The organism is Candidatus Cryptobacteroides sp., assembly GCF_056207615.1.
Genome location: NZ_JBAEER010000043.1, coordinates 1 through 57,214, shown reverse-complemented (window position 1 = coordinate 57,214; position 57,214 = coordinate 1). Strand labels below are relative to the sequence as shown.

55 protein-coding genes, 1 tRNA gene and 1 pseudogene (1 of these 57 cut by a window edge) are annotated in these 57,214 nt (G+C 48.9%); 42 read left to right on the top strand and 15 right to left on the bottom strand.

Going from position 1 to position 57,214, the window contains the following annotated elements; all coding sequences use genetic code 11:
- The 5 genes in view from rsxC to AC06ND_RS02810 are tightly spaced (at most 10 nt apart) and all read left to right on the top strand, a layout consistent with a single transcriptional unit that may run on beyond the window.
- Window positions 1–1,148, top strand: partial view of an electron transport complex subunit RsxC gene (gene rsxC / locus AC06ND_RS02830; RefSeq protein ID WP_475677480.1) — the 3' portion only. It extends 244 nt beyond the left edge of the window; the window shows 1,148 of its 1,392 coding nt (coding positions 245–1,392); its start codon lies off the left edge, out of view; it ends in the stop codon at window positions 1,146–1,148.
- Between the two features lie 10 nt (window positions 1,149–1,158).
- Window positions 1,159–2,121, top strand: coding sequence for an RnfABCDGE type electron transport complex subunit D (locus AC06ND_RS02825; RefSeq protein WP_475677479.1), 963 nt, complete (start codon window positions 1,159–1,161; stop codon window positions 2,119–2,121).
- A gap of 3 nt (window positions 2,122–2,124) precedes the next feature.
- Window positions 2,125–2,706: an RnfABCDGE type electron transport complex subunit G gene (locus tag AC06ND_RS02820; protein WP_475677478.1), complete on the top strand. Its 582-nt coding sequence runs from the start codon at window positions 2,125–2,127 to the stop codon at window positions 2,704–2,706.
- The gene (locus AC06ND_RS02815; protein ID WP_475677477.1) at window positions 2,699–3,280 is read left to right on the top strand and encodes an RnfABCDGE type electron transport complex subunit E; all 582 of its coding nucleotides are present in this window, start codon (window positions 2,699–2,701) and stop codon (window positions 3,278–3,280) included. Before AC06ND_RS02820 ends, AC06ND_RS02815 begins: the two co-directional genes overlap by 8 nt.
- A gap of 2 nt (window positions 3,281–3,282) precedes the next feature.
- Window positions 3,283–3,882, top strand: a complete 600-nt coding sequence (locus AC06ND_RS02810) for an electron transport complex protein RnfA (protein ID WP_475677476.1) — start codon at window positions 3,283–3,285, stop codon at window positions 3,880–3,882.
- Between the two features lie 171 nt (window positions 3,883–4,053).
- Here the strand turns inward: AC06ND_RS02810 and AC06ND_RS02805 are convergent, their stop codons facing one another.
- Both AC06ND_RS02805 and AC06ND_RS02800 read right to left on the bottom strand, forming a co-directional pair.
- Window positions 4,054–4,638 carry a hypothetical protein gene (locus tag AC06ND_RS02805; RefSeq protein ID WP_475677475.1) on the bottom strand — a complete coding sequence of 195 codons (585 nt, stop codon included), beginning with the start codon at window positions 4,636–4,638 and terminating at the stop codon, window positions 4,054–4,056.
- A gap of 110 nt (window positions 4,639–4,748) precedes the next feature.
- The gene (locus AC06ND_RS02800; protein ID WP_475677474.1) at window positions 4,749–5,315 is read right to left on the bottom strand and encodes a hypothetical protein; all 567 of its coding nucleotides are present in this window, start codon (window positions 5,313–5,315) and stop codon (window positions 4,749–4,751) included.
- A gap of 274 nt (window positions 5,316–5,589) precedes the next feature.
- Here AC06ND_RS02800 and AC06ND_RS02795 point away from each other — a divergent pair, with 274 nt between their 5' ends.
- The 30 genes from AC06ND_RS02795 to AC06ND_RS02650 all read left to right on the top strand — a co-directional run bounded on the left by AC06ND_RS02795 (window position 5,590) and on the right by AC06ND_RS02650 (window position 37,862).
- Entirely contained in the window at window positions 5,590–6,093 is a 504-nt protein-coding gene (locus tag AC06ND_RS02795) for a L,D-transpeptidase (protein ID WP_475677473.1), read from the top strand.
- A gap of 98 nt (window positions 6,094–6,191) precedes the next feature.
- Entirely contained in the window at window positions 6,192–7,403 is a 1,212-nt protein-coding gene (locus AC06ND_RS02790) for an OmpA family protein (protein ID WP_475677472.1), read from the top strand.
- A gap of 6 nt (window positions 7,404–7,409) precedes the next feature.
- Window positions 7,410–7,922, top strand: coding sequence for a UpxY family transcription antiterminator (locus AC06ND_RS02785; RefSeq protein ID WP_475677471.1), 513 nt, complete (start codon window positions 7,410–7,412; stop codon window positions 7,920–7,922).
- 826 nt (window positions 7,923–8,748) lie between these two features.
- Window positions 8,749–9,402: a sugar transferase gene (locus AC06ND_RS02780; RefSeq protein WP_475677482.1), complete on the top strand. Its 654-nt coding sequence runs from the start codon at window positions 8,749–8,751 to the stop codon at window positions 9,400–9,402.
- Window positions 9,403–9,628: 226 nt separating this feature from the next.
- A complete protein-coding gene (locus AC06ND_RS02775; protein ID WP_475677470.1) occupies window positions 9,629–11,440 on the top strand; it encodes an aminotransferase class I/II-fold pyridoxal phosphate-dependent enzyme in 1,812 nt (603 codons plus the stop codon).
- The gene (locus AC06ND_RS02770) at window positions 11,440–12,402 is read left to right on the top strand and encodes an ornithine cyclodeaminase (protein ID WP_475677469.1); all 963 of its coding nucleotides are present in this window, start codon (window positions 11,440–11,442) and stop codon (window positions 12,400–12,402) included. Before AC06ND_RS02775 ends, AC06ND_RS02770 begins: the two co-directional genes overlap by 1 nt.
- A 5-nt stretch (window positions 12,403–12,407) precedes the next feature.
- On the top strand, window positions 12,408–13,337 hold the full coding sequence (locus AC06ND_RS02765; protein ID WP_475677468.1) for a LicD family protein: 930 nt from the start codon (window positions 12,408–12,410) through the stop codon (window positions 13,335–13,337).
- Window positions 13,338–13,356: 19 nt separating this feature from the next.
- Window positions 13,357–14,805, top strand: coding sequence for a lipopolysaccharide biosynthesis protein (locus tag AC06ND_RS02760; RefSeq protein ID WP_475677467.1), 1,449 nt, complete (start codon window positions 13,357–13,359; stop codon window positions 14,803–14,805).
- 26 nt (window positions 14,806–14,831) lie between these two features.
- Complete coding sequence (locus AC06ND_RS02755; RefSeq protein ID WP_475677466.1) at window positions 14,832–15,845, top strand: acyltransferase family protein; 1,014 nt, start codon at window positions 14,832–14,834, stop codon at window positions 15,843–15,845.
- 19 nt (window positions 15,846–15,864) lie between these two features.
- Window positions 15,865–16,854, top strand: a complete 990-nt coding sequence (locus AC06ND_RS02750; protein WP_475677465.1) for a glycosyltransferase family 2 protein — start codon at window positions 15,865–15,867, stop codon at window positions 16,852–16,854.
- Window positions 16,820–17,218, top strand: coding sequence for a GtrA family protein (locus AC06ND_RS02745; RefSeq protein ID WP_475677464.1), 399 nt, complete (start codon window positions 16,820–16,822; stop codon window positions 17,216–17,218). The genes AC06ND_RS02750 and AC06ND_RS02745 overlap by 35 nt, the downstream gene beginning before the upstream one ends.
- Window positions 17,219–17,351: 133 nt before the next feature.
- Window positions 17,352–18,722 (top strand): glycosyltransferase family 39 protein, encoded by a 1,371-nt coding sequence (locus AC06ND_RS02740; protein ID WP_475677481.1) that lies wholly within the window; start codon window positions 17,352–17,354, stop codon window positions 18,720–18,722.
- A 12-nt stretch (window positions 18,723–18,734) separates the two neighbouring features.
- Window positions 18,735–19,868 carry a UDP-galactopyranose mutase gene (gene glf / locus AC06ND_RS02735; RefSeq protein ID WP_475677463.1) on the top strand — a complete coding sequence of 378 codons (1,134 nt, stop codon included), beginning with the start codon at window positions 18,735–18,737 and terminating at the stop codon, window positions 19,866–19,868.
- A 3-nt stretch (window positions 19,869–19,871) separates the two neighbouring features.
- Complete coding sequence (locus tag AC06ND_RS02730; RefSeq protein ID WP_475677462.1) at window positions 19,872–20,891, top strand: glycosyltransferase; 1,020 nt, start codon at window positions 19,872–19,874, stop codon at window positions 20,889–20,891.
- A gap of 1 nt (window position 20,892) precedes the next feature.
- Window positions 20,893–21,852, top strand: coding sequence for a glycosyltransferase family 2 protein (locus AC06ND_RS02725; protein ID WP_475677461.1), 960 nt, complete (start codon window positions 20,893–20,895; stop codon window positions 21,850–21,852).
- Window positions 21,849–22,985, top strand: a complete 1,137-nt coding sequence (locus AC06ND_RS02720) for a glycosyltransferase (RefSeq protein ID WP_475677460.1) — start codon at window positions 21,849–21,851, stop codon at window positions 22,983–22,985. Before AC06ND_RS02725 ends, AC06ND_RS02720 begins: the two co-directional genes overlap by 4 nt.
- Window positions 22,982–23,998, top strand: coding sequence for a glycosyltransferase family 2 protein (locus tag AC06ND_RS02715; RefSeq protein WP_475677459.1), 1,017 nt, complete (start codon window positions 22,982–22,984; stop codon window positions 23,996–23,998). The genes AC06ND_RS02720 and AC06ND_RS02715 overlap by 4 nt, the downstream gene beginning before the upstream one ends.
- Window positions 23,989–24,972 carry a glycosyltransferase family 2 protein gene (locus AC06ND_RS02710; protein WP_475677458.1) on the top strand — a complete coding sequence of 328 codons (984 nt, stop codon included), beginning with the start codon at window positions 23,989–23,991 and terminating at the stop codon, window positions 24,970–24,972. The genes AC06ND_RS02715 and AC06ND_RS02710 overlap by 10 nt, the downstream gene beginning before the upstream one ends.
- Window positions 24,969–26,255, top strand: a complete 1,287-nt coding sequence (locus AC06ND_RS02705; RefSeq protein ID WP_475677457.1) for a hypothetical protein — start codon at window positions 24,969–24,971, stop codon at window positions 26,253–26,255. Before AC06ND_RS02710 ends, AC06ND_RS02705 begins: the two co-directional genes overlap by 4 nt.
- A complete protein-coding gene (locus tag AC06ND_RS02700) occupies window positions 26,245–27,693 on the top strand; it encodes an MBOAT family O-acyltransferase (protein ID WP_475677456.1) in 1,449 nt (482 codons plus the stop codon). The genes AC06ND_RS02705 and AC06ND_RS02700 overlap by 11 nt, the downstream gene beginning before the upstream one ends.
- Window position 27,694: 1 nt before the next feature.
- A complete protein-coding gene (locus tag AC06ND_RS02695) occupies window positions 27,695–28,666 on the top strand; it encodes a hypothetical protein (protein WP_475677455.1) in 972 nt (323 codons plus the stop codon).
- The gene (locus AC06ND_RS02690) at window positions 28,663–29,790 is read left to right on the top strand and encodes a glycosyltransferase family 4 protein (RefSeq protein WP_475677454.1); all 1,128 of its coding nucleotides are present in this window, start codon (window positions 28,663–28,665) and stop codon (window positions 29,788–29,790) included. The genes AC06ND_RS02695 and AC06ND_RS02690 overlap by 4 nt, the downstream gene beginning before the upstream one ends.
- Window positions 29,757–31,001, top strand: a complete 1,245-nt coding sequence (locus AC06ND_RS02685; protein WP_475677453.1) for a glycosyltransferase — start codon at window positions 29,757–29,759, stop codon at window positions 30,999–31,001. Before AC06ND_RS02690 ends, AC06ND_RS02685 begins: the two co-directional genes overlap by 34 nt.
- Complete coding sequence (locus tag AC06ND_RS02680; RefSeq protein WP_475677452.1) at window positions 30,979–32,109, top strand: glycosyltransferase; 1,131 nt, start codon at window positions 30,979–30,981, stop codon at window positions 32,107–32,109. Before AC06ND_RS02685 ends, AC06ND_RS02680 begins: the two co-directional genes overlap by 23 nt.
- Window positions 32,099–32,362 (top strand): PqqD family protein, encoded by a 264-nt coding sequence (locus AC06ND_RS02675; RefSeq protein WP_475677451.1) that lies wholly within the window; start codon window positions 32,099–32,101, stop codon window positions 32,360–32,362. Before AC06ND_RS02680 ends, AC06ND_RS02675 begins: the two co-directional genes overlap by 11 nt.
- The gene (locus tag AC06ND_RS02670; RefSeq protein ID WP_475677450.1) at window positions 32,346–33,266 is read left to right on the top strand and encodes a nucleotidyltransferase family protein; all 921 of its coding nucleotides are present in this window, start codon (window positions 32,346–32,348) and stop codon (window positions 33,264–33,266) included. Before AC06ND_RS02675 ends, AC06ND_RS02670 begins: the two co-directional genes overlap by 17 nt.
- Window positions 33,251–34,111, top strand: coding sequence for a phosphoenolpyruvate carboxykinase (locus AC06ND_RS02665; RefSeq protein ID WP_475677449.1), 861 nt, complete (start codon window positions 33,251–33,253; stop codon window positions 34,109–34,111). The genes AC06ND_RS02670 and AC06ND_RS02665 overlap by 16 nt, the downstream gene beginning before the upstream one ends.
- Window positions 34,092–34,916, top strand: a complete 825-nt coding sequence (locus AC06ND_RS02660; RefSeq protein WP_475677448.1) for a polysaccharide biosynthesis/export family protein — start codon at window positions 34,092–34,094, stop codon at window positions 34,914–34,916. The genes AC06ND_RS02665 and AC06ND_RS02660 overlap by 20 nt, the downstream gene beginning before the upstream one ends.
- Window positions 34,917–35,228: 312 nt before the next feature.
- Window positions 35,229–37,376 carry a polysaccharide biosynthesis tyrosine autokinase gene (locus tag AC06ND_RS02655; protein ID WP_475677447.1) on the top strand — a complete coding sequence of 716 codons (2,148 nt, stop codon included), beginning with the start codon at window positions 35,229–35,231 and terminating at the stop codon, window positions 37,374–37,376.
- A gap of 9 nt (window positions 37,377–37,385) precedes the next feature.
- Window positions 37,386–37,862 carry a BT0820 family HAD-type phosphatase gene (locus AC06ND_RS02650; protein WP_475677446.1) on the top strand — a complete coding sequence of 159 codons (477 nt, stop codon included), beginning with the start codon at window positions 37,386–37,388 and terminating at the stop codon, window positions 37,860–37,862.
- Window positions 37,863–37,943: 81 nt separating this feature from the next.
- On the opposite strand, the gene asnA is transcribed toward AC06ND_RS02650, so the two are convergent.
- Complete coding sequence (asnA, locus tag AC06ND_RS02645) at window positions 37,944–38,981, bottom strand: aspartate--ammonia ligase (protein WP_475677445.1); 1,038 nt, start codon at window positions 38,979–38,981, stop codon at window positions 37,944–37,946.
- Between the two features lie 129 nt (window positions 38,982–39,110).
- Here asnA and AC06ND_RS02640 point away from each other — a divergent pair.
- A tRNA-Arg gene (locus AC06ND_RS02640) sits at window positions 39,111–39,184 on the top strand.
- Window positions 39,185–39,237: 53 nt separating this feature from the next.
- Here the strand turns inward: AC06ND_RS02640 and AC06ND_RS02635 are convergent.
- The 6 genes from AC06ND_RS02635 to AC06ND_RS02610 are packed head-to-tail and all read right to left on the bottom strand — an operon-like array spanning window position 39,238 to window position 43,877.
- The gene (locus AC06ND_RS02635) at window positions 39,238–40,074 is read right to left on the bottom strand and encodes a class I SAM-dependent methyltransferase (protein WP_475677444.1); all 837 of its coding nucleotides are present in this window, start codon (window positions 40,072–40,074) and stop codon (window positions 39,238–39,240) included.
- Between the two features lie 12 nt (window positions 40,075–40,086).
- Window positions 40,087–40,863, bottom strand: a complete 777-nt coding sequence (locus AC06ND_RS02630) for a tRNA threonylcarbamoyladenosine dehydratase (protein ID WP_475677443.1) — start codon at window positions 40,861–40,863, stop codon at window positions 40,087–40,089.
- 6 nt (window positions 40,864–40,869) lie between these two features.
- On the bottom strand, window positions 40,870–41,418 hold the full coding sequence (locus tag AC06ND_RS02625) for a 5-formyltetrahydrofolate cyclo-ligase (RefSeq protein ID WP_475677442.1): 549 nt from the start codon (window positions 41,416–41,418) through the stop codon (window positions 40,870–40,872).
- Window positions 41,419–41,457: 39 nt separating this feature from the next.
- Window positions 41,458–42,336: a DUF368 domain-containing protein gene (locus AC06ND_RS02620; protein ID WP_475677441.1), complete on the bottom strand. Its 879-nt coding sequence runs from the start codon at window positions 42,334–42,336 to the stop codon at window positions 41,458–41,460.
- The gene (locus tag AC06ND_RS02615) at window positions 42,333–42,851 is read right to left on the bottom strand and encodes a DUF6913 domain-containing protein (RefSeq protein ID WP_475677440.1); all 519 of its coding nucleotides are present in this window, start codon (window positions 42,849–42,851) and stop codon (window positions 42,333–42,335) included. The genes AC06ND_RS02620 and AC06ND_RS02615 overlap by 4 nt, the downstream gene beginning before the upstream one ends.
- 15 nt (window positions 42,852–42,866) lie before the next feature.
- On the bottom strand, window positions 42,867–43,877 hold the full coding sequence (locus AC06ND_RS02610; RefSeq protein WP_475677439.1) for an adenosine kinase: 1,011 nt from the start codon (window positions 43,875–43,877) through the stop codon (window positions 42,867–42,869).
- Between the two features lie 72 nt (window positions 43,878–43,949).
- On the opposite strand from AC06ND_RS02610, the gene AC06ND_RS02605 reads away from it, so the two are divergent.
- Window positions 43,950–44,936 (top strand): lysylphosphatidylglycerol synthase transmembrane domain-containing protein, encoded by a 987-nt coding sequence (locus tag AC06ND_RS02605; protein ID WP_475677438.1) that lies wholly within the window; start codon window positions 43,950–43,952, stop codon window positions 44,934–44,936.
- Window positions 44,929–45,549 carry an HD domain-containing protein gene (locus AC06ND_RS02600; RefSeq protein ID WP_475677437.1) on the top strand — a complete coding sequence of 207 codons (621 nt, stop codon included), beginning with the start codon at window positions 44,929–44,931 and terminating at the stop codon, window positions 45,547–45,549. The genes AC06ND_RS02605 and AC06ND_RS02600 overlap by 8 nt, the downstream gene beginning before the upstream one ends.
- Here the strand turns inward: AC06ND_RS02600 and recO are convergent.
- From recO to AC06ND_RS02585, 3 genes are read right to left on the bottom strand one after another with little or no spacing between them, the layout of a single operon-like run.
- Window positions 45,546–46,187: a DNA repair protein RecO gene (gene recO, locus AC06ND_RS02595; RefSeq protein WP_475677436.1), complete on the bottom strand. Its 642-nt coding sequence runs from the start codon at window positions 46,185–46,187 to the stop codon at window positions 45,546–45,548. The genes AC06ND_RS02600 and recO overlap by 4 nt on opposite strands.
- Entirely contained in the window at window positions 46,184–46,822 is a 639-nt protein-coding gene (gene rdgB, locus AC06ND_RS02590; protein WP_475677435.1) for an RdgB/HAM1 family non-canonical purine NTP pyrophosphatase, read from the bottom strand. The genes recO and rdgB overlap by 4 nt, the downstream gene beginning before the upstream one ends.
- Before the next feature lie 3 nt (window positions 46,823–46,825).
- The gene (locus tag AC06ND_RS02585) at window positions 46,826–48,481 is read right to left on the bottom strand and encodes a S41 family peptidase (protein WP_475677434.1); all 1,656 of its coding nucleotides are present in this window, start codon (window positions 48,479–48,481) and stop codon (window positions 46,826–46,828) included.
- 65 nt (window positions 48,482–48,546) lie between these two features.
- On the opposite strand from AC06ND_RS02585, the gene rnr reads away from it, so the two are divergent.
- Entirely contained in the window at window positions 48,547–51,090 is a 2,544-nt protein-coding gene (gene rnr, locus AC06ND_RS02580) for a ribonuclease R (protein WP_475677433.1), read from the top strand.
- Between the two features lie 11 nt (window positions 51,091–51,101).
- Entirely contained in the window at window positions 51,102–52,625 is a 1,524-nt protein-coding gene (gene gpmI / locus AC06ND_RS02575) for a 2,3-bisphosphoglycerate-independent phosphoglycerate mutase (protein ID WP_475677432.1), read from the top strand.
- A 140-nt stretch (window positions 52,626–52,765) separates the two neighbouring features.
- Here gpmI and AC06ND_RS02570 read toward each other — a convergent pair whose 3' ends face one another.
- Window positions 52,766–53,242 carry a GNAT family N-acetyltransferase gene (locus AC06ND_RS02570; RefSeq protein WP_475677431.1) on the bottom strand — a complete coding sequence of 159 codons (477 nt, stop codon included), beginning with the start codon at window positions 53,240–53,242 and terminating at the stop codon, window positions 52,766–52,768.
- A gap of 87 nt (window positions 53,243–53,329) precedes the next feature.
- On the bottom strand, window positions 53,330–54,223 hold the full coding sequence (gene folD, locus AC06ND_RS02565) for a bifunctional methylenetetrahydrofolate dehydrogenase/methenyltetrahydrofolate cyclohydrolase FolD (RefSeq protein WP_475677430.1): 894 nt from the start codon (window positions 54,221–54,223) through the stop codon (window positions 53,330–53,332).
- 69 nt (window positions 54,224–54,292) lie between these two features.
- Here folD and cysS point away from each other — a divergent pair, with 69 nt between their 5' ends.
- Complete coding sequence (cysS, locus tag AC06ND_RS02560; RefSeq protein ID WP_475677429.1) at window positions 54,293–55,858, top strand: cysteine--tRNA ligase; 1,566 nt, start codon at window positions 54,293–54,295, stop codon at window positions 55,856–55,858.
- Window positions 55,859–55,861: 3 nt separating this feature from the next.
- The gene (locus AC06ND_RS02555) at window positions 55,862–56,668 is read left to right on the top strand and encodes an exodeoxyribonuclease III (protein ID WP_475677428.1); all 807 of its coding nucleotides are present in this window, start codon (window positions 55,862–55,864) and stop codon (window positions 56,666–56,668) included.
- A 238-nt stretch (window positions 56,669–56,906) separates the two neighbouring features.
- Here AC06ND_RS02555 and AC06ND_RS02550 read toward each other — a convergent pair.
- Window positions 56,907–57,214 (bottom strand): annotated as a pseudogene (locus AC06ND_RS02550) (U32 family peptidase); the annotation flags it as partial.

The following is a 57,214-nucleotide window of genomic DNA, read 5'->3' as shown; positions in this document are numbered from 1 at the left end:
AGAGCATCGGTCCTCGCAAGGACATCGCCGGCAACAACCAGAACCATATCGAGATCCTCGTGGAGGGTGATGAGTGGGCAGAGGGCATCGACCTCAGCACCGACCTCGTCACTACCATCCCTACCGACAAGGCCGAGGTCCTCAAGAAGATTCAGATGGGTGGCGTAGTCGGCCTCGGCGGTGCGACCTTCCCTGCTCATGTGAAGCTCAACCCACCAGCAGGGAGCAAGGCTGAGTGCCTCATCCTCAATGGTGCGGAGTGCGAGCCTTTCCTTACCAGTGACAACCGAATCATGATCGAGCGCAGCAAGGAGATCGTCGTCGGTGCGGCCATCATGCAGATGGTTCTCGGCGGATGTCCATGCGTGATCGGCATCGAGGAGAACAAGCCTGAGGCTATCGCAGCCATGAACAAGGCTGTCTCTGAGCTCGGCTATCCTGGCATCTCGGTGATGGTGCTCATGAAGAAGTACCCACAGGGTGGTGAGAAGCAGCTCATCAACGCTGTGATGGGTCGCGAGGTCGGCAGCGGTGCGCTCCCTATCAGCGCAGGTGCAGTCGTACAGAACGTCGCTACCTCTCTCGCAGTATACGAGGCAGTTCAGAAGAACAAGCCTCTCGTGACCAACACCATGACCATCACAGGCGACTGTCTCCCGGTGGAGAAGCAGCACAACTACCTCTTCCGTATCGGTATGCCGCTCAGCTGGATTGCCGAGTACGCAGGTGGTGTCCCAGAGGGCGCAGCGAAGGTAGTGAGCGGCGGTCCTATGATGGGTAGGGCAATCGCGAACCTCGATGCATGTACCGTCAAGGGCTCGTCTTCTCTCCTCTATCTTTCTGAGAAGACTACCAAGAGGGCAGCGCAGAGCAACTGTATCCGTTGCGGCAAGTGCGCTGAGGCATGTCCTATGGGACTTGAGCCATTCCTCCTGAACAAGCTCGCGAAGAACGGAATGATGGATGAGCTCGAGGCAAACGCAGTACAGGATTGCATCTCATGCGGCAGCTGCCAGTTCACCTGCCCTGCATGCATTCCACTCCTTGATTCTATCAACATCGCCAAGGGCCAGGTGCTCGGCATCCTGCGTGCACGCGCAGCGGCAGCCAAGGCTGCAGCCGAGGCCGCAAAGGCATCACAGAAATAATCGGTAAGCTATGAACAAGTTATTGGTTTCACCATCACCTCATGTCCATACTTCAGTCTCTACCCAGAGCCTGATGAGGGACGTGGTGATCGCAATGCTTCCGGCAGCTCTGGTCTCTGTCCTCTTCTATGGATGGTCTGAGATCCTCATCCTTGCCGTCAGCGTAATATCATGTGTGGGACTTGAGTACCTTATCTCGAAGTTCCTTCTCAAGCGTCCGGCTACCATCTGCGACCTTTCTGCAGTGGTCACCGGCGTGCTCCTCGCACTCAACGTGCCTCCTACCTGCCCTTGGTGGGTGATCGTCATCGGCGCCATCTTCGCTATCGGCGTCGCAAAGATGACCTTCGGAGGTCTCGGACAGAACATGTTCAACCCTGCCATCGCAGGTCGTGTGTTCCTCCTTGTCTCTTTCCCTACCTACATGACCGACTGGACCGTCCCTGCAGGCTTCATCCATGCGACTGACGCCGTTTCGGGTGCGACTCTCCTCGGTGCTTATGCAGAGGGTGGCGTAGAGGCAATCAAGGGCATCAGCTATGTTCAGACCCTTTTCTATAACATCGGCGGTTCTGCAGGTGAGATTTCCGCATGCGCGCTTCTGCTCGGATTCGTATATCTCCTCGTCCGCAAGGTGATCCGTCCACACATCACCCTCAGCATCTGGGGTACCGTGGCTGTGGTGGCTCTCATCTTCTGGGCTTGCGCTCCTGCAAAGTATCCGGACCCAATCTTCGCACTTCTCACCGGTGGTGTGCTCCTCGGTTCCATCTTCATGGCTACCGACTATGTGACCAGCCCGATGAGCACGAAGGGCGGCATCATCTTCGGTGTCGGCATCGGTCTTCTCACCGTCCTTATCAGGTACTTCGGATCATATCCAGAGGGCGTCAGCTTCGCGATCCTTATCATGAACGCGACAGTTCCGCTCATCAACAAGTACTGTCACCAGAAAAAATACGGGAGGAAATAGGCTATGGCAGTGAAATCTACATTGAAGAACATGGCTCTTTGCCTTTCTGTGATCTGTCTGGTCTGCTCTGCACTCCTCGCAGGCGTGTATGTGCTCACCAAAGGTCCTATCGATGCGGCAGCTCTTGCTAAGACCAACGCGGCAATCGCCGAGGTCGTTCCTGCATTCGATTCGTATGAGGAGCTCAGCGTGGACATGGACGGCAGCAAATATCCTTACTATCAGGTTTCTGATGCTTCAGGAAAGGTTCTCGCACATGCGATCCAGTCTACGGTTTCCGGCTTCGGCGGCGCTCTCACCCTCATGGTGGGCGTGACTACCGACGGCGTGGTATACAACACTTCAGTCCTCAGCCACTCTGAGACTCCAGGTCTCGGCGCTAAGTGCACCGAGCCTAAGTTCCACGACCAGTTCGCTGGCTGGAACCCATCGGAGAAGACTCTCGTGGTAAAGAAGGACGGCGGTGACGTCGATGCTATCACAGCGTCTACCATCACCTCTCGCGCATATACTCTCGCGGTTGCAAATGCCGTGAAGGTATCCATGATCCTTAACGCAAACAATGGAGGACAGGACAATGAGTAAACTTCAGCTTATCACCAAAGGCCTCGTAAAGGAGAACCCTACCTTCGTGCTCCTTCTCGGTATGTGCCCTACATTGGCGACTACCACTTCGGCCATCAACGGTATGAGCATGGGTCTTGCGACCATGTTCGTGCTCATCCTTTCCAACATGACGATCTCGGCGATCGCACGCTTCATCCCTGACAAGGTCCGCATCCCTTCATACATCGTGGTGATCGCGACTTTCGTGACCTTGCTCCAGTTCCTCATGCAGGCGTTCGTTCCTTCGGTATATGAGACCCTCGGCCTCTTCATCCCGCTCATCGTCGTGAACTGTATCATCCTCGGCCGTGCTGAGGCTTTCGCAAACAAGAACAGCGTCGGTGACTCGGCTCTCGACGGTATCGGTATCGGACTCGGTTTCACCATGGCCCTTACCCTTCTCGGTCTGATCCGTGAGCTCCTCGGCAGCCTCTCGATCTTCGGATTCAAGCTTGCTCCGGTGGATGGTGCTCTCGCATTCGTGCTTGCTCCAGGTGCGTTCATCGCCCTCGCATACCTTATCGTAGTATTCAAGAAGCTTACAGATAAATAGTCATGGAATACATTCTCATCATCATTTCAGCGATATTCGTCAACAATATCCTGCTTTCCCAGTTCCTCGGCGTATGTCCGTTCCTGGGTGTGTCGAACAAGCTTGACACAGCTGTCGGAATGTCTGGTGCAGTGTGCTTCGTCATCACTCTCGCCACTATCGTGACTTTCCTCCTGAACAAGCTTCTTCTCCTTTGCCATGTCGAGTTCCTCCAGACCATCGCCTTCATCCTCGTGATCCCGGCGCTCGTACAGATGGTGGAGATCGTGCTCAAGAAGATCAGCCCTAGCCTCTATCAGGCTCTCGGTATCTTCCTTCCGCTCATCACTACCAACTGCGCGGTTCTCGGTGTGTCAATCAACGTCGTTACCAAGGAGTTCACTTTCGCCGGTGGTGCCCCTCACCTTTTCAACCTCGGTGAGGCTACCGTCTACGCGTTCGCGACTTCTCTCGGTTACGGTCTCGCAATGGTGCTCTTCGCTGGTCTCCGCGAGCAGATTTCCCTCAATGACGTGCCTAAGGCATTCAAGGGTATTCCTATCGCTCTCGTGACTGCCGGCATCCTCGCGATGGCATTCATGGGTTTCTCAGGAATGGTATAATCGCTGTTCGGCGCGATTGTTCGTTCGCGCGCGGCTCGGCTCGGCGCGGCTTGGCTCGGCTCGGTGCGGACGTAAAGCGCTGATCTGCAGCGTTTTGATATGAGGACGGCTCCCCGTTTGCGGGGAGCCGTCCTTCTGCTATATAGCTGATAGCCTGTGAGTTATGTTTTTTTAGAAGGCGTAGCGGACGGAGAGGGTAGGTATCAGTCCGTAGAAACCGTCCTGGTAGAAGTTCGCACTGTGATTTGCCTTGTAGAGGTGGCCGTCGTAGAAACGGTTGGTGCGGTTCGCAAAGTGGAGACCGACGATAGGGCGAAGATCGATCGAGAGCTGGAGTGGGAACCAGAAAGTGTACTCGATTCCGGCCTGAAGGGCGATTCCTGCCATGGCTCCGATTTCATTGATCCTCCTGTCGATGACGACCTTGTTGACGTCGTCGATGAAACTGTAGTTGACCTGATCGTTGACGTATCCTATGCTGAGACCGGCACCAGCGTATGCGGCCCACTGTCCGCGCACGCTCCACGCTGGGTCGCCGATGATGAAGTTCCATGTTGCTGTGCCCTTGAAGCCAGGCTGGCCGATGTAGTCGAGACCGATGGTGGCGTCAATGAATGAGTCAGAGATTGGGAGAGTGTGCTGGTATGAGAGTTCGGCAACGGGGCCGAGTCGGAGTCCGATTGCTCGTGGCTGTGCCGCAGCTATTGCAGAAATGGCGATGGCGGCGATGATGGTCGAGATTATTCTTCTGTACATAAGATCTTATTCTTTTGTCACTGCGAAGATATGAAACTTTCATATATAACAAAAATGGCCGCCCTTTCGAGGCAGCCATTCTATGATCGCTGGGTTAAACCCGGACTAGCTTAGAAAGCGTAGTGTACAGAGAGGGTAGGGATAGCACCGAAGATACCCTGCTTGTAGAAGTTGGTGTGTACCTTGTTGTCCTTTACGACAACCTCACCGTTGCTGACTGAATCCTTGTGCATATGAACGCCGATGCTAGGACGGAGGTCAAGAGAAAGCTGGAGTGGGAACCAGAAGGTGTATGAGAGGCCAACCTGAACAGGAACGCCGATCATGAAACCCTTCTCAAATCCTCTCTTTACCTCAACATTCTCGCCCTTTACTTTGCAGTTGCTGTAAACGACACCGGTGGTGATACCTGCACCTGCGTACCAAGCCCAGTCGCCACGGCTGGTCCAGTTTGGCTGTGCGAAGGTGAAGTTATAGAGTGCGCTGACCTTACCGCCGAGGTTGCCGATGAAGTCAAGACCTGCATTTACTTCGATGAAGTTTGGAGAGCCAAGATAGTGCTGGTAAGAAGCCTCTCCTCCAGAGTAACCGCCACGGATACCGATGGCCTTAGGCTGTGCGAATGCGCTGGTTGCAACTGCAACTGCGAGCACGATAACTGCGAAAAACTTTTTCATTCTTTTCTGATGTTAGGTTAATTTCAATCTTATTGTGACCTCGTAAGGTCATTGCAAAGGTATACAATTTCTTGAAATATGAAAAAAGAATGGTATCTTTGCGCCCGCCTTTAGGCATAAGCACCTATCAATGAGATTGTTGTATAAATACTTAACCTTACTCGCGCTGCTTTTTCCTATTTTTTATTCATGTTCTTTCTTTGGGAGGACAGATGAAGGTCGTGAGCAGAGCGATGTGGAGGCGTGGACCTGTCTTCCGGCCGAAGACACGACTTTGTTCTATCTCAGAGATAGCGTGTACCTGGCGCAGAGGAACGCGGCGATGATTGTCGTGGACAAGGCGAAGATGAAGCTTTCTGTGCTAAGCTTCCGTTCTGATACCCTGCTTTCGGTTCCGATTACGGCCGGCAGAGAGCTTGGAGACAAGCAGACTGATGCGGACGACCGCACGCCGGAGGGCGTATTCAGGGTGCGGAGCATTGAAAATTCATCGCAGTGGCCGCATACCCTTGCGGACGGAGTGAGCGTCGAGTATGATGCTTATGGACCGTTCTTCATACGCCTGGATTATCCTCCTGGACACAGGATAGGAATTCATGGCACCAAGCATCCGAATGAGATCGGACAGCGTACGTCCGAGGGTTGCGTGCGCGTACGTAATGAAGATATAAGGAGAATCGTGCGGCTTTCGTACATTGGTATGCCTGTCGTGATTCTGCCATCGACGGAGGATGTTTCGGCAAATGCTGAATATGCTGCGACTCTCAATGTGGAATAAATTGCAATTAATGGCGTAATAGTCTTTGACTTATGAAAAAAAGGCTATATATTTGCCGTTCGACTAAGAATAGTGTGTAATTTTATATAAACTAAACTATGAAAGTGTTGAAAAGTTTTATTTGTGTTGTGTGCGCGCTGACACTCAGTGCTTCAGCTTTCGCAAAGGTAAGTCCTAACGACGAGAACAGGGACGAGAACTGCAAGATCGTTCGTGGTCCATATCTCGCAAATGGTCTCTGGGACAATTGGTTCATCGGTGCTGACGCCGGTGCTAACATCTTCATGAACAAAGAGGCCGGTTATTCAGGCAAGTTTGCTCCGTATGCAGGTCTTTATGTAGGTAAGTGGATCGATCCTATGTTCGGTCTCCGCGTTGGTTACCAGGGCCTTCAGGGTAAGCAGGATGGTGCTGCTTCTGTGGGATCAACTGATCCTATGATTGCAAAGTATAGTTTCTGGTATGTGCATGGTGATTTCATGTGGAACTTCACCAATACCGTATGGGGTTACAAGGAGAAGAGGTTCTGGAATGTTGCACCTTATCTTCATGTTGGTGCCCTTCGCATCTTTAATGTGAGCGATCCTACTATGGGATATAATGGCAAACCTGAGAACAATGTCCATAAGTACGATAACGAGATTGGTTTCGGTGTTGGTCTCTTCAATACTCTCCGTCTTACCAAGAGGCTCCATGCAACTATCGACGTTCGCGAACTTATGTTCTCTGGTCGTTACCATGATTGGGAGGGCGGCGGAATCGCCAGCGACCTTTCTGTATCAGCAGGTCTCATGGTCAACCTCGGTAAGGTAGGTTGGGACCGTGGTGTCGCTAAGGATGACAACAACGAGGCTCTCGCAGCTCTCGCAGCAGCTCAGGCAGCACTTGCAGCTGCTCAGAAGGATAACGACAACCTCAAGAATCAGCTTGCTGACTGCCAGAAGCCAGTTGTCAACAACTCCGATACCGTATATGTAAAGCTTCCTCTCGGCGTGGCTCCTCTTACTCTCTTCTTCGACAGGGGTAGCTCTGATCTTACAGAGGTTGAGCAGAAGCATCTCTCATACTACTTCGAGACTGTAATCAAGAAGGATCCTGAGCGTGTATTCTACTTCACTGGTTCAGCTGATAAGTCAACCGGTACTCAGGAGATCAACGAGCGCCTCTCTAGGGAGCGTGTAGAGAAGACCATGAAGCTCCTCGTTGACAAGTATGGTATCTCTGAGGACAGGCTCAAGCTTAAGGATATCCTCATCATCGACAGCTTCGAGGATCCACAGCTCGACCGTTCAGTATTGATCGAACATTAATCTGATTTGAATTCGGAGACTGAAACCTGGTTTGCTGCCCGCACGAGGTGGTGTCAGGGACTCAAGGTCCGCGAGGAACTGAGAGCCTGCAATATAGAATGCTTCATCCCGACACGCGAGACTTTTCGCGAGAGAGGGGGCCGCAAGACCAGGACAGAAGTCCCCGTAATTCGAAACCTGATATTTCTACGCACCACAAAGCAGAGTGCCTTGGCCTTGGTTAACGGTCGTGGACTTCCGATGAGTTACATCATCGATCACAGTACACGAACCTTGCTCCAAGTACCGGACAAGCAGATGGATGATTTCATCCGTGTGATGGATCTTGATCCTGATGCACTTTGCGAGGATGACGTTCAGTTCATCCCTGGTGGTCGCGTGAGAGTCATAAAAGGGGACCTCGCCGGCGTTGAAGGCGAGGTCCTTTCTTTACCTAACAGGACCTATGTTTTTGTCAGCATAGGTAATTTGTTGCGAGCTAAAGTCCAGATTCCGAAGAGTTATCTGGAAATTTTATAACTTTGTCGACGATTCAATATTCCCCTATATGCCTGAATTCATTGACAAATACAAAACGGAGCGATTTGCCAGTACATGGATGGTTCTGGTGCTCGATCTGGTCGTGTCTGCCGTCGCCTCGATGTTTGCAGTCTTTGCTGTTCGCTTCTTCTCCGATCCGTTCGGCAGTCTTAAACACTTCGTCTATATCTGGACTGTCTTTGCGCTGATAGCTTCCTTTATCGGCTTCTTCCTGTGCAAGACTAGCAAGATAATCATCAGGCATAGTACATATCGTTCCATCGGTAACTTGGCTCTTGCTGTTATCGTGAAGGAAGCGATTCTTGTGATTCTGATCTTCGCCAGGGTATTCAAACACTATAATCTGAGTTCACTTACGATTGAGTGCGAGGTCGTCATGCTTGATGCACTTCTTTCCTTGTTCTCTCTCATCATGTTCCGAGTCATCATCATCGTGGCTTTCCAGAACATGAATGCAGATGACGTTGAGGCGAATGTGTCTAAACTCGGTGTCCTTGTGTATGGTGTGTCGAATAAGTCCGTAGCGATGGTTACGAGACTTGAGTACTCCCCGAATTACAACATCCTTGGATTTGTCACTTCTGACGAAGCCGTAGCCGGAAAGCTACTCCAGGACAGAAAAATATACCTCGTGAAAGACGCAGAGGCTCTTGGTGAGCTGAAGGCCCAGCTTGGTGCGCAGTGTGTTCTTTTCTCTACCGATGCGGATGCGCTTGGCGAGAAAGACGGACTTATCCCTATGTGCCTTGAGAAGGGTATCCATATTCTCAACTCTCCGCGTATCGATGACGTGACCTTCGGCAGCATGTCTCAACAGGCTATCCAGCAGGTTTCAAATCAGACCGACGATTATATACCGGACGGCATGAGCGATTTCGAGCGTATCCTCAAGCGTGCAGTCGACTGTGTGCTTGCTGCAGGTCTTTTGCTGGTGTTCTCTCCTCTCTTCCTTATCTGCTACATCGCAATCAAGATCGAGGACCATGGACCGGCAATCTACAAGCAGGAGCGTATCGGACGTTTCGGACGACCTTTCTGGATCTACAAGTTCCGTTCAATGCGTCTTGACGCGGAGAAGTTTGGACCGGCTCTCTATTCGGGTGACGACGATCCTCGCCTTACGAAGGTGGGTAAGTTCCTCCGTCAGCATCATCTTGATGAGCTCCCTCAGCTCTGGTGCGTATTTACCGGCAAGATGGCCTTCATCGGTTATCGTCCGGAGAGGAAGTTCTACATTGACCAGATCATGGAGCAGGATCCTCGTTACTACTATCTGTATCAGATCCGTCCAGGTGTCACTTCGTATGCTACCCTGTATAATGGCTACACAGATACTATCGAAAAGATGGTGCGCCGTCTCCAGTACGACCTCTACTATCTGCGCCATCGCAGCTGGTTCTTCGACATGAAGATACTCTGGATGACCTTCCAGTCAATCGCGTTTGGAAAGAAATTCTAGTTTCTCGATTTAACAAATTCACAAAATACATTCTTGATACCGCAGTAAAGGCTCCTTTGCTGCGGTAAGTTTTTGTATAACAATGATGATTTGCTAAATTTGTGATGAATCAGAGCCCGAAACGGCCTTGAAAGCGTTTTTTACTTGTCAACTTTTAGTGTTGAATTGTCCCGAATTCAGGTGATTTTCGGTACAGTCCAACGGCGAAGCTATATAATCTTTTGAAATGCAGGCGATAATTTTAGCAGCAGGAATGGGGAAACGACTTGGTGAATATACAAAGAACAACACCAAGTGTATGGTCCCGGTGAACGGAACTCCTTTGATTGACCGTGTCTTAGGCCAGTTATCCCATTTGGAACTTAACCGTGTCGTCATCGTTGTCGGTTATGAAGGGAAAAAGCTTATGGAGTACCTCGGGACCGAACATGATGGTCTGAAGATAGAGTACGTGAACAATCCTATCTATGACAAGACCAATAATATTTATTCCCTTGCTTTGGCTAAGGATAAAATGGTCGAGGATGACACGCTATTGATTGAATCAGATCTCATCTTTGACGATGGTATGTTCGATTTGCTATTGAACAATCCGTTCCCGAATCTAGCTCTAGTTGCCAAGTACGAAACATGGATGGACGGTACAATGGTGCGAATCGATGAAGAGAATAACATTGTCAATTTCGTCCCGAAAGCCGCATTCAACTATGCTGATGTCGATAAATACTACAAGACAGTCAACATATATAAGTTCTCAAAAGAGTTCAGCTCAACAAAATATGTCCCTTTTCTTGAGGCATATACTAAGTCTGTCGGTAACAATGAGTACTATGAGAATGTACTTCGCATTATCTCTTTCCTTAATTCCCATGATCTGAAGGCATTGCCTATAACGAATGAGAAATGGTATGAAATTGATGACAAACAGGATCTTGATATCGCTGAGGCTCTGTTCTCAGATCCTGAGGCCCTCTTAAAGAAGTATTATACCAGATATGGCGGTTTTTGGAGATTCCCACAGATGTTGGATTTCTGCTATCTCGTAAACCCATATTTCAGAAAATCGAAGATTATTGATGAGCTGGAGGCGAATTTCCGTACACTTCTTGGTGAGTATCCTTCTGGTATGAAAGTTAATACTCTTCTGGCAAGTAAATGTTGGGGTGTAAATGAAGACTACATTATCCCAGGAAATGGTGCAGCAGAGCTTATCAAGGCCTTGATGGAAAACGTTGACGGTACCATGGGTGTGATACGTCCTACATTCGAGGAGTACCCTAATCGCCTTGACGAGGACAAGGTCGTCGCTTATATCCCACAGAATCGCGACTTTCGATACAGTGTCGAGGATTTGATAAATTTCTTTACCAAGAATCCTGTAGAGAATCTCCTGCTCATCAATCCAGATAATCCTTCAGGTAACTTTATTCCTATAGATGATATTTGTAGGTTAGCGACTTGGTGTGAGGGTACAGGTATTCGACTTATAGTTGACGAGAGTTTTGTGGATTTCAGCGAGCAATGGGAAACATCATCTCTTCTTAACGACAGTTATCTCGAAGCATATCCTCATATGGCTGTCATGAAGTCAATCTCCAAGAGCTATGGCGTTCCTGGCCTACGTCTGGGTATTCTCGCAAGTGCGGATACGCAACTCATTTCGAGAATGAAGAAACAGGTCAGCATCTGGAACATCAATTCTTTTGCTGAGTTCTTCATGCAGATCTTTACGAAGTACGAGAAGGATTATAAGAGGGCTTGTGCCAAGTTTATAGATGTCAGAGCGTCTTTCGTCAAGAAACTGGAAACAATCCCGTATCTACATGTAATGCCGACTCAGGCCAATTTTGTTCTTTGTGAAGTGCAGGAGCCTTATACAGCAAACGGGATAGCCTTATTGCTTCTTAAGAATCATAATATACTTGTGAGCGCATGCAGCGCAAAGAAGGGTATCGCTTCTAATAGATATATCCGTTTGGCAGTCCGAAGTACAGACGATAACAATAGGTTGATTGAAGCACTTAAAACAATCCAGTAATGAAAGTCATTTCACATCAGTTTATACAGTCATTGGGCATCAGCCCTAAGGATTGCGTGGACTGGATATACGAGAGCTTTAACCAAAAAAATGAGTCGCAGTTGCCGGCAAAGATAAGTGTACACCCTGCCGATTATGACTTTTTTACGTCAATGCCTTGTCTTCTTAGACAGAACATGAATTCTGCTTATCGGTACTTTGGCGTAAAGGAAGTACACCGTATTGAAGGTGCTGTACCTTCTCTGGGCAGTGATATGCTGCTGTACGATGCAAATACAGGAAAGTTGCTTGCACTGGTTGACTGTGACTGGATTACAACCATGAGGACAGGGGCAGTGGCCGCAGTGTCAGCAAAGGCTCTGCGAAAAGAATGCGCTGATACTTATGGAATGGTTGGTTTAGGTAATACTGGACGCGCAACAATGCTCTGTATACTTGATTCAGAACCAGAAAAACAGTTTAAAGTAAAACTTCTTCGATATAAAGATCAGGCAGAACAGTTTATTGAGAGGTTCAAAGATTATAAGAATGTTGAGTTTGAGATTTTGGATGATATCAATGAGTTAGCTCGATCCGTGGATGTTTTCATAAGTTGCATCACCAGCGCTAATGGATTGCTTGTTGAGGATGAGCGTATGTTCCAGCCAGGCGTAACCGTCATACCAGTACATATGAGAGGCCTTCAGAATTGCGATATCACATTTGATCGCGTCTTTGGTGATGACACGGGTCATGTGCGTGGATTCAAGTATTTTTCTCAGTTCAAGGATTACAATGAAATTGGAGAAGTTCTTGCCGGTCGCGATCCAGGACGTAGATCTCAGGATCAGCGAATCATCGACTATAATTATGGGTTGGCTCTTCATGATGTCGTCTTTGCCAGCAAGATATACGAGATGGTCGCTAGTAATGAAGTCCCAGAGATTGATATTATAAAAGAGGTTGAGAAGTTCTGGGTGTAAACACGATGGAATCTAAACTGGTAACATATACTGAAGAAGTAAGATGCGGATATCGTGTCTCTTCTGAGACAAAAGCTCTATGGAGTATTCAGCTTCGAATGTTGAATGTTCTTCTGGACGTTTGTAGGAGAAATTCCCTCGGGATTTGGGCTGATAGCGGTACTCTGCTAGGTTGTATTCGTCACGGAGGGTATATACCATGGGATGATGACATAGACATGATTATGTTGAGAGAAGACTATGACAAACTGATTGGAATCGCTTCAAAAGAGATAAAACCACCGTATTTTCTTCAGTCAGCAGTCACCGAGAGGCATCCTTATCCGATTGGACATGCTCAGTTGCGAATGGATGGGACAGCCGCCATCTTGCCAGACGCTAAACGACATAGATATCATCAGGGTATATTCGTAGATATTTTTGTCCTAGACCGTATTCCTACGACAATAGAGGACATTGAAGTCTATTCTGATTCAATCAGCCATAAAAAGGCTGAGTTCCATGACGTATGCGTTCCTTTGAACTTCACGACAAAAGTATTCTCTTACATCACTAAATTAATTAAGCGTTTAGGTTGGAAAAAATACTATGCGGTATTCGAAAAGGAAATAACGCTCTACAAGGATTCTGGATCAAACCGTGTCGCAAACATATCTCTTACTCATGATGTAAAAAGGATGACGGCAAAAAGTTTTCCGATAGACTGGTATTCTGATACGATTCTGTTACCTTTTGAGAATATCATGATGCCTTGCCCGCGTCGCTACGACGATATTCTGAGGACTTTTTACGGAGATTATATGACTCCGGCTCAGGCCCCCACCATGCATGGCGGTTTTGCTGTGATTGATACTGAGCATACGTACAAGAAATATTTAAGGCAGTATCGCAGGCAGTATCGCAGGGAGGCCATAAGAGGCTTCTTGAGACATTAAATAATCACATGTTTTGAGCATGGCAGAGTCTGACTTAAGATCTAATGCTATCACCGGAGCCATTTGGACCTTTGTCGATAAGGCTTCTAGGCAGGTCATTCAGTTCGTGATAGGTATAGTTCTGGCGAGGTTGTTGGCGCCAGAGGACTATGGTATCATAGGCATGTTGGGCATTTTTATTGCTATTGCGACAACATTTACAAATAGTGGATTATCTAGCGCATTGATTCAAAAAAAAGAATGTAGTGATGCGGATTATTCTACAATATTCTTCTTTAATTTTGTCGTAGCTGTAGTATTCTATTTGATTATTTTCGCCAGTGCTCCTTATATCGCAACATTTTATGAATTACCTCTACTAACAAGTGTAACTCGCGTCATAGCTTTACAACTTGTGATTACTGGACTTACAACGGTTCAAGCAACACGTCTTACGAAAGACTTGCGCTTCAAAGAGCAGTCTGTGATATCAATAATCAGTATGCTTGTGTCTGGTGCGGTGGGACTTATACTGGCTTTTTGTGGTTGGGGTGTATGGGCGTTGGTTTTTCAGACACTTGCTGCGCAGGTCGTAACTTCAGCCTGTACATGGTATGTTTCCAAATGGAAGCCTCAACTGATTTTTTCAAAAGAGTCATTTTCTCGTCTTTGGGGCTTTGGAAGCAAGATCCTCGGGTCAAGCCTCATCAACACGATTTATGGTAATATTTATACCTTGATTATAGGTAAAGCCTTCAGTCCTTCGCAGGTCGGCTTTTACAACAGAGGTAATCAGTATGCATTACTCCCAGTTCAGACAATTCAAGATATGGTGTTGACCGTAAACTATCCGGTTCTTGCAAAACTTCAGGATGATAACGAACAATTGCTAAGAGCTTATAAGAAACTCATGTCTGTACCATTATATGTACTTTATCCTCTGTTGACGGGATTAGCAGTAACAGCACCATATCTGATACCTTTAATGATTGGTGAAAAGTGGCAATCATGTGTTCCTGTTCTTCAGATTTTGTGTTTCGGATATATGTTTTCTCCTTTGACTCACTTGAATTTAAATCTTTTGTATGTAAAGGGTCGTACGGATTTGGTTTTGAAGCTAGAACTGATTAAAAAGCCAATCGCATTCTTGATTCTGTTCGTCAGTATCCCATTCGGCTTGATTTGGATGATTGTTGGCAAGGCAATATATGAGTTTGTGGCATTCTCATTCAATTGTTACTACACGGGAAAAATTCTCGGTTACGGGGAGTTGAAACAGTTAAAGGTGCTTCTTCCTATTTTTATTAACTGTGCGATTATGGCCTTGATTGTTTATTGTTCTATGTTACCATTCTGTGATTATTTCACAAAGGTATGTGTCGGGGTTATGGCTGGGATATTGTCATATTGGATATTCTCGGTATTAACTAAGGATGAAAACTATTTGGAGATACTCGCGATTATTCAAAGGCGTGTTAAGAAAAGATAGAAGAGTCGATAGAATTTGTGCGTTTCATGAGTAAAATGGAAGACTCTCTGAAAATATCACTTTCGCAAGTTCGTGTCGTTGCAATGATTCTAGTCGTTGCCTACCATTGTGTTTGTTTTTATACTCCACAGTGGCCTTTCTCGAATATGTACTCACAATCATATCAGGTGATATGTTATGCTTTGAAGTACATACATTTGCCGGCATTCGTTATTATTGCCAGTTACCTGTTCTCGTATTATTTCAGGCAATCTAAGTATCCGTCATTTTGGGAGTTTGTTCGAAAAAAGGCGATGAGATTATTGGTCCCGTACTTGATCTGGGGCTTTGTTATGTTGTTTCTGCAGCCTGATTTCTATTCTGTTCAATTGTTCAGCACAGGTTTCCATCACTTGTGGTTCTTGCTGATGCTATTTGAATTATTTATAATATTTTACATTTCCGCTCCGATTTGGAGCCGTACTTCTGTTGTCTTTGATCTCGTGATATTTACCTGTTTGCTTCTGCTCGACGATTTTTTGCCTAGGATAATGGAGATAACTCCGTATGGTTGTATCACTGCCGTCATCAAGTATTCACCGGCTTTTTTTGCAGGTGTTCTTCTCGAAAAATACGATGTTTTACATAGAGTCAATGGCCGTTTAAGGCTAATCGTGATTTCGATGTTTCCAGTAGTGTTGTTTGTTTTGATGGCGTTGGCCGTATCGTTTAATTCTCAAGTTTTCATCCTTTCTCATAGTTCGTTATCTATTCTGGTTTCAAAGGTTGTTGGTTATTTTCTCGTGTTGCAACTGCTTTTGATATTTTCTGCCGTGAATCTTAATGGTCGCGTTAGATCCTTGCTTGATGAAAATAGTATGGGAGTGTATATTATACATCACATTGTGATTTTTTATATCCTTCAATTTGCTGTCGTTAGACAATTGTTTGAAAATCATCATGTAATTGCGCCTGTCTTTTGTTTTCTGACTGTACTTCCGTTCAGCTTTATAATTAGCTATGCAATAAATCGAACAAAACTCAAATGGGTTTTGGGATAATAATAAATTATTCATGGTAATGAAAGAAACTACCCCTACAGTACTAGCTGTTGTTGTCCCTTGTTTTAACGAGGAAGCAGTACTGACAGAAACTGCCGCAAGACTGAAGTCGGTCATTGAAGATCTCCAGTCCGCACATGTTGTTTCCTCAGACTCTTTTATTTTATTCGTTGATGATGGCAGTAAAGATAGGACCTGGAGTCTTATTGAAGACTTGCATAGGTCTTCGAATCTGTTTGCGGGGTTGAAACTTGCTGCTAATGTCGGACACCAAAATGCTTTGCTTTCCGGGTTGACTTATGCAAAAGACTTTGCAGATGCGATGATATCCATTGATGCGGATCTTCAGGACGACGTGAACGCAATCAAAGAGATGGTTCGTTCATTCCAGGAAGGGAATGATATCGTTTACGGAGTACGGCAACAGCGTAAAACAGATACGTTCTTCAAGAGGACCACTGCTTTGGCCTTTTACCGTCTGATGGCAAAGCTTGGCGTCAAGAGTGTATACAATCATGCAGATTATCGCTTGATGAGTAAACGAGCAGTCGAACAGCTATGTCTATATACGGAGAAAAATTTATTTCTGAGAGGTATTGTCCCGTTGATTGGCTTCCAATCTGCGATTGTCTATTATGATAGGGCAGAGAGGTTTGCTGGAGAGAGTAAATACCCTTTGAAAAAAATGATCAATTTCGCCATTGATGGTATAACGTCATTTAGCGTAAAGCCGGTCAGATTGGTCTTTGCTGTCGGTGTATCGTTCATATTGGTTTCCATTGGTATTTTAGTGTATGTACTTCTTTCTCTAATGTTGGGAAAGGTTGTTCCCGGATGGTCTTCTTTGATATTGTCAATATGGTTTGTTGGAGGTGTCGTACTTGTCAGCTTGGGTGTTATCGGAGAGTACATTGGTAAGATATATATCGAAGTGAAGAACCGCCCTCGTTACAATGTTGAATCAGCCTTGATGGATGAAAAGCAAGATCGAAATAATCAGATTTATTAAGTTCTGTTGCGTAGGTGCCCTGAATACAGGGATTACGTTTGTGACTTTCTACATACTCCGTCTTATCGGGGTGGGACTCATTGTCTCCAATGTCCTGAGTTATATCGCAGGACTTATTAACAGTTTTTGCTGGAATAAGATATGGGTATTCTCTTCGAAGACCGGGAGATGGATCCAAGAGGGATTAATGTTTCTGGTTCTGTTTGGAATATGCTATTTGATTCAATTGGCAGTATTTAAGCTGTCTATCAACTTTGTCGGAGAACTTTGGGCTCAGATAATAGGTATGACCGTATATTCTGTTCTGAATTATGCGTTAAATAGAATGTTCAATTTCAAAAAAAGTGACTCTCGTGCTGAATAATACCAAAGTAAAGAATGCTAATATAGGGCTGTATGCCCTAATAGGCATCTATGTCTTTGTCGTGACCTTGTTCTTGAGCTCAGATTCATACCTATATGATATTTGGGGACGTCATGATGGAGCATGGTTTTTTATGGGGGGAAAGGCCTTGATGAATGGTATGATCCCATATGTGGATTTCACTGATTCTAAAGGTCCGCTATTGTGGTTAATCTATGGAATAGGATATAAGATTTCACCTACTACATATCTTGGAGTATTCTGGTTAAGTGTTATTTTCTATATCTTGACTTTCGTTTTCTACTTTAAGACGATTTCGATTTTCATAAAGGATAAAAAGTGGGCTTTCCTGGGTATGTGCCTGATGGCATTACCATACTTTTTTAAGATATATCACTATGAGACCAGGGCCGAGGATTTTTGTTCCACGTTCATCGCAATAGGCTTATATTATTCTCTGTCTTGCTATTCTTCCTCATTTGAGAATAAACGCCTAGTCAATAAGACATCTTTTATGCTAGGAGTCGCTTTTGGGGCGTGTTTGTTGATAAAGTATTCTGTAGCTGTTATGGTTGGCTCGATGTGCGCATTGGTATTCGTTGAGTCTTGTTTTAGGAAAAATGCCATAAAGTCGTTTCTGATGATGGTGTTTGGTGCATGTGCCGTATGTGCTCCATTTATAATATATCTATTATCGGTACATGCTTTTATGCCGTTCCTGGAAGAATATTTTTTCAACACGGCAAAGACGGTTTCCGATTCTTCTGCCGTGAGTTCAATTCTGGCCGACTGGACGAGACTATTGCTATCAAAGAAAAGATGGCCATGCCTGTTATATTTGTTGGCATCACTGTGGTTTTCAATTAAGAACAAGCAATATCATGCTTTCCCCGTGTTGGTAACTGCGGCATTTGTCCTATTGAGTAGCATTAATGCATACTGGTATTACTATTTGTCAATAAATGCATCATTCGCTGTTTTTCTTGTCATCATGGTGATACACTGTGTTTCAAATGTCGATTTATCCCCTTTTTCTGCAGTGTTGATTTCAGCCGCAATTCTTGTCGTGACAATTATTGTCAATTTTATCCCTACTTATTTTTTCACGAATGTCAAAGGTGTGAATCAGTTCCATACAGCTTCCAGTCTGTTCTCTAAAGTACCTAACCCTACGATTCTCAATTTAGGCTCAGAGATCGGGATTGGGTTACAGGCGGAGCCCCTGCCTGCGTGTAAAGATTGGTGCTGGCAGGCTGGCGCTACTCCTCAGATGATAGATAGCCAAATGTCTGCAATTAAAGTGAGGAAACCGGATTTTGTTACAATATCGAGAAGTCATGCTGACTACGAGGATTATGTGTTGAATTGTGGGTACAAATACTGCTGCGACTTTCCTCATCACGACGACACATACAAGTTGTTTTGTAAATCAGAATACGATATTCAACCGGATGAGATTTCAGTATCGTGGAAAGATATCCTGTTGAAGAAAAGGCTTTATTAATCGTTTATATATATGCCACAGAGTAAGTACGACTACCTAATCGTTGGGTCCGGATTATTTGGGGCCTCTTTCGCATACTGTGCGAGGCAGAGAGGCAAAACATGCTTGGTCATTGATAAACGACCTCAACTAGGAGGCAATGTGTATTGTGAGAATGTTGAGGGTATTAATGTCCATAAGTATGGTGCCCATATTTTCCATACGTCCAATAAGGATGTTTGGGACTTCGTGAATTCTATCGTGGAGTTTAATCGTTATACTAATTCACCGGTTGCCAACTATCGCGGTGAATTGTATAATCTGCCGTTCAATATGAATACTTTCTACCAGATGTGGGGTGTTCATACACCAGAGGAGGCGCAGGCAAAACTTGATGAGCAGAGGGCTGATGCGATTAAGGCTATGGAATCTGCCGGTATTTCAGAACCGAGGAATCTTGAAGAGCAGGCTCTCTCTTTGGTAGGCAAAGATATCTATGAGAAACTGATCAAGGGTTATACTGAAAAGCAATGGGGACGTCCATGTACTGAGCTTCCTGCTTTTATCATCAAACGTCTTCCCGTCAGGCTGGTGTTTGATAATAATTATTTCAATGATAAGTATCAAGGTATTCCGGTTGGTGGCTATAATAAGCTGATTGAGGGTCTTCTATCTGGAGTTGAAACCAGGACGGGAGTTGACTTCTTCGAGAATAGATCTGAATGGGAGGCTCTCGCGGAAAGGATCGTGTTTACAGGAAAGATAGATGAATTCTATGACTATCGCTACGGAAAGCTGGAATATAGGACTGTTAGATTTGAGGAAGAAATAATAAATAAACCGAACTATCAGGGTAATGCTGTCATAAACTATACCGAGCGTGAAGTCCCTTATACAAGAGTCATAGAACATAAGCATTTTGAAATGTTCGGACAGGCGGTATATGATTGTCCTAAGACAGTCATCAGCAAAGAATACAGTACAGAGTGGAAGGACGGAATGGAACCGTATTATCCGGTTAATAATGAAAGGAATAATACGTTATACTCTCGTTATAAGGAGCTTGCTGATAAAGAGAGCCGTGTTTTGTTTGGGGGGCGTTTGGCCGAGTACAAGTACTATGATATGGCTCCAATAATTGAAAAGGTGATGTCATTAAATATTTGATCTATGGAAAAGATTCTCTCAGTCATCATTCCAACATATAACATGGAGAAGTATCTGGATAAGTGCCTGACTTCTCTCATTGTCGGTCGTTCTTTCCTCGATATGCTCGAAGTCCTGGTGATTATTGACGGAGCAAAGGATAGGTCTTCAGAAATAGCACACAAATATGAGAGCCGTTATCCAGAAGTGTTTCGTGTAATAGATAAAGAGAATGGGAACTATGGTTCTTGTATCAATAGAGGACTTCGCGAGGCTACAGGAAAGTATATAAAGATTCTTGATGCTGATGATTACTATGATACGGCTGTTCTTGAACGATACCTTTCTGTGCTTGCCGAGAATGACGCGGATGTTTTTATAACAAATGACAATGAGGTCAATGAGGCTGGAGACATCCTCAATCATAAGTCATTTGATTTGCCGAAGGGAATGGTCCTTCCTATTGATGCTTCGGTTTTCGAGCAACTTAAAGAAAAACTACAGATGCATTCGGTGACTTACCGTCGTCAGGTTCTTCTGGACATTGCATATGTGCAGACGGAAGGCGTATCATATACCGATCAGCAGTGGGTGTTCCTTCCAATGGCTGCCATGAAAAGCTTTATGTATGTGGATGAGTACCTGTATAAGTATTTGGTCGGGAGAGAAGGACAGACTGTTCTTCCAGAAGTGATCGCGAAGAGTTTCAACAGCTCTTACTGCGTGTTTAGGCAAATGTTAGCAGATTACCTTTCTTATCCGGAGTCTAATACAGAGAGCAAACAGTATTTGAAAGATAGGATACTGTTAAGTGCATTCTATATGTACGAACGAGGTATTTACTATGGGTATTACAAGAAAGACGATATTCTTTCCTTTGATCACTTTATTCGAGACGAATCGCGTCAAATTTATGACGAATGCGGTGACTTTATCATATCCCGACTGTCTTTGAAGTTTGTCTCGCTGTGGCGAAACGGCTTTGGATGGGTTGTTACTATGGTGCATAAAGGCTTGGATATTGTGTATAAGATCAGGCATTGAGATGAATTATTCGGTTGTCATCAGGACCTTAGGCAAGGGCGGTGATATTTATCAGAGGTGTCTTGACTCTATTGCGAATCAGTCGGTCAAGCCAGACGCTGTCATTATTTATTTGGCAGAGGGGTATGATGTCCCGACGCAGACAATAGGCATTGAGCAGATTGTTAGGGTTCCCAAGGGAATGGTAGCTCAGCGTGCATTGCCTTATTCTGAGGTGACCACTGAATACATGCTCTTGCTTGATGACGATGTTTATCTCCCGAAAGATGCTGTAGAGACATTATATGATGAGTTGATCACTAATGGTGGAGATGTGATATCTCCAATAGTGTTCGACAATAAGGGGGCATCTCCAAAGGAGAAGATTATACGAACTTTGACAGGACGAGAAGTCTGTAGACCATTTGATGGTAGATGGGCAAACAAGGTCATGATGACAGGTGGCTTTTCATATAACAATAGACCGTCGCGCGCTGTTTACGAGTCTCAGACCAATGCTGGTCCTTGTCTGTTCTGCCGTAAATCGACCTTCATAAATATCCATTACGAAGAAGAGATGTGGTTGGAACACACACCATATGCCTTTCCTGATGACCAGGTGATGTTTTACAAGATGTATCATATGGGCAATAAGGTTCTGTCTACATATGATACAGGTATAATACATATGGATGCAAGCACCACCGTGTCTAATTCAGATGAGAAGACCTTGAAAATTATTTATTCTGAATACAGAAATAAGCTGATCTTCTGGCATCGGTTCATCTATTTACCGTCAGGTGTGCTCAAACGGTCTATTGCAATTCTGGCAATTTCGTACGCATTCGGTATTCAGTTCATGAAGTACTCGTTTCTGAGGCTGAAGGGGAACAGGGCTTTCGCGGATAGTTTTTCAAAAGGACTTCGGGATGGAATCAACTACTTGAAGAGTGATGAATATCAAACTTTGCCACGTATATGAAAAAGGTACTTTTCATAATGCCGGATCTGCCGAGTGGCGGTGCCGAAAAGTTGTTGATTGATATCTTAAAGAGGATTGACAACAGCAGTTATGAGGTTTCGTTGCTGTTGGAGTATCGTCAAGGTGTGTATCTGAACGATATACCTTCTCACGTTGAGGTCTTGTCAATTCATGGAAAGAACAACATCTGGCGAGAGCGACTTCACCGAGGTTTACGAATGTTACATTGCTATGGTATTTTCCATTCTATTGTATACCGCGACATCGAGCTCTTTAGGTTGAGGGGACGATCGTTTGATACCATCATTTCCTTCATGGAAGGATCTGCCGTAAAATACCATTCATACATTACCCATAAAGCTTCTCGCAATGTATCATGGGTACATATAGATTTCGCAAGGAAACATTGGTCTTTGGAGTTTTTCCAGAACGGGAAAGACGAGTTAAGAGCGTATGAGAAGATCGATAAGGTGATGTTCGTATCTGGTGAAGCCAAGAGGGGATTTTTGTCTACATACTCATTTGATGAAGCCAAGTGCCAGGTATTGTATAATCTGATTGATAAGGGTGATATAGTGCGATTGGCTAGTTCTATTGAAGTACCCAAAAAGAAGTTAACGATTGTCATGGTCGGACGGCTTAATGAGCAGAAACGCTACGATAGAGCTCTTGATGCTGTCAGGATACTCAGAGAGGGTGGGCTGGATTTTGAATTATGGATATTGGGAGAGGGACACTTGGAAAAGGACCTCAAGGAAAAATGTCGAGAGATGGGGCTGAGCGATTGTGTGAAATTTCTGGGTTTCAAGAAGCCTTCTTATGCCTATATGAAAGTTGCCGACATCTTCTTGAATACTTCTGAAGCAGAAGGATATCCGTTGACTATCTGTGAAGCTCTTTGTCTTGATCTTCCGATTGTCGCGACAGATATTACAGGCGCGAGGGAAATCTTGGGAGATTCTGAATATGGACTCCTGGTAGATGAGACTCCGGAGGGAATTGCTGCAGGTATTCGGTACCTTGTAGATAATGATGACAAACGTCTTTCTTTTAGAGTCGCTGCTGCAGAAGGTGCTTTGCAGTTTGATGTTGAGACGATAATGAACAATATCTATCAGATAATTGGAGCATGATAAAACTGTCTGTAATAGTTCCCGTATATAACGTCGAGAATTATATAGGAGAGTGTCTTGAGTCGCTTAGTGAGCAAACATACTCAGACTTCGAGGTGCTGTTCGTCGATGACTGTGGACAGGATTCTTCTATTGCTCGCATTGAAGAATTCTTGGATGTGCATAGGGACTTTGATGCGAGAATCTTGCATCATGACAAGAACAAGGGGCTGTCAGGAGCAAGGAATACCGGACTGAGGGTTGCGACGGGAGATTATGTGTATTTCTTGGACAGCGATGACAAGATCCCTTCAGACGCCTTGGAGAAACTCGCTGCTCCTCTGAAGAATAATGAGGTGGATTTTGTACTGGGGAATTATGACGTGTTTGGTGACATGCAGATGAATTCAGACCTGTACATGTCCGAAGGCCTCGTTCATGATGTCCTCCAGACCTATGTCGAAGGCAAGTGGTACGTGATGGCCTGGAACAAGCTGTGCAGACGTTCATTCCTCTTGGAGAATGACCTTTGGTTCAAGGAGGGATATATCCATGAGGACCAGATATGGAGTTTCATGGTTGCATGTACGGCAAAGTCAATGTATGTCGTCCCTGACATCACTTACGATTACCGTGTCCGAGCATCTTCGATCATGACAGGAATGGGCATACGTAAAGACGCGATGACTTATGTTCGTGTATATGACGCGCTGCGTGACTATATCATGACGAATTCTTTGCAGACAAATGGGCTTGTATATCGTCTATTTGAAGGAAAGAGGAGCGGTATTCTCTATTCCTTGCTGGAAAAGGATGAATCGGAAGTCTACAAGGACACATATACGGCTTTTCATGGACAGGCATATATGCGACCTATCTCTGCATTCCGCTCGGGACTCATCGATTTCAAGACATTGTTGAGGGACGTCCACTATGATTTGCCGAAGGCCATGGGATGTTTCTACAAGAAGATGTTTTACTGGATGTACTATAGAATGCTTCATAAACCGGTGGAGGGATTGGTATGGAAGTAAAGGTTTCCGTCATAGTGCCGATGTACAATGTAGCATCGCTTATTCAACGCTGCATTCATTCTTTGTGCTCTCAGACCTATCGTCATCTTGAGCTGATCTTTGTCAATGATTGCAGCAAGGACGATACAGTGGCAGTCGTTGAGGCGCTCTTGGCATCAGAGGATCTTGACGGGATCGAGTACAAACTGATTACCCATGAACAGAACATGGGAGTCGCGGCAGCGCGTAATACCGGTCTTGATGCGGCTACTGGTAAGTATATATATTATGTCGACTCCGACGACTATGTTGAAGCGGATACAATCGAGAGCCTCGTGACCGAAGCGGAAGGAGATGACAAGGATATCGTTTCGTGTGAATGGTTGCTCGAATTCGGTAAGAACGCAAGGCACATGGTTCAGCCGGAGTTCGCTACAGGCGAGGAATTGTTCCGACAGATGTGCTACGGTAGAGCCAGGTGGAACCTCTGGTTGTTCCTAGTGAAAAGGTCGTTGTACGAGGCCAATCATCTCAGGTTCGTCCCTGGGGTGAACATGGGTGAGGATATGATGATAATGCTGAAGATGTCATTGCTGGCAGGAAAGGCCTCTGTCATACATCGACCTTTATACCATTATATCCAGACCAATGCTGCGGCGATATCCAAGGATATTCGTCCGTCAATCCCACAGATCAAGGCTAATGTCGAGAATGTGGAAACATTTGTGGCGGAAAGGTTTGGCACATCTCAAGAGCAGGAATTGATTCAGCTCAAGTTGTCACTTAAACTTCCTTTGCTGATATCTGACCAGACATCAAGTTACGAACAGTGGCTTTCATTATGGCCAGAAACCAATGATAGGATAAATGATAATCCAGATCAGTCTTGGAGAACCAAGTTTATACAGAATTGTGCTGCAAGACATAAGTTCTTCTTGAACAAACTGTATTATTGGTGTGTTATAAAAGTAATTTACGGAATCATATATAAATGAAAAAGATTCTCTTATACATATTGGGCGTCATACTGACAGATATGGTCTTATTCCCTGTCGCACTGGCAGCTTTCCCTCAGGCCAATTTCAAGATGATGATGGCAGCGGTCGGCGTCGTACTATTTGTCATGGAGATGATGAAGAAGCGTCGGTTATTAGTGAATCCATCTTTGTTTGGCTTAGTTGCGATATCTAGCCTAATGTCATTGATGGGATTTGCATCTACGGTGATGAACAATACGGAGGACTATGTTTTAGCCACTTATGTTGTTTCTATGTTGGTCTGGTTCTTCTCTGCATATGCGGCTGTAAAATACCTGTATGCAGTACATGGATCATCGAAGATAGAGATTGTCGGAGGGTACTTAGTGGCGGTTTGTGTAGCTCAGTGTATTCTTGCGATATTGATCGAGAATGTTCCTGTGATAGGCCATTTTGTTGACACGTTCTTCTATAGTGATCTGGTTGACCCGGCCGAGGCGAGAATGATGAAGAGATTGTATGGACTTGGATGTGCCTTGGATGTTGCCGGAATCCGTTTTTCATGCGTCGAGGTAATCTTGTCATACATTATAGTCTCTAGGTCGTCAAAAAGTAGTACATTGGAATCAATCGTGTACTGGCTCTCATTCATTATTATTGTCGTAATCGGAAACATGATTGCTAGAACAACAACCGTAGGCGCCGTTTTGGCGTTTGCATTCTTGTTTGTGATGTTGGTAAGACGTTATGGCATTGATACGCCAAAGACAATGATTCTGTCTTTCTCCGTTCTCATACTATTGCTTGGTGGCACGGTCGTTTGGTTGACGGCAAATTTCAATAGTGTGCGAAATTTGAGCGATCATCTTCAGTTTGCATTCGAGGGCTTTTTCAATTGGGCAAATACTGGATCGTTTGAGACACACTCGACCGATATTCTGCAGACAATGTACAGGTGGCCTGAAGAATTCAAGACTTACATATATGGTGACGGACTTTGGGATGTCGATGGACATTTCTATATGTATACAGACGTCGGCTACATTCGCTTCATATACTATTTTGGTGTTCCTGGATTGTTGTTGTTCATAGGGTTATATGCTTTTGCAACTTATTCTGGAGCAAAACTGTTCCCAGAGGCCAAGTATCTGTTCTACATGTTGTTTGCGATAAATATGATCGTCTGGGCAAAGGTGTCAACCGACACATTCGTGATTTTCGCATTCCTGTTGAATGCAGGAGAGCTGATGTCAAGTGGTAGTGATAATAACATGATTCCGGAAAGTATCCATGCTGTTTAATTCAATAGAATTCCTGTACTTCCTGCCCATAGTACTTGTTATCTACTGGGCATTGTACCGCAGTGTTAAACTGCAGAACTTGTTCATACTTGTTGCAAGCTACTTCTTCTATGGTTGGTGGGACTGGCGCTTGTTGCCTTTGATAATTTTCACGTCCTTGTGCAGTTGGTCATGTGGCCTGATGATAGAGAAATCAGACGAGGACCGAACCCGTAAGGCATTCATGGTTATCAATATTACCGTCAATCTTATTATTCTCGGTTTCTTCAAGTATTACAATTTCTTTGTTGACTCACTCGTTGATGCATTTTCCATATTTGGTGCAGACCTGAACATCATGACTCTGAAAATCATTCTCCCGGTTGGAATCAGCTTCTATACTTTCCAGGCATTGAGCTATTCAATCGATGTGTACCAAAAGAAATTATCGGCATCAAAAGATATTATCAGCTATTTTGCCTACGTAAGCTTCTTCCCTCAGCTTGTGGCGGGTCCTATTGAGAGAGCCACTAACCTCTTGCCTCAGTTTTCAAGAGACAGGAGGGTCTGCCAGCAAGACTTCTTTGATGGTTTGCGACAAATGTTATGGGGCTTCTTTAAGAAGATGGTGATTGCGGATACGCTCTCTTCACCTGTGACAGAGGTTTTCTCAAATTATGGCATTTACTCGTCAAGTACATTGGTGCTTACAGCGTTCTTGTTCACAATACAGCTATACTGTGACTTTTCAGGATACTCCGATATCGCAATCGGTACGAGTCGCTTATTTGGTTTTAATCTGATGAGGAACTTCAATTATCCTTTTTTCTCAAGGAACATTGCTGAGTTTTGGCGCAAGTGGCATATCTCATTGACAACGTGGTTCAGAGATTATGTATACATTCCTTTGGGCGGCAGTCGAGTATCAAAGTACAAAGTGCTGAGGAACACGTTGGTGATATATGTCCTTAGTGGACTTTGGCACGGGCCTAGCTGGACTTATGTGACCTGGGGCCTTCTGAATGCAGTATTGTTCTTTCCCTCAATACTTACTGGCAAAAATCGTAAGTATACTGGTATCATTGCGGAGGGTAAAGCGCTTCCCACAATAAAGGAATTCAGCCAAATGGTTTGGACTTTCTCTCTGTTCGCACTCGGTTTGGTGTTTTTTCGTTCAGCAACTATAGGAGATGCAGTGAACTATTGCTCGTCTATTGTTGACAGATCATTTTTCTCTGTACCATATTTTAGAGGTCAGACAAACGTAGATGCAATGCTGGGTATTGTGTTTGCCGTTTTTATGTTACTTATGGAATGGATTAATCGTGATAGGCAATATGGAATAGAGTTCAATGTGCAAGATCATCCATGGTGGAACTATATTATATGCATGATAGTATTTGCGTTGGTTTACTGCTTTGGCGTTGATAATTCCAGCTTTATTTATTTTCAGTTCTGATATGATGGATAGAGTTTTTCTCAGGTCGATATTAATTTGCTTGGTCGCAGCGACTCTGGCGGTCCTTGCATTGAATGTCTTCACTCCGGTTGTGTATAAGTCACTTCCTAATGATTATGTTCGAACGGGGATTATTCTCGATCATATCAATGATGAAGAGAGTGCGCCTGATGTCGTCGTGTTGGGAAATAGCAGGGGAATGAGTGGAATAGATGCTGGACTGTTGTCTGATATTACTAATCTTTCGGTGGAGAATTATTGTTCCCCTTCGCAGTCCTTGATAGAGAGCGCTCTGTATTATGATCGACTTCCTTCATCTGTAAAGGTCGTCATTCAGTGTATTGATGAAAAGGAGTTTACTGATAATGCTATGAGAATGACAGTTCCGGCAAAAGTCGCTTTTGCAATGAGCAATTACTCAGTAGGGCCTTTTGAACGATCTATTCTTCAGGATGAAGACCTTTCAGAATTGGAGCATTCTCGCATAGTACGTAACTTCAAAGCTAGATCTTCCTATAAGACCGGAGTTTCCAACCTGCTGGTCCGTCTGTTGGATGACGATGCTCCAAGTGATCAGATAAAGGATCTGAAGTACCCATATATGTATCCGTCAGATCATTCGAAGACTTATGACAGGGACTTGGACCACTTGAGACAGTGGATCCCGTCTTCAACGAACATATTCCCCGTTTCTGAGAATTTGTCGTTATTCTGTCATAAGCTTGTTGACCACATGTCGAATAAGGGTGTTGAAATCATATTTGTTATAATGCCTAACTGTCCAGATCTAGAGTGGCCGGATGAAGCGTCAGAACACTTTGTAGAACATGTCAGGGAGACCATGAATGGATGTGAGGTCTTGGACTTGTTTACCCGTGTCCCTTCTGGTGGATTCTATGATCCACTTCATCCAAACCGGGAGGGTGGTAAAATTATCTCTTCAGAGTTGGCAAAGGCATTGTTGGATAGATGAAACTAATTTATTGCATACATTCCCTCTACAACCCGGGTGGTATGGAACGCGTGCTGCTGAACAAGGTTCAGTGGTGGGTGAAGCATGGTGCAGACGTTACGGTCGTCACGACAGACCAGCATGACAGACCGACGTTCTATCCGTTTCCCGAGGGTGTAAGGATGATTGATCTTGGTGTCAATTATTCTGATGATAACGGATTGAGTACGGTCAGGAAAGCTTTGGGGTATTTCAAGAGGCGTTCCCTCCACCGAAAGAAGTTGACCGACCTCCTCATGGCGGAGAAGGCGGATATCGTTGACAGCTTCTATCCGGGTGAGTGCTCGTTCGTTCCTAATATCCATGACGGTAGCAAAAAGGTTCTGGAACTCCATCAGAGCAAGCTTTTCCACGCCCAGTACAATCGCAAGGGCTTAATGGGACTGGCAGATAAGATTCGAGCCCGTATGGATGATGACCTTGTCAGGAAGTTTGACAAGTTTGTTGTTCTTACAGAAGAAGATTCGAAGATGTGGGGGGATATCCCTAATATCGAAGTGATCCCGAATGCGGCGATGTTCGTCGCCGACAAGTATTCAGACTGCTCGGAGAAGAGAGTCATCGCCGTGGGACGTCTCGACTATCAGAAGAGTTTTGACCGCTTGATTGAGGTTTGGGAAATAGTTCATCCCTATGCACAGGATTGGCGTTTGGACATCTTCGGTCAAGGCGAATGGAAGGACATGCTCAACCAGATGATAAAGGACAAGGGATTGGGATCATGCGTGAAGGTCAATGCTCCGACCAAGAATATAGGGGAGGAGTATGCCAAGAGTTCGATCCTGGTCATGAGCTCTCACTATGAGGGCTTCCCGATGGTGATGATAGAAGGCATGGCCTGCGGACTGCCTGCGGTCTCCTTCGACTTCAAGTGTGGACCACGAGACATAATCGACGATGGGGTCAATGGCTACATAGTCGAGGATGGAGATCTTGGAGATCTGGCTCAGGGCCTTTTGAATCTCATCAAAGATGAGCCTCTCCGTAAGTCAATGGGTGAGGCTGCAAAGACAGTAGTAGATCGTTACTCAGAAGAAAAGGTAATGGCAAAATGGGAAAACTGTTACAAATCAATCCTGTCATAAGGCGTAACACCTCCACCGGTAAGATCATGCAGGAAATCGGTGAACTGGCCATGGCGAATGGCTGGGAAAGCTATATCGCTTACAGTGGTGGCCGTGATGGGGCTGACCCCAGTGCCTGCAAGTCCAAAATAGTACCAGTCGGGACAAAGTTCAGCGTTGCTCTGCACGGACTGGAAACCCGCCTGTTTGACAGACATGGCTTAGGTTCCCGCATCGCAACACGAAGGTTTATCCAGGAGATAAGACGTATTGATCCGGACGTGATCCATATCCACAACGTTCATGGATATTTCCTGAATTACAAGATACTATTTGACTACCTTGCTAAGAGTGGAAAACCGGTTATCTGGACTGTCCATGATTGTTGGTTGTATACGGGCCACTGCTATTACTATTCGTCAGCAGGATGCTTCAAGTGGAAGACCGGATGTGAGAACTGTCCACAGAGAAAAGCTTTCCCGGCCAGTTATCTGGTCGACCGCTCGTCGAAGAACTATCGGGATAAATCAGAGGCGTTCAATTCCGTCCCTAAAGATAAGTTCCACATCGTACCTGTTTCGGAGTGGATCGGTTCAGAACTCAGACAGTCGTTCCTGAAGGATTGCGATATCCGCGTGATTCACAACGGTATTGACCTCAATGCATTCAAACCTTGTGATACGTCGGCCGTACGTACAAAGTATGGTTTGGGAGACAAACATATCATCCTCGGCCTCGCCAGCATTTGGATGAAGGAGAAGGGACTGGATGATTTCGTGAAAATGTATCCGATGCTCAATGACGATGAGGTGATAGTCCTTGTAGGAAAGATGACCCAGGAACAGAAGTCTTCATTGCCGGAGGGTATAGTGACAATCGCAAGGACAGAGAATGTCCAGCAGCTTGCAGAATTGTATTCCGCAGCCGACGCTTTTGTCAATCCGACCTGGCAGGATAACTATCCTACGGTCAACCTCGAATCCATCGCATGCGGAACACCGGTCGTGACATACAAGACAGGAGGTAGTATAGAGGCAATCGTTGAGGGCGAGACTGGATATGTCGTAGAACAAGGTGATGTCGAAGGCTTGTTGAACTGCACGAGAAAAGCCCGGACTCAAGGAAAGGAATATTTCAAGGAAACTTGCCGCAGCCATGCTTTGGCAAATTTCAGTAAGGAAGACAGATATAAGGATTACATAGAATTGTATGAAAGTCTTACAGGTAGGTAAGTTCTACCCTATCAGGGGTGGAGTCGAGAAGGTCATGTGGGATCTCACCAAAGGTCTCTCGGAAAAGGGTGTCGACTGTGATATGCTCTGTGCGAAGATGTCTGGAGACGGAATCGATACAGCAGATCAGAAGTATGACACTATGGGAGGTAAGGGTCTCCGATTCAATGAGCATGGACGGGTGATCTTTGCGAAGTCCTATGCAAAGGTTGCCGCGACCATGATATCACCGGCTATGGTGTTCAAGATGCGTAAGCTCATCCGAGATGCCCAGAAGAGCGGTAAGCCATATGATGTCGTACATGTGCATCATCCGGATCCGATGGCCTGTGTCGCACTTTTCTTCAGCGGATATAAGGGCAAGGTCGTTCTCCACTGGCACAGCGATATCCTTAAGCAGAAGGGACTGCTTCAGCTTTTCATGCCGCTTCAGAGTTGGATGATCAGGAGGGCGGACAAGATAGTAGGAACGACACCGGTCTATGTTCAGCAATCGCCGTATCTGCAGGGCGCTCAGGATAAGATCACATACTTGCCGATAGGTACCGAGGGAATACCTGTTGAACCACAGCAAAGCGAGAAGAAGATAATCTATTCAATGGGACGACTCGTGGAATATAAGGGTTACAAGTACCTCGTAGACTCAGCAAGATACCTTCCTGATGACTATCAGGTAGTCATTGGAGGTGGTGGCCCCCTTCGAGAGGAACTCCAGGCTCAGATTGATGCGTCGGGACTTCAGGATAAGGTGAGACTCTTGGGACGCGTTCCTGATGAGGATGTTGTAAAATGGTATAACAAGTGCGATATTTTTGTCCTCAGCAGTGTGATGAAGACCGAGGCTTTCGGCATTGTGCAGATCGAGGCGATGAGCTGTGGAAAGCCTGTCGTTGCCACTAAGATACCTGGATCTGGTACATGGTGGGTCAATGAGGATGGCGTATCGGGAATCAATGTCGAGATTTGTGATTCAAAAGCTATTGCAGATGCTATCCTCAAGATTGAGGCTGACTATGAATGTTATTCCGAGGGTGCGCGGAAGAGATATGAGAGGGTATATACCTTCGAAGGAATGATTGATAATTGCTTGTCTATATATGAAGCTTAACGGAGATTTCAAGATGAATGTCGTCAATGGCGACAGCATGCTGTACAATATGAAGTCCGCAGCGGATATGTCTTCGGTATGTATACTGAATGAACCGGCGGCTTGGTTGTGGAATAAGATCGGAGACTCCGATTTTGATGTGCCTCAGCTGGTGTCGTGGCTCTGTGAGGAGTATGACGTGGATGAGGCGACAGCAGAATCCGATATCAAGGACCTTCTAAAGATCTGGGATGAATATGGCATTGTCCTCTAAGGACATATTTTTCGGGTTGTTGGAAGCCGGGATAAATGGTTCCGTACCTCCTGCATACAAGACGTCTCCCGAAAATTGGTCCGAAATCCATGCGCTTGCCAATCGCCAGGCCGTGACCGGTATCCTGTTCGATGCGGTGACAAAGCTCCCCGCGGGAAATGGATTGCCGATGAACCTCGCCGCCAAGTGGTTGGTCGAGACACAGAAGATTGAGCGCAGGAATGAGCTGATAGGGAAGGTCATTGATGCACAGAAGAAAGCCTGGGAGCATAGCGGTATTGATGCGGTCCTGATGAAGGGCCATTCTGTTGCTGCCTTATATCCTATCCCAGAGCATAGGGCATGCGGCGATGTCGATTGGTTTTTCCCTGTTCCGGGAGACTGGGAGAAAGCTAATGCGATCGCAAAGAAGAACGGAATGGATCTCAAGATAGACAGTGATGGTGACGTACACTATACGTTCGCAAACGTTGTCGTTGAGCATCATCGCGAGGGCCGCAGACAGGATAGCCCTGTCGATGTGATAGTAATGCTTGTCGAACATGTCCTTCACCATGCAATGGTCATGGGCGTCGGAATGAAGCAGGTGGCAGACGTCGCCGCTGCTTATAGTTTCTATGAGGGAAAGTACGACAAGGCGGAATTGGATAGTGCATTGGAGAAGGAAGGATTGCTGAAGTGGGATCGTTTGCTTCGAAAGGTGATACCGCAGGTGGATGAGCCTGACGTCAAAGTCTTGACCGATTTGATTCTTTCTGATGGGAATTTCGGGCTTGACAAGGTGTTCCGTCTGTCAGGATTCTGGAAACGCTTGCGACTGTTCAGGAAGTATGCACCTTCTCAGTTTTCTGCGCGGTGGTCACAGTTGTTTGTCGGTAGATTGAAAAGATGCTTTATAAGATAGCAGACTTATTGGTTGAGGTGGCAACAGATGCCACTCTTCCGTCTTTTGAACCATTTGTTTGTGCCGAGTGCGGTAGCCCCGTCATGTCTATGCGCGAAGGACGACTTCCTTCCTCGTTGATAGAAAGCGTGGGCGATCTCAAGGTGGTCGATCAATTTTCGAATGATGCCGGTGATGTAACTCTCAGAGACGCCGGCGACCGCTACTTGCTTGAGGTAACGTTTGGCGGTCCCGTGAGCTGGATGCTTTGCAACAAGGATTTTTCCGAATCTCTGATGGAAATAAACGATGAGGATAGCAAATCCTTGTTGATAACTTCCATGGTGAGGATGGCTTTTTCGCAGAGAATACTCTTTTTCGAAGGCTTTTCTATACATTCTTCCGTGGTCGTCAAGGATGGTAAGGGCTATCTTTTCCTCGGAAAGAGCGGAACAGGCAAGAGTACCCATACGAGATTGTGGATGCAGACATTCAAGGATGCCTGGCTTCTGAACGATGACAACCCGATGCTACGCTTTGTCGATGGTGTCCTCACCGTGTATGGAAGCCCATGGAGCGGAAAGACTCCTTGCTATCGAAATTCTTCAGTTCCCGTCGGCGGAATAGTAAGATTGTCGCAAGCGAAAACAAATTTGTGGAATTATGTATCCGGAGCCATTGCATGGGTGACAATTTTCCCATCGTGCTCGCTGATTAGTCGGGACGAAGTGCTATATTTGCAATCCCAGAATACTTTGAATCGTGTCGTCTCCGAGGTGAAGGTTGGCCAATTAGCCTGTCTCCCCGATAAAGACGCAGTAGTATTATGTTTTAACAAACTGACGAATGAAGGCAATTTCATTTAGGCGAGTTGTTCTCGCAGGGGCGCTGTTGGGCGTTCTTTTCATGGCAGATTCTTGCTCTTACAAGAGACTGGCCTATCTCCAGGACATGGAGACCCTCACGACCTATGATGTGACGGAAGCACCAGAGGTTAAAGTTCGTAAGGACGACAAGATTATGATTTTGGTCAGCAGTACCAATCCCGTTCTTGCGGCTCCATTCAATCTCGTTAGCGGCTCTGCTGATGTTGATATAGCGACAGGAAAGGTTGAGACTGGAAATACTCCTGTCGGTGTAGAATATACCGTTGATAGGAACGGGGAGATACTCTTCCCTATTCTTGGTAACATCAGAGTAGAAGGCTTGACATTAAGCCAAGTCAAAGAGGAAATTTCCAGACAGATTACAGCGAAGAACTATATTAAGGATCCAATTGTAACAGCAGAGTATACCAACTTCCAGATTACAGTTCTCGGAGAAGTCAGTGCAAAGGGTAATTATGTTGTTAAGGATAATAAGATGAATGTCCTTCAGGCTATTGCTTTAGCAGGAGATCTTACAACTTATGCTCAAACAGATAATGTTTGGGTAATAAGGACAGAAGGAAGAGAAAGAGAGGTGTATTCTATCGATCTTCGCTCTAAGTCTTGCTTTGATTCTCCTGGATTCTATCTACAACAGGATGACATTGTTTATGTCAAGCCTCGCAAGACTAAGCTTACCCCTAATGCGCAATTAGCGCTGCAGATCACATCTATCGGCCTCTCTGCAATGTCTACCGCCGCGACAGTACTTTATTTCTTCCGCGATTTTTTACGTAAACAATAATTGTTGTACTATATGTCTGGATATACAGATCAAAAAATTAATAAGAAGCAGAAAGATAATAGCATTAACTTGCTAGACCTATTTTTCTATCTTCTCAGTTACTGGTATTGGTTTGTCGCTTGTGTCGTAGTATGCGGCGGATTAGCCGCTTACAAATACGCGACGTCGGATTTTGTATATAGGGCAGATGCTACAATTGTCATCAAGGACCCTGCAAACAGTAAGTCCTCAGCACGTTTGGAGAGCTATAACAACCTTATCAATAGGGCAAATGTATCAAATGAGATCCTTGAATTTAAGTCGAAGAATCTCATGACAGAGGTCGTAACGAGGCTTCGTGCTGATGTAAGCTACAAGACTGGTGTACGACTCCGCGATATTGAACTCTATTACAATTCTCCTGTATGGGTCGTTTTCCCGGAGAGCGTATCTGGTAGGGCTGTAGAAAAGATGGCTGTTACTCCTATTGACGGGAAAAAGGTCGCCTTGGAATTTGATGGTAAGAGATCTGAAGTTGCTTTGGGTGACTCTGTTTCTACCAGTTGGGGAAAGTTCGTAATCGAGCCGACAAAGTCTTATGGACCAGAGTGGTATAACAGGACAATCGAGATCAGGAAATCGGCACCATCTTCTGCTGCCGCCGGATTCCTATCAAGGATGTCAATTCGCCAGGCACAAGACGAGGCTGCGATTTTGATGTTTTCTTTGCAGGATTCATCTCGCGAAAGGGCAAAAGATGTCCTAAACATGCTGTTCGCCGTATATAATGAAGAGTCAATTGCAGAAAAGAATCAGGTGGCTGTGCAGACTGCAGATTTCTTGTCAGACCGTATCGCAATGATCGAGGAGGAACTCAGCGAAGTCGAGCACCAGATTGACAACTTCAAGACCAAGAATGTCATGATGAACGCAGACGAAGCTGCGAATCGATACCTCAGTGAGACTCAGGCTTCCAGTGCAGCTGTTGACGAATTGGATACCAAACTTCGTCTTGCTCTCTACATTCGTGACTATCTCAATGATAATTCTCATAGGAACGACATGATTCCGGGTAATATTGGTCTTGATGATCTTAGGATCGAGAACCAGATTACTCAGTACAACACCACCAAGATGAATCGTGACCGTCTGCTGACGGACTCCAGTGTCGATAGCCCTGTTGTCCAGGGCCTGGATGCGTCACTGACTTCGATGCGCCAGAGCATACTTCGTTCGGTGGATAACCTCATCATGAGTCTCGAGGTTAAGAGGAACAATGCCGAAACTAAGGTGAGCACGTCTCGTTCAAAATTCTCAAGAGTACCAGCGGCGGCACGTGAGATGTCAACTCTCGAACGTCAGCAGGATGTGAAGTCCAACCTGTACCTCTTCCTTCTTAACAGGCGAGAGGAGAATGCGCTTACCCAGGCGATGGTGGATAACAATGCCCGTGTGATCGATCAGGCTGATGGTCCTGTCGGACATATTGCTCCAAGCAGAAATAAGACTATCCTTCTTGGTATCCTTCTCGGTCTTGCACTTCCTGCGATAGTCCTTATCGCTCGACTCTTCCTTGACACCAAGGTTCGTACCCGCAAGGAAATCGAAGAGTCTACAAGGGCTCCATTCGTGGGTGAGATTCCGGAGGTAGAAGAGAATAGGAAGACAAAGATGAAGAACCGCAGGCTCAAGGCTCAGGGCAAACGTGTCCCTATCAACCTTAAGTACGACAGCAAGTCAAAGGGACTTCTCACGGAGTCGTTCCGTATTCTCAGTACGAATATCGATTTCATGCGCGACACAAGCAAGAAGTCACACGTAATAACCGTTTCTTCTTTCAACGTCGGCGCCGGTAAGTCATTCGTCATGATGAACCTCGCAGCTTGCTTCGCTGATAACAAGAAGAAAGTAGTCATCGTCGACCTCGACCTTCGTAAGAGGACTACGTCTCGCCACTTCGGTCTCATGCACAAGCAGCGTGGTGCTTCGAACTTCCTCTACGACAATGAGCTTACTCTCAACGAGATCATCAAGCATGAGGTTCTCCCGGGAGTAGACTTCGTACCAGCAGGTATGATTCCGCCTAACCCGGTTGAACTTCTCCGTCGTGACCGCCTTGACCAGCTCGTGAATGAGCTTCGCGAAAGATATGACGTGGTGATGCTCGATAACGTACCTGTAGATATCGTAGCAGATGCTTCGATCATTGACCGCGTCGTCGACACCACTCTCTTCGTCGTACGTGCCGGCGTCATCGACCGCAGGATGCTCGAGCTTCTTGACAATATGTATGAGGAGGGTAGATTCCATAACATGGGTATCATTCTCAACGGTTCTGTTATCCGCCGCTCTTACGGTGGCAACTATGGCTACGGCTACGGTTATGGCTATGGTTACGGATATGGCTACGGCTATGGTTATGGTTACGGCCAGGGCTATGGCGAGGCAGAAGCCAAGGAAGATAAGGACGTCTTAAGCTAACAGAAGTAGATGACAATCGCAGTAGACTTCGACGGAACAATCGTCGAACACAAATATCCGGCGATCGGAAAGGAAATCCCTTTCGCGATCGATACCTTGAAGGAGCTTGTCGAGGAGAATCACAGGATTATCCTCTGGACAGCGAGAGAGGGACGCCTTCTTGACGAGGCAGTAGAGTTTTGCCGCGCGCGCGGCCTCGAGTTTTACGCTATCAATGCGGACTACCCGGACGCCCAGTGGGACAATTACCGCCAGTCGAGGAAGCCAAAGGTGGATATGTTCATCGACGATCGTAACCTCGGCGGACTGCCGGATTGGGTCACCATCTACGAGATGATAACCAGTGATCTCACCTTCGGAGACCTTATCGAGAGGGCTGCCGGCGGTGACATCGAAGAGGATGATGGTGGAAGTTTCTTCGAGAACCTTCGCGACTCCATCATCGGTGGCCGCCATAGAAAGAGGAGCTCACGTCATCATTGGTAAAAACACGCGCCTAAGAAGGCACAACAATAAAAGCCCGGGATCAAACGATCTCGGGCTTTTTCGTTCACCTGTCAATAATTATTAAGCCAATTCAATACCGTTCTCGGCGCAGGTCTGGCGCATGTCCTCTGGCCAGATGCTGGACTGGATCTCGCCGATATGAGCCTTGCGGAGAAGGTACATGCAGAGACGGGACTGACCAATACCGCCGCCGATGGTGTACGGGAGGTCACCCGCGAGAAGCCTCTTGTGGAACATGAGGTCCGCCTTGTACTCCTGTCCGCGGATCTTGAGCTGACGCCTCATTGCCTCCTCGTCCACGCGAATACCCATGCTGGAAACCTCGAATGCACTGTCAAGGACATTGTTCCAGAGAAGGATGTCTCCGTTGAGACCCTTGTACCCGTCTTCATTCTCTGTGCTCCAATCATCATAGTCCGCTGCGCGACCGTCGTGGAACTTTCCGTCGGAAAGGACACCGCCGATGCCGATCACGAACACAGCCTTGTACTTGCGTACGATCTCGTTCTCCCTCTGCTTAGGAGTGAGGCCCGGATACATCTGGAGAAGCTCCTCCGAGTGGATGAAGAAAATATCATCCGGAAGTTCGGGAGCCACCTGTGGAAACTCGATATAGAGCTTGTTCTCGGTCACCTTGATAGCCTCATAGATGCGACGCACGGTCTTCTTGAGGTAGTCGAGGTTGCGATCCTCCTTGGTAATGACCTTCTCCCAGTCCCACTGGTCCACATAAAGAGAGTGGATATTGTCGAGCTCCTCGTCCGGACGAAGAGCATTCATGTCGGTGTAGATGCCCATACCCGGCTTGACGCCCATGTCTCCGAGCTTGAGCCTTTTCCATTTAGCGAGAGAATGCACGACCTCTGCCTTCTGCTCGTTCATGTCCTTGATAGGGAAGCGAACGGGACGTTCCACGCTGTTGAGGTCATCGTTGATACCAGTACCGGTGAGTACGACCATCGGTGCGGTCACCCTGAGGAGGGCGAGCTGTGCGGACAGATTGTCCTGGAACATATCCTTCACGGCCTTCACGGCCTTTTCTGTATTCTGAACTGAACCGAGGATATTGCGGTAGTCTTTGGGGATGTAGAGTGACATAATAGGCAAATATACATCATTTTTGGCGATTCATAGAAAATTTTGCCAAACTGACAAAAACGCGTATCTTTGCATTCCCAATGTCAGAGTAGAGAGACGCCTGGCGTCCCTGACAGAGGGAAAAGGATAGGTCCGGTAGCTCAGTTGGATAGAGCAACAGCCTTCTAAGCTGTGGGTCTTGGGTTCGAATCCCAACCGGATCACGAAAAAAGGGAGGTGACAAGCGTCATCTCCCTTTTTATTTACTGATTTCCTTCTATCTGGAAGTCACTCTCAAAACGTAGTGGCACGAAGTCGCGAAGAAATTGCGGAGCCAAGGAATCTCGCTGAACGGGCGACATAGGCGGCGAGGCTTCAGACCGAATTTCGACTTATAGTGGGGATTGATGAACCATAGCACCTTGTCCTCGACAGCATAACCTCCCTCAGACGCGAGCCTCTCGAAACTCTCCACCGTCATCTTCGACCTGCGGATGCTGAGGAGATCATCAATCTTTGCCTTTGATTCCCCGCCCTTGACAAGAATCCACCTATAGAGCGGAAGTGGAAGGAGGTGAATGAACGGGAGCTTGCAGACCTTATGCGCGCAGCTCTGCTGGTGTCCTCCGAAAGGCATCATCCACGCCGGAAAACCGAAGAACACGATGGTGTCGGGAGTACAGAACTGCTGGATCTTGCGGAAAAAGTCCTTCTTGTATTCGGGTTCGATATGCTCGACCACGTCATGGATCAGAACGAGGTCGAATGGACCCTCGTCGGAGCCGGATTCGAGTATGTCCTCACAACGGAAATCTCCGACCAAGCCTCGGTCAGCAAAGAACCTGCGTGCGTTCTCAATCTTTCCTGCGGCGAGGTCCTCTCCGAGCACATGGCATCCAAGCTCAGCGAAAGGTGCTAGATTTCCACCCTCTCCGCAGCCTACTTCGAGAATGCGGTACCCCGGTCCGAAATCCTTGCTGCCAGCGCCCTCACGGGAGCCGGCATGGCCATCGGCAACTCGGCCGCACAGTCCTCTCAGATACGGCAGATAGAACTCCCTGGCCGTAGCCTCGAGCTCCATGAAGTATCTTTCTCTGTTGCTATATCTGTCCATAAGCTGAAAAAATCATAGGACGGTCGACTTGTAGATGTCCTGAATTATAAGACCGCTGATGGTCATTCCGAAGATGGCGGTGATATGGACGGTCGTGCCATTGATCTGTGCGCGCTTCGGTGCCCATACTGAACCGTCCTCCATGCAAGCGGCTACCGGATCGTCAGCAACGTCGCCTGCGCCCCTGTTTTCCAGGACATCTTCATCATAGATGCAGGTGAACTTCTTTGCCGGGAAGGTCTTAGCCTTGCGCATCCTGCGCCTGAGCATGGCGCCGAGAGGGCATCCCTGTACCTGCCAGAACTCGGCGACTCGGATCTTGGTCGGATCGAGCTTGAGGGCCGCTCCCATGGACGAATAGAACTTCGCCGAAGTCTCGCAAGCGCGAAGAATCAGCGATACCTTGTCCTTCAGAGAGTCGATTGCATCGATGATATAGTCATAGCTGTCCAGGCAGAACTCGGCCGCGCTCTCTTCCGTATAGACCTTTTCCAGTGCGGTGATCTCGGCGGAAGGATTGATCTCGAGCAGCCTCTCCTTGAGGACCTCGACCTTTATTCGCCCCACTGTCTTCGTCGTCGCCTGGAGCTGGCGGTTCACATTAGTGACGCCGACCTTGTCCGCGTCCACTATCGTGAGATGCTGGATTCCGGAACGCACAAGACCCTCCGCGCACCAGCTGCCGACTCCGCCGACACCGAAGATTATGACGCGAACGTTGCCGATCGCATCCATCACGTCGCTGCCCAGAAGCCTGGTCGATCTGTCGAATATGTCCTGTCCTGCCATCTATATCTAATTTCTTGCGTTTGTCACGACTACATCTACCTTCCTGTCCCATGGATCCGCAGGGATGCCGTCCTCCACGATCTGAAACTCCCTGCAAACGCCGACCAGAGTGCAATTCAGGTGAGGCAGAAGACGGTCATAGAAACCCTTTCCGCGCCCCAGCCTGTTCCCGCTTCGGTCGAACGCAACCCCCGGAATGAAGGCAAGGTCAATCTCTGACGGATCAATGTCCATGGCATCAGCAGCCGGCTCCAAAATTCCGGCATAACCTGGCTGCATCTTTGCTCTGTCGTATTCCTTGAGCACGAGATTCTCCTCGACCACCAAAGGCACAGCGATACGTTTGCGGCCGTACCAACGCTCGATGAACTCAGCAGTAGGCACTTCGTCAGGAAGCGCGCAGTAAAGAAGGATGGTCCCTGCCGCGGCAAAGGAATCAAGATGCTCCGCCTTGTCCCAGATAAGCTCAGCGGGAGAAAAAGATGAACTCTGTGTCCCTGACGCCGCCCTCATCAGCGCGCGTATCCTTTTTCTTATCTCACTCTTGCTTTCCATATCCCTGCACCCCAAAAGTCGCTGACCTCACCGTAGTCCTTACTTCTCCTTGCGCCTTCCGATGATATCGGTCGCGATGACAAATCCGAAGCCGATCAGTGCCCAGAGTATTGCCCAGCCGATGTTGGATGTAGGAACTGCAGGCCTGAAGATTTCAGGGCTGACCTCCACCTGCCATGGCCACACCTTGATGAGCGAACCAACGATGAATCCCAGCAGGAGCACCATGGTCTGCTTCTCCCACTTTCCGAGCACCCAGTGCAGGAACTTCGCGAACGCGAGAATTCCCACGACGCAGCCGATTCCGAAAGCGATGAGCACAGGTATGTTGAGATTGCTCAGGTCGAGAGCCTCCATTATGAAGTCATATTTGCCGAGAATCAGCAGCACGAAGCTGCCAGAGATTCCGGGAAGTATCATGGTGCAGATTGCGAGCGCACCGCAGATGAATATGAACCACATCGCATCGGGAGTATCCGACGGAGTGAGCGTGCATATGGCCGCGCCGAGAGCGGCACCGAGCAGTGCGAATGCCAGCTCCTTCCATGTCCATCCCTGGATTCCGCGGAACATGATCACGGCGGAAGCGAGGATGAGACCGAAGAAGAATGCCCATGTCTGTACAGGGAAGTTTCCGAGCACATAGGTCATGAGCTTCGCAAGAGAGAACACGCTGAGCACGACTCCGATCGCCAGGGCGAGGAGGAAGCTGCCGTTGATGCCCTCCCAGAAAGCCTTGATCCTGCCGTGGAGCAGGTCCTTCCATGTCTGAGGCACGGTTACGGAGTTGATTGAGTCGATGATCTTGCCGTAGATTCCGGTGATAAGGGCCACGGTACCTCCGGACACGCCCGGAATCACGTTGGCCGCGCCCATGAAGAAGCCCTTGATTGCTGTCAGTATGTGCTGTCTCATCATTGTATCCTGAGAAGAATTTCCTTCATTCCTGCGAAGATCTTGCGAGGATTGTCGCTGCCGCTGATCACCATGTCGAAGACCTTGCTGTCGTCCTGGTAGCAGCCGATCTTGAACTTGGCCTTTACGCAGAGAGCCGAATATACATTCGCGAAATGGGAGGTGTCCACCAGGGATATGAGCAGATCGCATTCTCTCTGGAGCAGGCCGATCTTCTCCTGGCTAGGCATTCCGTACCAGTTAAGGTCCTTCCTGAGGACGGTATTCTGTATGCTGGTGAGGAGCAGCTCGTTCTTCTCGATCTTCCTGAAGTCGAAGAAGAAGATCTCGGACTTGATCCCGTGGGCCCTGAAGAAGGCCATCACGTCCTCCTTGCAGGCATTATGCTCCTGATCCTCCACGTTGAGTATGACTATCGCCGTACGGATGTCCTTCAGGGGAAGAAGACCCGTATTTACCTGTCTAGGGCATTTCCTGATAGCCCTGCGGCGCATGAATTCCTTTACGTTCTCGAACATTTTTTCAATTGGTCGCTACTGTTCCACGATGCCGCCGTTCGCCGTGATCAGCTCGCGGATTTCCTTCTTTGCATCTCTCCACCTAGGGATGTCGATCTTCGTTCCGATGACCTCCACGACCTTTGCCGCGATGATGGAACCGATCTCTCCGCACACCTTGAGCGGCATGTCCAGAGAATGTCCATAGAGGAAGCCGGCTGCATATGTGTCGCCGGCTCCGGTCGCATCGACGCTCTCCGCCGGCCATGCGGGAATGAAGTGCTCCTCCTCTCCCGAACGCACCCAGCTGCCGTCCTTGCCGACCTTCACGATCGCGATCTTGCACTGCTTCGAAATCTCGCGCAGCGCCTCGACAGGATCGTCGATCTTGGTGAATGCGCGTGATTCGGTCTCGTTTGCGAATACGATGTCCACGTACTTGTCCACGATGTCGTGCAGGAAAGCATTGTTCGACTCTACGACATTGTACGATGCCATGTCGATGGAGATGATGCATCCCGCTTCATGGGCCATCTCCACCGCGCGGCGGATCAGTGCCTGGTTCTGTACGAGGTATCCTTCGATGTGGAAATAGTCATGGCCTTCGAAATACTCGGGCTTCAGGTCCTCCGGAACGAGGTCGAGCGCAGCGCCGAGGTAGACCGCGAAGGTCCTTTCCGCGTTCGCGCCGCTGACAAACACCATCGAACGTCCAGATGAGTGCTCGCTCTTGAGCAGGAGGGTCTTCACTCCGTACTGCTCCTGGTCGCTCTTGAAGAGCAGGCCGAGCTCGTCGTCACCTATCTTGCCGATGAAGCTTGAAGGCATGCCGAAGATAGAGGTGCAGGTAATCGTGTTAGCCGCGCTGCCGCCGGCCACATAATGTACGCCGAGGGGCTTGAGCGAGTTCCAGATCTTGTCTCCGGTCTCCATGTCGACGTGCTGCATGCTACCCTTGGGAAGATGGTATTCCTTAAGGAAGGAGTCGTCAGGCAGGACTGCAAGTATGTCGGTAAGCGCGTTACCTATTCCGAGTATAGATTTCATAAAGCGAAGCTTTTCCTATAAACTACAAATTTAGGTAAAATATTTAACTTTGCGGCCGCAACACATGTTGACATGGAGGCTAATCTCAAAAAAACGCTAAGGTACATAGTGTCGGTCGCTCTCGCCGGGCTGCTGCTCTTCGCTTCGTTCCACGGGGTGGAGTGGGCTGACTTCGTCGCCGGCCTTAAGGAATGCCGCTGGTGGTTCCTCCTGCTGTCCATGCTCGCCGGAGCTGCTGCCTTCATGCTGCGTGGCCTCCGTTGGCGTAACCTTCTGTCTCCGCTTTCGGAGGACGGAATCGGGCGCCTGGATGCCTATGACGCCGTCACCATCGGCAATGTCTCGAACATGGTGTTCCCTTTCCTGGGCGAATTCGTGCGCTGCGGACTTGTCTCGAAGAAACAGAAGATACGCTACGACAAGGTTCTCGGGACCGTCGCTCTCGAGCGCGTATGGGACATGCTCTCGGTTGCCATCCTTTTCGTGATACTCTTCGTTTTCACCTGGGTCAAGTTCGGAGCCTTCTTCACCGAAAGGATATGGCTCCCGCTCACCAGCCGCTTCACCTGGGTCGTATGGCTCATACTCGCAATCTTGTTCGTAACCGGCTGTGCAGTGCTCTACGCCATCGTCAGCTACCGTGGAAGCAACAGCCTTCTCAATAGGGTCCACGATGCTTTCTCCGGCCTTTTCCAGGGCTTCGGCAGCGTTCTGAGGATGGAAAAGAAATGGGTGTTCATGCTCCAGACCGCGCTGATATGGGCCATGTACTGGCTGCAGATCGTTTTCCTTACCCATGCACTCCCTGCCGCAGAGGGAATGGGCATAGTAGATGCACTATTCATAATGCTCGCCGGCAGCATCGCATCCTTCGTTCCCGTACCGGGAGGCTTCGGAGCATACCACTACCTCGTCGCACTCTCGCTGAGCTCGCTCTACGGATTCAGCTGGCAGATGGGCATAGTGTTCGCGACCATAGCACATGAATCCCAGGCTCTTACGATGATAATTACCGGTGCTAGCTCATTCCTGCGCCAGTCGCTCCTGAAAAATGAATAAGACCCTCCTTGAATTCCTCGAGACAGAGATAGTACCGCGCTACGATGCCTTCGACAAGGCACATCAGAGGGACCATGTCCATTATGTGATGGGGGAGTCCCAGAAGCTCGCCTCGCACTATGACGTGGACATGGACATGGTGCTCGCTGCGGCGGCTTACCACGACACTGGTCTCTGCGAGGACAGAAAGACTCACCACCTTGTTTCCGGCAGGATCATACGCTCCGACGAGAGTCTTCTTCGTTGGTTCACCCCGGAACAGGTCGAGACCATCGCCCAGGCGGCAGAGGACCATCGTGCGTCGTCTGACCATGAGCCTCGCAGCGTTTATGGGCGTCTGATCGCAGAGGCAGACAGGCAGATCGATCCCGTGACCATCATCCGCCGCACCATCCAGTACGGCCTCTCGCACTATCCGGAGCGCGACATGGAAGGGCATTGGGAAAGGACAGTGGAGCATCTTCACGAGAAATACGATTTCGGGGGCTATCTGAAGCTCTGGATTCCGGAATCCTCGAACGCAGAGCGTCTTGCCGAGCTTCGCCGCATCATTGCCGACAAAGCCCGTCTCCGCGAGATTTTCGATGAATTATTTGCGGAGGAGGCCCTCTAAGCGAACAGCTCCCTCAGAACTCTAAGGGAATTGATGTTAATCGCAGATTCGCTGTGATACTCTATGTAGCGGACCAGAAGGTCTGCTATCTCGTTGCGCACCGCACCGCTCATCGATACCATCATGCTTTCCGGGAACTGGCTTTCAAGCAGTTGGGTAACCAGCTCGCAATGCTCTCCTGCGAATGGCATGAGATCGCGCCTTTCCGGTGCGAATCCGAGCTGCACGGCCATCTCGAGCAGGAAACGCAGGTGAAAGTTGCTGAACTCCGATTCCATCGCGTCGAGCAGGAGTATGCGGCTTTCGCACCACTCGAATAGCTTGTCTTCGCGTGCTCCCTCCTTGAGGGTCTTGAATAGCATCTCGCTGAGGAAGAGGGTGATGGAATTCTTGTAGATGTTGTTCCTGATCCCGTTGAGGGGGAATTCCGAGCTGAAGTTTCTCGCGAGGAAGAGCTTGGATTTCGAAGACTCCACTATCTCTGCCTCCACGATGTTCAGAGGAAGGAACATGGACATGCGCGGCTTTCTGACGAGAAAGCTGCGGCGCCCGTATTCCCTGCTGAGAGTGTGGACGACGATGGAAGTCTCGGAGAACTTCGTCGTGTGGAGTATGATCAGTCTGTCGCCGGTCGTCATTTTACGCCTCTAGACTTGAGCCAGTCAGCCATAAGCCTGAGTGCCTGTCCGCGGTGGGAGATGGAGTTCTTCTCATCCTCGCTGAGCTCTGCCATGGAGCGGCCGGGGAAAGCGTCCGGGAGGAAGATAGGGTCGTATCCGAAACCTCCGTTTCCTGTGCGCTCATATGCTATCTTGCCCTCGCAGGCGCCGTCGAAGAAATGAGGCTCTCCGTCGAGCATGAGAGTCACGCAGCAGCGGAAGCGGGCAGTCCTTTCCGCAGGTTTTTCTCCCGCTGCCATGGCCTTGAACTCCAATGTGTTGAGTTCATGCAGCACCCTGTCGATGTTGCTTTCGAAATTGTGGTCAACGGAGAGGTCGCCTCCTAGGCTCGCATAGCGCGCGGAATAGATGCCGGGAGCACCGCCGAGCGCGTCCACTTCAAGTCCGGAATCGTCGCTGAAGCAGTCCACGCCGCACTTCGCGTAGAGATATTCTGATTTCTGGAGCGAGTTCTCCTGGAAGGTGGAACCTGTCTCGGGGATGTCCTCCGGAACTCCTGCCTCTGCAGAAGAGATGAGCTCATATCCCTCACCGAGTATCTCGCGTGCCTCGCGGAGCTTACCCTTGTTTCCTGTTGCGAATACTATCTTCATTTTCTAGTAGCTGATAAGTGGGCTCTCGAGAGCCTTCTTGAGCTGCGAATCATGACGGATACGAACCTTGATTCCGGCAGCCTGGTAATAGTAGCGGACTGCGATCTCCTCCTCGATGAAAGGAATGATCTCGTCCTTCTTGAGACGGAGGAACTTCTCCTTGTCCATGTCAATCGCCTTCTCGAGCGCTGCGAGCTCGTCCTTCATCGAATCCTCGATTCCGTCCTCCTTGAGGTCCTTCTTCATCTGGTCGAAGAGAGCCTTGGCGCTGCTTCGGTAGTCGAAGGTCTGGGTCATCGCATATTTGATGAAGTCCTCGTAATCGGCATCCGTATAGTGGAAGTCGTCCAGAGGAGCGATCTTCTCATGTCTGCATGCATAGTCAAGTGCATAGGAGTCAATGACTCCACCGTACACGAGCGAGTAAACGAGCCTGCTGTAGGTCTGGATAGGAATGTCCACGTCGGGAGCGATTCCGCCGCCGTCCCTCACAGTGCGTCCGTGCGCCGTCTTGAACTCGCTGGTGAGCGAATCCGGAATCTCGCCGACGCTGCCGTCCTCGTTGCGCTTCGAGTAGTCGCGTGCCTGGACGCATCTGCCGCTAGGGGTGTAGTACTTCGCGGTGGTGATCTTCATCGTTCCGTTGTACGCTACCGGGCGTATGGTCTGAACGAGTCCCTTTCCGTAGCTTCTCTTTCCCATGATGGTCGCGCGGTCGAGGTCCTGGAGGGCGCCGCTGACGATCTCTGATGCCGATGCCGATGCCCCGTCGATGAGCACGATGACAGGAAGTTCTGTGTCCACGGGCTCTGCGCTGGTCCTGTATTCGTTGACGAAGAGATCGTCGCTGTCCTTGCGGGACTGGCCGTTCGAGCCCATGGTACCCTTCGAGGTCACGACCAGGGTGCCCTTCGGTACGAAGATGGACACGATGCTGATGGCCTCCTGGATGAGGCCGCCGCCGTTTCCGCGAAGGTCATATACGAGCTTCTTCATGCCCTGCTTCTTGAGCTCTATGATGCTGGCGCGAAGCTCGCTGGCTGCATTTTCGGTGAATCCTGACTGGTATACATAGCCGGTTGTCTCGTCCACCATTCCGGCATACTCGATGTCCGGAAGATGTATCCTCTCCCTTACGATAGGGACGTCCACCACTTCTCCCGTATGGGCCTTCTTCACCTTGAACACCACTGTGGTACCTGGCTTTCCCTTCATCTTCTCGCTGCTTTCGGAAGAGGTGAGAGGGCGCACGTCGACACCGTCGATTTCCATAATCTGGTCGCCGCAGCGAAGGTCATATTTCTGGGCAGGGGAGCCTGCGTACGGCTCGTTGATGAACACGTATTCACCCGGCTTCTTGTGGATGACCGCGCCGATTCCGCCGTAGCTCTTGTGGATAAGCATCTCGAAGTCCTCGTTCTCCTCTTCGGGAACGTAGACGGTGTATGGGTCGAGCTCCTCGAGCATTGCGTCAATGCCGGCTTTCATCATCCTGTCCACAGGGAGACTGTCCGCGTAGAAGCGGTTCAGCTCGCGTATCACGTTGTTCTCGATCTCGATCCACTGACCGAGCTTGAAGGTCTTGTTCTGGGCGCCGGCGGCCATGCTCACGCCTACGGTGAGGAGGGCGGCCAGCAATATCTTGTGAGTCTTCATCATCTTGCTGTTTTTCCACTACAAAATTAACAAATAATTATGTACTTTTGTATGTTTATTGGATAGTTATGTCAAGAAAGAAGAAAAGCGGCCCAAGCCGCGCGGAGCGCAAGATCAGGAAGGCGTTTCCGGAATTTGAAGGAAGAGTGCAGATGACACGTGAAGGCTATGCCTTCGTGATCATCGAGGGCGACGAGGACGATGTGTTCGTCAAGGCGTCCAAGATGAAGGGTGCGCTCAACGGTGACACCGTGAAGGTGGTGGTCACCAGGCCCAAGGGCGACAGGAATCGTCGCGAGGGCGAAGTCGTGGAGATAGTCGCACGTTCGGTGAAGCCGTTCGTGGGTGTGCTCCATGTAGTAGGAAACCAGGCATGGGTGCTCATGCAGAGCAAGAACATGCCATACGATATCGTGATTCCGGTGGACGATTCTGCACCGGGCCATATCAAGAGGGTGTCTGCGGAAGAGTTCGCAGTACATCAGCTCATCGATGAGCAGGGTAATGAACTCATCGCCAAGTCCGGCATGAAGGTGGCCGCAAAGGTCGATTCCTGGAACAGGAACGATCCCGCACCTACCGGACATATCGTGGACGTGCTCGGAGATCCGGGTGCCAACGATACGGAGATGCACGCGATTCTCGCCGAGTTCGGACTCCCATACCGCTTTGAGCCGGAGGTTGCGTCAGCTGCCGACAGCATCTCGGACGAGATTACCCCTGCCGATATCGAGGGACGTCGCGATTTCCGTGATACCTTGACCTTCACCATCGACCCTACCGATGCGAAGGACTTTGACGATGCACTCTCTTTCAAGGTGCTCGAGAATGGAAACTACGAGGTCGGTGTGCATATTGCCGACGTCACATATTATGTCCGTCCCGGCGACATCGTGGACGAGGAGGCCCGCAAGAGGGGAACGTCCGTATATCTCGTCGACAGGACAGTGCCTATGCTTCCGGAGAAGCTTTCGAACAAGCTCTGTTCGCTCCGTCCTCACGAGGAGAAGCTCACCTTCTCCGCAGTGTTCGAGATGACTCCGCTGGGTCGCATCGCAGACCAGTGGTTCGGCCGCACCATCATCGATTCCGACTACAGGTTCGACTATGAGGGCGCGCAGACCGTCATCGAGAAAGGCGAGGTCGATCCGGAATATCGCACATCCATGGACCCGGACGTCACCGTTCCGGTAGCAGTCCAGGAGGCAGTGCTCACGCTCCACAAGCTCGCTCAGAAGCTCCGCAAGAAGCGCTTTGCTTCGGGAGCGATAAGCTTCGAGCGTCCTGAGATGAAGGTCATCGTGGATGAGGCCGGACGCCCTGTGGACGTGTGCCAGAAGATTTCCAAGGAAGCGAACTGGCTGATCGAGGAGTTCATGCTCCTTGCCAACCGCAGCGTTTCCGAGTTCGTGGCGAAGCAGAAGAAGACCTTCGTCTATCGTATCCACGACGAACCGAACATGGAGAAGCTCGAGAGCCTCCGTTCGTTCGCCCATAACTTCGGTTACACTCTCGGCCCGGTGAACAACGGACGCGAGATCTCGAAGGCCCTGAACACTCTCTTCGAGGAGTCGAAGGACACTCCAGAGTTCGGCGCCATCGAGCTCCTGTCCCTCAGGACCATGGCAAAGGCTCGCTACAGCACTGACAACATCGGCCATTACGGCTTGGCATTCAGATATTACACCCACTTCACCTCGCCTATCCGCCGCTATCCGGACATGATGGTGCACAGGCTGCTCGCACAGTACCTTGCGGAGGGCGAGAGCGCGAAGAAGGACTACTACGAGGGCCAGTGCAAGCATGCTTCCGAGAGGGAGGTCATCGCTGCAGAGGCTGAGCGCTCGAGCATCAAGTACAAGCTCGTCGAGTTCATGCAGGACAAGGTCGGCTATGAGTTCGAGGGCCATATCTCAGGTCTCACCGAGTGGGGTATGTATGTTGAGGTGGAGCCTACCAAGATCGAGGGTATGGTTCCGCTTCGTGACATCCACTCCGACTTCTTCGAGTTCGATGAGGAGAACTACCGTCTCGTCGGTCGTCGCACTCGCGTGGTCTATACCCTTGGAAACCCTGTCAGGATTCGTGTGAAGAGGACCAACCTCGAGCAGAAGCTCCTTGACTACGAACTTGTGGAGACCGGTGCTGAGGAGAGGCTTCCACGCGAGGAACGTCGTGCTGAGTATGAGCGCACCAGAGGTCGTGTGCGTGGCGCAGACGGATACTCGGACAATATCGGCAGCACCCGCAGGCTCAGCGGAAAGGCTGCCCGCAAGGCCGCGAAGGAAGAACGTCTCGCAGAGGCTCTCGTGAAGCCTCGCAGGAAGAGCGCCGACAAGGGTGAGAAGCCTGCAATCAAGCAGGAGAGATCCATGACCAGGTCGGAGATGCCTATGCCTAAGCCGGAGAGGCCGGTAGCAGAGGAGAAGCCTGCAAAGGGAAAGAGGCCTGCCGTAGCGGCTCGCAAGGCAGCGTCGAAGGCAGCCAAGACCGAGGCGAAGACCAAGCCTGCTCCAAGGAGCGGTGCGGCAAGAGGCACCCGCAGCGGTGCATCGAAGACTGCGGCTCCTAAGACAGGAACCCGCAGGACTACAACAAGGAAAATCAAATAACAGCAGAATAAATGAACAAGAAAGTACTTCTCATGATCCTCGACGGCTGGGGAGAAGGCCGCCAGGACAAATCAAATGCAATCTACACCCAGGGAGCTCCATTCATAGACTCTCTCCGCGCAAAGTATCCTATGGCACATCTTCAGGCTTGCGGAGAGTACGTAGGTCTTCCTGACGGTCAGATGGGTAACTCGGAGGTGGGTCACATGAACCTCGGTGCAGGTCGTGTCGTATACCAGGATCTCGTAAAGATCAATATCGCATGCCGCGAGCACGCTCTCATGAAGAACGCTGAGATCGCAGCTGCATTCGACTATGTAAAGAAGAGCGGCAAGAAGCTCCACCTCATGGGCCTCTGCTCACATGGTGGTGTTCACTCTTCACTCAACCATGTGTATGAGATCCTCGCTGAGGCTAAGCGCCAGGGCATCGAGAACGTATTCGTTCACTGCTACATGGACGGTCGTGATACGGACCCTCGCAGCGGACTCGGTTTCGTGACCGAGCTCGAGTCAAAGATGGCAGAGAGCACCGGTAAGGTGGCTACTGTCTGCGGCCGTTTCTATGCGATGGACCGTGACAAGAGGTGGGACCGCGTCAAGGCAGCATACGATATGCTCGTAGACGGTATCGGTATCCAGGCAACTTCTGCTACCGAGGCAATCAAGGCTTCTTATGAGGCTGAGGTTACCGATGAGTTCATCAAGCCAACCGTCATTACCGACGCAGCAGGTGCTCCTCTCGCAAAGGTAGAGAAGGACGATGCAGTCATCTTCTTCAACTTCCGTAACGACCGCGCTCGCGAGCTTACCGCAGTGCTTACCCAGGAGGATATGCCAGAGCAGGGAATGCATACCATTCCTCTCTACTACTGCTGCCTCACTCCATACGACGCAAACTTCAAGGGCGTCCACATCCTCTTCGACAAGGAACTTGTAGGCGACACCCTCGGCGAGACCGTTTCCAAGGCTGGCAAGAACCAGCTCCGCATCGCTGAGACCGAGAAGTACGCACACGTTACCTTCTTCTTCAACGGTGGCCGTGAGGCTCAGTTCGAGAATGAGGACCGTATCCTCGTGAACTCTCCAAAGGTCGCTACCTACGATCTCCAGCCAGAGATGAGCGCACCAGAGGTGACCGAGAAGCTCGTGGAGGCAATCAACACCGAGAAGGAGGATATGATCATCCTCAACTTCGCAAACGGTGACATGGTGGGCCACACCGGTATCTATCCTGCAATCTGCAAGGCTGTCGAGACTGTCGACAACTGCGTGAAGGCCGTAGTCGAGGCTGCAATCGCACACGACTATGCAGTGCTCATCACAGCTGACCACGGTAATGCCGACTACTGCGTAAACGACGACGGTACCCCTAACACCGCTCACTCTCTCAACATCGTTCCTTTCATCGTAGTGAACGCTGGCGACGAGGTTAAGAGCGTCAAGGACGGTGCCCTCTGCAACGTCGCTCCTACCATCCTCAAGCTCATGGGTATCCCACAGCCTGCAGCGATGACCGCAGAGCCTCTTATCTAATCAGTTGGGCAGGTCTCTACTGACGTTTATAACTCGCTGATTATCAGTGAAAACCTATACGGACGGCTCCCTGTTTCGAGGGAGCCGTCCGTATGCTATTCTGTTGGGTGTCAGGGATTTATGAACTCGGACGCTCTGCGCTACAGGAACGCCATTCGGTAATACTCATGCCCGAAGAAGGTCATCTGGCTTTCCTTCCTGAAGCCAAGCCTTTCATATAGGGCGATGTTTTCAGGTTTGTCGATGTCCACGATGAGCGTTATTCGGTCGTAGTTTTTTGTGTGTCCCTTTTCGACGCCATCGAGTAGGAGAGCGCTTCCGATGCCCTGACCCCTGAATTCCGGGCGGACTGCTAGCGAGTCAAGGTAGTACTCTCCCGGAAAAGTCTCGGAATCATATTTCTCTGCATCATTTTCCGTAGAGCCGAAAATCAGTTCCCATGTGCGTATTCGAAGACGCGCATATTCTTCTCCAGGGTAGGAAATAAGGCAACCGGCAGGCTCGCCATCGACCATGGCAATCCTGGCCCTTGTCCATGAGTACAGGATGTCCTCCTGTCTCCACACCTCGATCTTGTTGAACTCGCTTTCCGGTGGAATCCCCAGCGCGGTCAGCATAGTCCAGCCAACGAACTCGGCATCCTCGTACCGTGCGTCACGAATCGTCAATTCTGCCATTGTCGCCGGATTCGTTCCGTGATTGATCTACCTCGCCTCCATCTTGTGGAGGAAGGCCTCGATGGTGTTCTCCATGAGGCAGCAGATGGTCATAGGACCGACTCCGCCAGGGACAGGCGAGATCACTGAGCACTTAGGCTCGACGTTCTCGAAGTCCACGTCTCCGCAGAGCTTTCCGGTCTCAGGATCGCGGTCGATACCCACGTCGATGACGACGGCGCCAGGAGACACCATGTCCGCGGTAAGGAACTTAGGCTTACCGATGGCGGCGATGATTATGTCTGCGTTGCGGGTGAACTCAGCAAGATTCTTGGTGCGGCTGTGGCAGATGGTCACGGTCGCATTCTCGTTGAGAAGGAGCTTGGCGACAGGAAGACCCACGATGTTGCTTCGGCCGAGAACGACCGCATGCTTTCCTGAGATCTCAACGCCGGCTGCCTTGATCATCTTGATGCAGCCCTTAGGGGTACATGGGAGGATGAACGGAGAGAATTCTCCGATAGCCTTGTCTGAGACAGGGGCGGACTTGTAGCGCCAGAGATCTGCCATATTCAGCGGATGGAATCCATCCACATCCTTGGACTTGTCGATGGCGTCAAGTACCTTGAGTTCATCTATGTGCTTAGGAACGGGGAGCTGGACGAGGATACCATCGACGCTGTCGTCCGCATTGAGTGAGTCGATGAGATTGAGAAGCTCTTCCTCAGTGGTGCTCTCTGCGAGGCGGATGGTGCTGCTGCGCATTCCTATCTTCTCCGCAGCGAGACCCTTGTTGCGAACATAGGTCTGGCTTGCGGGATCTTCGCCCACGAGAATAACCACAAGGTGAGGAACACGACCGAAACGGTCGGTGTAAGTTGCTACCTCTGAAGCCATTTCCTGCTTCAACCTGGTAGAGAGGTCTTTGCCACTGATGATCATAACGATACAAATATAATCTTTTTATTCGTGACAAAAAATGCCTATCTTCGCAAGACTATTATAGATACTATGAGAGATTTATATATAACCAATACGCTCTCCCGTACCAAGGAGATCTTCAAGCCTATCAATCCTGGCCGTGTGGGACTCTATGTCTGCGGCCCTACAGTGTATGGTGACGCACATCTCGGACATGCCCGTCCAGGCGTGACCTACGACGTGCTCGTGCGCCTTCTCCGTCATCTCGGATACAAGGTCCGCTACGTTCGTAACATCACTGACGTCGGCCATCTCGAGCACGATGCCGATGAAGGCGAGGACAAGATCGCAAAGAAGGCAAGGCTCGACCAGCTTGAGCCTATGGAGGTGGTTCAGAACTACACTCTCCGCTACCATGAGGCAATGCGCATGCTCAACGTCGCTCCACCGTCCATCGAACCACGTGCATCAGGACATATCGTCGAGCAGATCGAGGCGGTGAAGAAGATCCTCGCCAGCGGCTATGCATACGAGTCCAACGGCAGCATCTACTTCGACGTCCAGAAGTACAACGCCGACCACCACTACGGAATCCTTTCCGGCCGCAATCTCGACGACACCCTCGAGGGTACCCGCAACCTTGACGGACAGAGCGACAAGCGTGCTCCTTACGACTTCGCAATCTGGAAGAAGGCGGAGCCTCAGCATATCATGAGATGGCCGTCTCCGTGGGGCGAGGGCTTCCCTGGCTGGCATCTCGAGTGCTCTGTGATGGGGGAGAAGTATCTTGGCCACGAGTTCGACATCCATGGCGGAGGAATGGACCTCATGTTCCCTCACCACGAGTGCGAGATCGCCCAGAACGTCGCATCGCGCGGCACCAGGGGCGTGCACTACTGGGTGCACAACAACATGATCACCATCAACGGACAGAAGATGGGCAAGTCTCTCGGAAACTTCATCACCCTTCCTCAGCTCTTTGCGGGTGAGCATGACAAGCTCGAGCAGGCTTACAGCCCTATGACCATACGCTTCTTCATCCTCCAGGCCCACTACCGTGGAACCCTCGATTTCAGCAACGAGGCACTCCAGGCTGCGCAGAAGGGTCTTCGCAGGATCATGTCAGCAGCGAAGGATCTCTACGCACTTGCAGCGGCTGCCGGAGTCGAGCGCACGACCGTCGGCACCGAAGGCCATCCTGCAAACCAGATGGCTTATGGAGAGTTCATCACCAGCGTGGCTCCTGAGAGCTGCGCGGCGGACAATGCCGAGGTGAAGGCTATCTTCAACGGCGTATATGACGCCCTCTGCGACGATATGAACACTCCTATCGCCCTCAGCCATGTCTTCGACGCCGTGCGTATCATCAATACCGCGAAGGACAAGAAGATTACCCTCAGCAAGAATGACCTTGCTACTCTCTGCCAGGTTTTCGACGACATCGTCTTCGGTGTCATGGCACTTCGCGACGAGGAGGCTTCGGAGGGTACTTCCGGCAAGATCATCGACGGCCTCATGCAGATGGTTCTCGAGGAGAGGGTTGCAGCACGCGCAGCTAAGGATTGGGCACGCAGCGACAAGATACGTGATGCCCTCAAGGCTCTCGGAATTACCATCAAGGACGGTAAGGAAGGCGTAAGCTGGACAATAGAATAGCCCATGAAGCTCGTTTCTTGGAACGTTAACGGCCTGCGCGCAGTGGTCGGCAAGGGATTCGCGGATATCTTCGATTCCTTTGACGCCGACTGCGTATGCCTGCAGGAGACCAAGCTTCAGGCCGGTCAGATCGACCTCGAGTTCCTCGGATATACCTCATATTGGAATTATGCCGACAAGGCTGGATATTCCGGAACGGCGATCTATACCCGCGTCGCTCCTTTGTCAGTCAGCTATGGCATCGGTGTGGATGAACATGACCACGAGGGTCGCGTGGTGACCCTCGAGTTCGAGGATTTCTATCTCGTGAACGTCTATGTGCCGAATTCGCAGGATGAACTCCGCCGTCTTGAGTACAGGATGAGGTGGGAGGACGACTTCCGAGCATATCTCTGCTCGCTTGCGAGCGGAACTGCAGTCGCGTCAGACGGTACTGCCCGCAAGGCAAAGGGCGTCGTGGTATGCGGAGACATGAACGTGGCGCATGAGGAGATTGACCTCAAGAATCCGAAGACCAACCACTTCAGTGCGGGCTTCTCCGATGAGGAGCGCAGCAAGATGACTGAGCTTCTCGGAGCCGGATTCATCGACAGCTGGCGCTACCAGCATCCGGAGGAGGTGAAGTACTCATGGTGGTCATACCGTATGGCTGCAAGAAGCAGGAACGTGGGCTGGCGTATAGACTATTTCCTTGTCTCAGGCCCTTCTCTTGGTCCTCAGGCCGACCTTTCGGGACGCATCCTTGAGACCGAGATCCACAACGAGGTCCTCGGCTCCGATCACTGTCCGGTATCGCTCGTCTTGAAGTAGGCTTGAAGCCAATATTCTGAATATTAGCTATTTAACCTAAGGACGGTTCCCTCTTCCGGGGGAGCCGTCCTTATGGTATATGCCTATTGTTCAGATAGTTACGATTGCGTTATTCCTCGGCCGCCCAGATATAGACCTTGTCTGCTCGGCGAAGCTTCTCGGTAGGGGAAGACTGCCCATCCGGATCGACAGCCGAAGCGAGGGCTTCAGCACTTATCGGAATTGAGCAATATACACCTTACCCAGCCTCTGGCACAGGCTTGAGGTCGACCCTGATTTCGCTTACCGTCGTCTGGATGCTTCCTGTGGATGGACCCTGGATGAGGATTTCGTCACCCTGGTGGAGTGTAGCAGACTCGACGAGAATCTCGACGACTCCGAGCTTTGCGAACCAGTTGGTCACCTTTCCGCTGTAAACCTTCTTGCGGGTAGCCTTGCTTCCATAGACCTCGCTCCATTCTCCGAGCCTTGCTCCCTGATAGTATCCGTCCCAGAATCCGCGGTTGAATACCTCCGAAAGCTCTGTCTTAAGGCTGGCAGCGAGTT

What these genes read in the sequence shown, in the direction of transcription:
- folD (WP_475677430.1), bottom strand. Translation starts at nt 54,223, where the DNA reads ATGATCATCAGTGGCAAAGACCTCTCTACCAGGTTGAAGCAGGAAATG.
- AC06ND_RS02760 (WP_475677467.1), top strand. Translation starts at nt 13,357, where the DNA reads ATGGCAGAGTCTGACTTAAGATCTAATGCTATCACCGGAGCCATTTGG.
- AC06ND_RS02665 (WP_475677449.1), top strand. Translation starts at nt 33,251, where the DNA reads ATGCTTTATAAGATAGCAGACTTATTGGTTGAGGTGGCAACAGATGCC.
- AC06ND_RS02670 (WP_475677450.1), top strand. Translation starts at nt 32,346, where the DNA reads ATGGCATTGTCCTCTAAGGACATATTTTTCGGGTTGTTGGAAGCCGGG.
- AC06ND_RS02605 (WP_475677438.1), top strand. Translation starts at nt 43,950, where the DNA reads ATGGAGGCTAATCTCAAAAAAACGCTAAGGTACATAGTGTCGGTCGCT.
- AC06ND_RS02790 (WP_475677472.1), top strand. Translation starts at nt 6,192, where the DNA reads ATGAAAGTGTTGAAAAGTTTTATTTGTGTTGTGTGCGCGCTGACACTC.
- AC06ND_RS02610 (WP_475677439.1), bottom strand. Translation starts at nt 43,877, where the DNA reads ATGAAATCTATACTCGGAATAGGTAACGCGCTTACCGACATACTTGCA.
- AC06ND_RS02710 (WP_475677458.1), top strand. Translation starts at nt 23,989, where the DNA reads ATGGAAGTAAAGGTTTCCGTCATAGTGCCGATGTACAATGTAGCATCG.
- AC06ND_RS02695 (WP_475677455.1), top strand. Translation starts at nt 27,695, where the DNA reads ATGATGGATAGAGTTTTTCTCAGGTCGATATTAATTTGCTTGGTCGCA.
- AC06ND_RS02705 (WP_475677457.1), top strand. Translation starts at nt 24,969, where the DNA reads ATGAAAAAGATTCTCTTATACATATTGGGCGTCATACTGACAGATATG.
- rnr (WP_475677433.1), top strand. Translation starts at nt 48,547, where the DNA reads ATGTCAAGAAAGAAGAAAAGCGGCCCAAGCCGCGCGGAGCGCAAGATC.
- AC06ND_RS02585 (WP_475677434.1), bottom strand. Translation starts at nt 48,481, where the DNA reads ATGATGAAGACTCACAAGATATTGCTGGCCGCCCTCCTCACCGTAGGC.
- glf (WP_475677463.1), top strand. Translation starts at nt 18,735, where the DNA reads ATGCCACAGAGTAAGTACGACTACCTAATCGTTGGGTCCGGATTATTT.
- AC06ND_RS02755 (WP_475677466.1), top strand. Translation starts at nt 14,832, where the DNA reads ATGAGTAAAATGGAAGACTCTCTGAAAATATCACTTTCGCAAGTTCGT.
- AC06ND_RS02805 (WP_475677475.1), bottom strand. Translation starts at nt 4,638, where the DNA reads ATGTACAGAAGAATAATCTCGACCATCATCGCCGCCATCGCCATTTCT.
- AC06ND_RS02745 (WP_475677464.1), top strand. Translation starts at nt 16,820, where the DNA reads ATGAAAAGCAAGATCGAAATAATCAGATTTATTAAGTTCTGTTGCGTA.
- AC06ND_RS02655 (WP_475677447.1), top strand. Translation starts at nt 35,229, where the DNA reads ATGACAGAGGTCGTAACGAGGCTTCGTGCTGATGTAAGCTACAAGACT.
- AC06ND_RS02810 (WP_475677476.1), top strand. Translation starts at nt 3,283, where the DNA reads ATGGAATACATTCTCATCATCATTTCAGCGATATTCGTCAACAATATC.
- AC06ND_RS02680 (WP_475677452.1), top strand. Translation starts at nt 30,979, where the DNA reads ATGAAAGTCTTACAGGTAGGTAAGTTCTACCCTATCAGGGGTGGAGTC.
- AC06ND_RS02750 (WP_475677465.1), top strand. Translation starts at nt 15,865, where the DNA reads ATGAAAGAAACTACCCCTACAGTACTAGCTGTTGTTGTCCCTTGTTTT.
- AC06ND_RS02660 (WP_475677448.1), top strand. Translation starts at nt 34,092, where the DNA reads ATGAAGGCAATTTCATTTAGGCGAGTTGTTCTCGCAGGGGCGCTGTTG.
- AC06ND_RS02630 (WP_475677443.1), bottom strand. Translation starts at nt 40,863, where the DNA reads ATGGCAGGACAGGACATATTCGACAGATCGACCAGGCTTCTGGGCAGC.
- AC06ND_RS02690 (WP_475677454.1), top strand. Translation starts at nt 28,663, where the DNA reads ATGAAACTAATTTATTGCATACATTCCCTCTACAACCCGGGTGGTATG.
- AC06ND_RS02820 (WP_475677478.1), top strand. Translation starts at nt 2,125, where the DNA reads ATGGCAGTGAAATCTACATTGAAGAACATGGCTCTTTGCCTTTCTGTG.
- AC06ND_RS02600 (WP_475677437.1), top strand. Translation starts at nt 44,929, where the DNA reads ATGAATAAGACCCTCCTTGAATTCCTCGAGACAGAGATAGTACCGCGC.
- cysS (WP_475677429.1), top strand. Translation starts at nt 54,293, where the DNA reads ATGAGAGATTTATATATAACCAATACGCTCTCCCGTACCAAGGAGATC.
- AC06ND_RS02625 (WP_475677442.1), bottom strand. Translation starts at nt 41,418, where the DNA reads ATGGAAAGCAAGAGTGAGATAAGAAAAAGGATACGCGCGCTGATGAGG.
- AC06ND_RS02815 (WP_475677477.1), top strand. Translation starts at nt 2,699, where the DNA reads ATGAGTAAACTTCAGCTTATCACCAAAGGCCTCGTAAAGGAGAACCCT.
- AC06ND_RS02675 (WP_475677451.1), top strand. Translation starts at nt 32,099, where the DNA reads ATGAAGCTTAACGGAGATTTCAAGATGAATGTCGTCAATGGCGACAGC.
- AC06ND_RS02775 (WP_475677470.1), top strand. Translation starts at nt 9,629, where the DNA reads ATGCAGGCGATAATTTTAGCAGCAGGAATGGGGAAACGACTTGGTGAA.
- AC06ND_RS02620 (WP_475677441.1), bottom strand. Translation starts at nt 42,336, where the DNA reads ATGATGAGACAGCACATACTGACAGCAATCAAGGGCTTCTTCATGGGC.
- gpmI (WP_475677432.1), top strand. Translation starts at nt 51,102, where the DNA reads ATGAACAAGAAAGTACTTCTCATGATCCTCGACGGCTGGGGAGAAGGC.
- AC06ND_RS02825 (WP_475677479.1), top strand. Translation starts at nt 1,159, where the DNA reads ATGAACAAGTTATTGGTTTCACCATCACCTCATGTCCATACTTCAGTC.
- AC06ND_RS02715 (WP_475677459.1), top strand. Translation starts at nt 22,982, where the DNA reads ATGATAAAACTGTCTGTAATAGTTCCCGTATATAACGTCGAGAATTAT.
- recO (WP_475677436.1), bottom strand. Translation starts at nt 46,187, where the DNA reads ATGACGACCGGCGACAGACTGATCATACTCCACACGACGAAGTTCTCC.
- AC06ND_RS02555 (WP_475677428.1), top strand. Translation starts at nt 55,862, where the DNA reads ATGAAGCTCGTTTCTTGGAACGTTAACGGCCTGCGCGCAGTGGTCGGC.
- asnA (WP_475677445.1), bottom strand. Translation starts at nt 38,981, where the DNA reads ATGTCACTCTACATCCCCAAAGACTACCGCAATATCCTCGGTTCAGTT.
- AC06ND_RS02650 (WP_475677446.1), top strand. Translation starts at nt 37,386, where the DNA reads ATGACAATCGCAGTAGACTTCGACGGAACAATCGTCGAACACAAATAT.
- AC06ND_RS02780 (WP_475677482.1), top strand. Translation starts at nt 8,749, where the DNA reads ATGTCTCAACAGGCTATCCAGCAGGTTTCAAATCAGACCGACGATTAT.
- AC06ND_RS02770 (WP_475677469.1), top strand. Translation starts at nt 11,440, where the DNA reads ATGAAAGTCATTTCACATCAGTTTATACAGTCATTGGGCATCAGCCCT.
- AC06ND_RS02740 (WP_475677481.1), top strand. Translation starts at nt 17,352, where the DNA reads ATGGGGGGAAAGGCCTTGATGAATGGTATGATCCCATATGTGGATTTC.
- AC06ND_RS02700 (WP_475677456.1), top strand. Translation starts at nt 26,245, where the DNA reads ATGCTGTTTAATTCAATAGAATTCCTGTACTTCCTGCCCATAGTACTT.
- rdgB (WP_475677435.1), bottom strand. Translation starts at nt 46,822, where the DNA reads ATGAAGATAGTATTCGCAACAGGAAACAAGGGTAAGCTCCGCGAGGCA.
- AC06ND_RS02800 (WP_475677474.1), bottom strand. Translation starts at nt 5,315, where the DNA reads ATGAAAAAGTTTTTCGCAGTTATCGTGCTCGCAGTTGCAGTTGCAACC.
- AC06ND_RS02685 (WP_475677453.1), top strand. Translation starts at nt 29,757, where the DNA reads ATGGGAAAACTGTTACAAATCAATCCTGTCATAAGGCGTAACACCTCC.
- AC06ND_RS02635 (WP_475677444.1), bottom strand. Translation starts at nt 40,074, where the DNA reads ATGGACAGATATAGCAACAGAGAAAGATACTTCATGGAGCTCGAGGCT.
- AC06ND_RS02765 (WP_475677468.1), top strand. Translation starts at nt 12,408, where the DNA reads ATGGAATCTAAACTGGTAACATATACTGAAGAAGTAAGATGCGGATAT.
- AC06ND_RS02730 (WP_475677462.1), top strand. Translation starts at nt 19,872, where the DNA reads ATGGAAAAGATTCTCTCAGTCATCATTCCAACATATAACATGGAGAAG.
- AC06ND_RS02720 (WP_475677460.1), top strand. Translation starts at nt 21,849, where the DNA reads ATGAAAAAGGTACTTTTCATAATGCCGGATCTGCCGAGTGGCGGTGCC.
- AC06ND_RS02615 (WP_475677440.1), bottom strand. Translation starts at nt 42,851, where the DNA reads ATGTTCGAGAACGTAAAGGAATTCATGCGCCGCAGGGCTATCAGGAAA.
- AC06ND_RS02725 (WP_475677461.1), top strand. Translation starts at nt 20,893, where the DNA reads ATGAATTATTCGGTTGTCATCAGGACCTTAGGCAAGGGCGGTGATATT.
- AC06ND_RS02570 (WP_475677431.1), bottom strand. Translation starts at nt 53,242, where the DNA reads ATGCTGACCGCGCTGGGGATTCCACCGGAAAGCGAGTTCAACAAGATC.